This window comes from Paraburkholderia ribeironis (assembly GCF_900019265.1).
In the GTDB taxonomy this organism is placed as follows: domain Bacteria; phylum Pseudomonadota; class Gammaproteobacteria; order Burkholderiales; family Burkholderiaceae; genus Paraburkholderia; species Paraburkholderia ribeironis.
Window position 1 is genome coordinate 55,618 of the sequence record NZ_CYGX02000005.1, and the last position, 57,671, is coordinate 113,288.

Annotated in this window: 44 protein-coding genes and 1 pseudogene (2 of these 45 only partly in view); 31 read left to right on the forward strand and 14 right to left on the reverse strand. The window is 62.5% G+C overall.

The features are described from left to right. Positions 1-420 carry the beginning of a LysR substrate-binding domain-containing protein gene (locus BN2475_RS01690; RefSeq protein WP_094777846.1) on the reverse strand. Its footprint begins 501 nt before the window's first position, so 420 of the gene's 921 nt are visible here — the first part of the coding sequence; its start codon is at positions 418-420; its stop codon lies off the left edge, out of view. A gap of 222 nt (positions 421-642) precedes the next feature. On the opposite strand from BN2475_RS01690, the gene BN2475_RS01695 reads away from it, so the two are divergent. Further along, positions 643-1,758, forward strand: coding sequence for a succinylglutamate desuccinylase/aspartoacylase family protein (locus BN2475_RS01695; RefSeq protein WP_094777847.1), 1,116 nt, complete (start codon positions 643-645; stop codon positions 1,756-1,758). A 137-nt stretch (positions 1,759-1,895) separates the two neighbouring features. On the opposite strand, the gene BN2475_RS01700 is transcribed toward BN2475_RS01695, so the two are convergent. Together BN2475_RS01700 and BN2475_RS34955 are read right to left on the reverse strand one after the other, a co-directional pair. Continuing rightward, positions 1,896-4,043, reverse strand: a complete 2,148-nt coding sequence (locus BN2475_RS01700) for a phosphocholine-specific phospholipase C (protein ID WP_094777848.1) — start codon at positions 4,041-4,043, stop codon at positions 1,896-1,898. A 62-nt stretch (positions 4,044-4,105) separates the two neighbouring features. Then, the gene (locus BN2475_RS34955) at positions 4,106-4,429 is read right to left on the reverse strand and encodes a hypothetical protein (RefSeq protein WP_094778013.1); all 324 of its coding nucleotides are present in this window, start codon (positions 4,427-4,429) and stop codon (positions 4,106-4,108) included. A gap of 236 nt (positions 4,430-4,665) precedes the next feature. On the opposite strand from BN2475_RS34955, the gene BN2475_RS01710 reads away from it, so the two are divergent. The 5 genes from BN2475_RS01710 (at position 4,666) to BN2475_RS01730 (ending at position 12,803) form a co-directional block, all read left to right on the forward strand. Then, on the forward strand, positions 4,666-6,678 hold the full coding sequence (locus BN2475_RS01710; RefSeq protein WP_094777849.1) for an amylo-alpha-1,6-glucosidase: 2,013 nt from the start codon (positions 4,666-4,668) through the stop codon (positions 6,676-6,678). Between the two features lie 51 nt (positions 6,679-6,729). Further along, positions 6,730-9,567, forward strand: coding sequence for an MGH1-like glycoside hydrolase domain-containing protein (locus tag BN2475_RS01715; RefSeq protein WP_094777850.1), 2,838 nt, complete (start codon positions 6,730-6,732; stop codon positions 9,565-9,567). 146 nt (positions 9,568-9,713) lie between these two features. Beyond that, entirely contained in the window at positions 9,714-11,354 is a 1,641-nt protein-coding gene (gene zwf / locus BN2475_RS01720; RefSeq protein WP_094777851.1) for a glucose-6-phosphate dehydrogenase, read from the forward strand. A 31-nt stretch (positions 11,355-11,385) separates the two neighbouring features. Then, positions 11,386-12,189 carry an ROK family protein gene (locus BN2475_RS01725; RefSeq protein ID WP_094777852.1) on the forward strand — a complete coding sequence of 268 codons (804 nt, stop codon included), beginning with the start codon at positions 11,386-11,388 and terminating at the stop codon, positions 12,187-12,189. A gap of 38 nt (positions 12,190-12,227) precedes the next feature. Further along, a complete protein-coding gene (locus tag BN2475_RS01730; protein WP_094777853.1) occupies positions 12,228-12,803 on the forward strand; it encodes a YbhB/YbcL family Raf kinase inhibitor-like protein in 576 nt (191 codons plus the stop codon). Positions 12,804-12,871: 68 nt separating this feature from the next. Here BN2475_RS01730 and BN2475_RS01735 read toward each other — a convergent pair whose 3' ends face one another. Beyond that, positions 12,872-13,867 (reverse strand): aldo/keto reductase, encoded by a 996-nt coding sequence (locus tag BN2475_RS01735; RefSeq protein ID WP_094777854.1) that lies wholly within the window; start codon positions 13,865-13,867, stop codon positions 12,872-12,874. Between the two features lie 357 nt (positions 13,868-14,224). Between BN2475_RS01735 and BN2475_RS01740 the strand changes: the two genes are divergently transcribed. Further along, entirely contained in the window at positions 14,225-14,542 is a 318-nt protein-coding gene (locus BN2475_RS01740; protein WP_094777855.1) for a high-potential iron-sulfur protein, read from the forward strand. Between the two features lie 97 nt (positions 14,543-14,639). Here the strand turns inward: BN2475_RS01740 and BN2475_RS01745 are convergent, their stop codons facing one another. Continuing rightward, positions 14,640-14,990: a DOPA 4,5-dioxygenase family protein gene (locus tag BN2475_RS01745; RefSeq protein WP_094777856.1), complete on the reverse strand. Its 351-nt coding sequence runs from the start codon at positions 14,988-14,990 to the stop codon at positions 14,640-14,642. A gap of 36 nt (positions 14,991-15,026) precedes the next feature. Continuing rightward, entirely contained in the window at positions 15,027-15,500 is a 474-nt protein-coding gene (locus BN2475_RS01750; RefSeq protein WP_094778014.1) for a GNAT family N-acetyltransferase, read from the reverse strand. A 949-nt stretch (positions 15,501-16,449) separates the two neighbouring features. Between BN2475_RS01750 and BN2475_RS01755 the strand changes: the two genes are divergently transcribed. The 5 genes from BN2475_RS01755 (at position 16,450) to BN2475_RS01775 (ending at position 19,608) form a co-directional block, all read left to right on the forward strand. Beyond that, complete coding sequence (locus BN2475_RS01755; RefSeq protein WP_094777857.1) at positions 16,450-16,923, forward strand: hypothetical protein; 474 nt, start codon at positions 16,450-16,452, stop codon at positions 16,921-16,923. Between the two features lie 314 nt (positions 16,924-17,237). Further along, on the forward strand, positions 17,238-17,591 hold the full coding sequence (locus tag BN2475_RS01760; RefSeq protein ID WP_094777858.1) for a YciI family protein: 354 nt from the start codon (positions 17,238-17,240) through the stop codon (positions 17,589-17,591). A gap of 149 nt (positions 17,592-17,740) precedes the next feature. Beyond that, positions 17,741-18,154: a YciI family protein gene (locus tag BN2475_RS01765; RefSeq protein ID WP_094777859.1), complete on the forward strand. Its 414-nt coding sequence runs from the start codon at positions 17,741-17,743 to the stop codon at positions 18,152-18,154. Positions 18,155-18,157: 3 nt separating this feature from the next. Continuing rightward, entirely contained in the window at positions 18,158-18,337 is a 180-nt protein-coding gene (locus BN2475_RS01770) for a hypothetical protein (RefSeq protein ID WP_094777860.1), read from the forward strand. Beyond that, positions 18,334-19,608, forward strand: a complete 1,275-nt coding sequence (locus tag BN2475_RS01775; RefSeq protein WP_094777861.1) for an RNA polymerase sigma factor — start codon at positions 18,334-18,336, stop codon at positions 19,606-19,608. Before BN2475_RS01770 ends, BN2475_RS01775 begins: the two co-directional genes overlap by 4 nt. Positions 19,609-19,821: 213 nt before the next feature. On the opposite strand, the gene BN2475_RS01780 is transcribed toward BN2475_RS01775, so the two are convergent. From BN2475_RS01780 to BN2475_RS01790, 3 genes are all read right to left on the reverse strand, one after another. Next, the gene (locus BN2475_RS01780) at positions 19,822-20,397 is read right to left on the reverse strand and encodes a DUF4337 domain-containing protein (protein WP_094777862.1); all 576 of its coding nucleotides are present in this window, start codon (positions 20,395-20,397) and stop codon (positions 19,822-19,824) included. A 132-nt stretch (positions 20,398-20,529) separates the two neighbouring features. Next, positions 20,530-21,495, reverse strand: coding sequence for a quinone oxidoreductase family protein (locus tag BN2475_RS01785; protein WP_094777863.1), 966 nt, complete (start codon positions 21,493-21,495; stop codon positions 20,530-20,532). A gap of 99 nt (positions 21,496-21,594) precedes the next feature. Next, positions 21,595-22,320: a GNAT family N-acetyltransferase gene (locus tag BN2475_RS01790; RefSeq protein ID WP_094777864.1), complete on the reverse strand. Its 726-nt coding sequence runs from the start codon at positions 22,318-22,320 to the stop codon at positions 21,595-21,597. 108 nt (positions 22,321-22,428) lie between these two features. On the opposite strand from BN2475_RS01790, the gene pdxR reads away from it, so the two are divergent. The 13 genes from pdxR to BN2475_RS01850 all read left to right on the forward strand — a co-directional run bounded on the left by pdxR (position 22,429) and on the right by BN2475_RS01850 (position 43,082). After that, entirely contained in the window at positions 22,429-23,964 is a 1,536-nt protein-coding gene (gene pdxR / locus BN2475_RS01795; protein WP_094777865.1) for a MocR-like pyridoxine biosynthesis transcription factor PdxR, read from the forward strand. 225 nt (positions 23,965-24,189) lie between these two features. Then, on the forward strand, positions 24,190-24,522 hold the full coding sequence (locus BN2475_RS01800; protein WP_094777866.1) for a hypothetical protein: 333 nt from the start codon (positions 24,190-24,192) through the stop codon (positions 24,520-24,522). An 874-nt stretch (positions 24,523-25,396) separates the two neighbouring features. After that, positions 25,397-33,589, forward strand: coding sequence for a beta strand repeat-containing protein (locus BN2475_RS01805; RefSeq protein WP_159444513.1), 8,193 nt, complete (start codon positions 25,397-25,399; stop codon positions 33,587-33,589). Positions 33,590-33,952: 363 nt separating this feature from the next. Then, on the forward strand, positions 33,953-34,171 hold the full coding sequence (locus BN2475_RS34960; protein WP_143325714.1) for a hypothetical protein: 219 nt from the start codon (positions 33,953-33,955) through the stop codon (positions 34,169-34,171). Between the two features lie 47 nt (positions 34,172-34,218). Then, positions 34,219-34,458, forward strand: coding sequence for a hypothetical protein (locus BN2475_RS33365; RefSeq protein ID WP_143325715.1), 240 nt, complete (start codon positions 34,219-34,221; stop codon positions 34,456-34,458). Further along, positions 34,458-34,700 (forward strand): Imm74 family immunity protein, encoded by a 243-nt coding sequence (locus BN2475_RS01815; protein WP_094777869.1) that lies wholly within the window; start codon positions 34,458-34,460, stop codon positions 34,698-34,700. The genes BN2475_RS33365 and BN2475_RS01815 overlap by 1 nt, the downstream gene beginning before the upstream one ends. A gap of 56 nt (positions 34,701-34,756) precedes the next feature. Further along, a complete protein-coding gene (locus BN2475_RS01820) occupies positions 34,757-35,371 on the forward strand; it encodes a DUF2846 domain-containing protein (protein WP_245841125.1) in 615 nt (204 codons plus the stop codon). Positions 35,372-35,586: 215 nt separating this feature from the next. Then, a complete protein-coding gene (locus BN2475_RS01825) occupies positions 35,587-35,778 on the forward strand; it encodes a hypothetical protein (protein WP_143325716.1) in 192 nt (63 codons plus the stop codon). Between the two features lie 178 nt (positions 35,779-35,956). After that, entirely contained in the window at positions 35,957-37,984 is a 2,028-nt protein-coding gene (locus BN2475_RS01830; protein ID WP_425435451.1) for a two-partner secretion domain-containing protein, read from the forward strand. After that, the gene (locus tag BN2475_RS01835) at positions 37,969-39,801 is read left to right on the forward strand and encodes a ShlB/FhaC/HecB family hemolysin secretion/activation protein (protein WP_094777872.1); all 1,833 of its coding nucleotides are present in this window, start codon (positions 37,969-37,971) and stop codon (positions 39,799-39,801) included. The genes BN2475_RS01830 and BN2475_RS01835 overlap by 16 nt, the downstream gene beginning before the upstream one ends. A 20-nt stretch (positions 39,802-39,821) precedes the next feature. Beyond that, positions 39,822-40,700 carry a peptidyl-prolyl cis-trans isomerase gene (locus BN2475_RS01840; RefSeq protein ID WP_094777873.1) on the forward strand — a complete coding sequence of 293 codons (879 nt, stop codon included), beginning with the start codon at positions 39,822-39,824 and terminating at the stop codon, positions 40,698-40,700. Positions 40,701-40,750: 50 nt separating this feature from the next. After that, positions 40,751-41,746: a LysR family transcriptional regulator gene (locus BN2475_RS01845; protein WP_094777874.1), complete on the forward strand. Its 996-nt coding sequence runs from the start codon at positions 40,751-40,753 to the stop codon at positions 41,744-41,746. 130 nt (positions 41,747-41,876) lie between these two features. After that, positions 41,877-43,082: a porin gene (locus tag BN2475_RS01850; RefSeq protein ID WP_094777875.1), complete on the forward strand. Its 1,206-nt coding sequence runs from the start codon at positions 41,877-41,879 to the stop codon at positions 43,080-43,082. Positions 43,083-43,373: 291 nt separating this feature from the next. Here the strand turns inward: BN2475_RS01850 and BN2475_RS01855 are convergent, their stop codons facing one another. From BN2475_RS01855 to BN2475_RS01865, 3 genes and pseudogenes are all read right to left on the reverse strand, one after another. Continuing rightward, positions 43,374-43,859 (reverse strand): GNAT family N-acetyltransferase, encoded by a 486-nt coding sequence (locus BN2475_RS01855; protein ID WP_094777876.1) that lies wholly within the window; start codon positions 43,857-43,859, stop codon positions 43,374-43,376. Positions 43,860-44,432: 573 nt separating this feature from the next. Further along, positions 44,433-45,599 (reverse strand): radical SAM protein, encoded by a 1,167-nt coding sequence (locus BN2475_RS01860; protein WP_094777877.1) that lies wholly within the window; start codon positions 45,597-45,599, stop codon positions 44,433-44,435. A 352-nt stretch (positions 45,600-45,951) separates the two neighbouring features. Further along, positions 45,952-47,065, reverse strand: a pseudogene (locus BN2475_RS01865) (sigma-54 interaction domain-containing protein); the annotation flags it as partial. Positions 47,066-47,412: 347 nt separating this feature from the next. Between BN2475_RS01865 and BN2475_RS01870 the strand changes: the two are divergent. The 3 genes from BN2475_RS01870 to BN2475_RS01880 all read left to right on the forward strand — a co-directional run bounded on the left by BN2475_RS01870 (position 47,413) and on the right by BN2475_RS01880 (position 50,896). Next, positions 47,413-48,297, forward strand: a complete 885-nt coding sequence (locus tag BN2475_RS01870; RefSeq protein ID WP_094777879.1) for an MBL fold metallo-hydrolase — start codon at positions 47,413-47,415, stop codon at positions 48,295-48,297. Between the two features lie 38 nt (positions 48,298-48,335). Then, positions 48,336-50,003: a bifunctional protein tyrosine phosphatase family protein/NAD(P)/FAD-dependent oxidoreductase gene (locus tag BN2475_RS01875; RefSeq protein WP_094777880.1), complete on the forward strand. Its 1,668-nt coding sequence runs from the start codon at positions 48,336-48,338 to the stop codon at positions 50,001-50,003. Between the two features lie 86 nt (positions 50,004-50,089). Next, positions 50,090-50,896 (forward strand): sulfite exporter TauE/SafE family protein, encoded by an 807-nt coding sequence (locus BN2475_RS01880; protein ID WP_094777881.1) that lies wholly within the window; start codon positions 50,090-50,092, stop codon positions 50,894-50,896. 170 nt (positions 50,897-51,066) lie between these two features. Here BN2475_RS01880 and BN2475_RS01885 read toward each other — a convergent pair whose 3' ends face one another. Continuing rightward, positions 51,067-52,512 carry a DEAD/DEAH box helicase gene (locus BN2475_RS01885; RefSeq protein ID WP_094777882.1) on the reverse strand — a complete coding sequence of 482 codons (1,446 nt, stop codon included), beginning with the start codon at positions 52,510-52,512 and terminating at the stop codon, positions 51,067-51,069. Positions 52,513-52,866: 354 nt separating this feature from the next. On the opposite strand from BN2475_RS01885, the gene BN2475_RS01890 reads away from it, so the two are divergent. Next, positions 52,867-53,262, forward strand: a complete 396-nt coding sequence (locus BN2475_RS01890) for a hypothetical protein (protein WP_143325717.1) — start codon at positions 52,867-52,869, stop codon at positions 53,260-53,262. A gap of 77 nt (positions 53,263-53,339) precedes the next feature. Beyond that, positions 53,340-55,475: a tetratricopeptide repeat protein gene (locus BN2475_RS01895; protein ID WP_159444515.1), complete on the forward strand. Its 2,136-nt coding sequence runs from the start codon at positions 53,340-53,342 to the stop codon at positions 55,473-55,475. A gap of 117 nt (positions 55,476-55,592) precedes the next feature. On the opposite strand, the gene BN2475_RS01900 is transcribed toward BN2475_RS01895, so the two are convergent. Further along, positions 55,593-56,621 (reverse strand): GlxA family transcriptional regulator, encoded by a 1,029-nt coding sequence (locus tag BN2475_RS01900; protein ID WP_094777885.1) that lies wholly within the window; start codon positions 56,619-56,621, stop codon positions 55,593-55,595. 129 nt (positions 56,622-56,750) lie between these two features. Between BN2475_RS01900 and BN2475_RS01905 the strand changes: the two genes are divergently transcribed. Further along, positions 56,751-57,671 carry the 5' portion of an ornithine cyclodeaminase family protein gene (locus tag BN2475_RS01905; RefSeq protein WP_245841126.1) on the forward strand. Its footprint extends 15 nt past the window's final position, so the window shows 921 of its 936 coding nt (coding positions 1-921); its start codon is at positions 56,751-56,753; its stop codon lies beyond the right edge, outside the window.

The window sequence follows — 57,671 nt, forward strand, 5'->3', positions numbered from 1 at the left end:
CTTGCGAATCCACGCGATCATCATGCGCGACGTGCCGGTGCGCAGATGCACCGCGACCCGCTCGAAGCGCGTGCGAAACTCCATCAGCACCGGCGCGAATGCATCGACGAGCGGCTCGGTGGTCATGCCGAACGTCACCTCGCCGGCGTAATCGCCCTGCAATTGCTGCATTTCCTGCTCGGCGCGCTCGCATTCACCGATGATCGTGCCGGCCCGCTGCAACAGCCGCTGGCCGAGCGCTGTCAACGTGATGCCGCGATTCGTGCGGGTGAAGAGGGTCGCGCCGAGCATCGATTCGAGGTTCTGCAATTGCTGCGTGATGCCGCTTTGCGCGATGCCGAGCACGCGTGATGCCGCGCGAATGCTGCCCTGTTCGGCAACCGCCTTGAACGTGCGCAGCTGGGAGATCGTCAAGGCCATTGAAGGGCGCGGGGTTCGTGATCGGAAAAGGTGAACATGATAGTCCGAACGGGACTTCTTTGAGGAGCGGGCGCCACATAGGATGGCGCTGGCTTGATGCGGTGATCGCGTCGATGCTGAACGACCGCCTGTGCGCGCAGATCGCGAAGCAGTACTTCGACTTCGATCCGTACGGCACTTCACTCCTTTACGCTGGACTTCTTTTTCGCAGGCCTTCCGTTCATGAACAGGCAATCGATTCCGCTTCTATCGCCGGCTATCGGCACGCACCGCGAGCTGGTGTCGTTTCACTTCGGTCCGGTCAATAGCGGGCAGAAGATCTATATCCAGTCGTCGCTGCATGCCGACGAAACGCCCGCGATGTTGATGACGGTATTGCTCAAGCGCCGGTTGCTCGAACTGGAACAGCAGGGCGCGCTGAGTGCGGAAATCGTGCTGGTGCCGGTGGCAAATCCGGTCGGACTCGGGCAGTACGTGCTGGGGCAGTTTCTTGGGCGCTTCGATCTCGGCAGCGGCAAGAACTTCAATCGGCACTTCCTGCAATTCTCTCCATTAGTCGCCCGCGCGAAGGACGCGTTGGGTGCCGATGCGACGGAGAACCGGCGCATCGTTCGCGAACTGATCGCGGCTGAACTGGCCGAGCAGAAACCGTTGACCGAATTCGACTCGCTGCAATTGGCGTTGCTGAAGCGTTCGTTCGACGCGGACGTCGTGATCGACCTGCATTGCTCGCTCGAAGCGGCGATGCATCTGTACACCAGCGAAGCGGCGTGGCCTGAAATCGAGCCTTTGTCGCGCTACCTCGGCGCGCAGGCGTCGTTGCTTGCGACCAACTCGGGCGGCGAGTCGTTCGATGAAACGCATGGCCTGTTGTGGTCGACGTTGCAGCAGCAGATGCCGCCCAGCAAGCCGGTGCCCAATGGCACGATTGCGGTGACCGTGGAATGCCGCGGCCAGCGCGACGTCTCTTACGAAGTGGCACAACAGGATGCCGACGCACTGGTCGATTACCTGGTGTGGCGCAACGCGATTCGGCGCGAGGCGAAGCCGTTGCCGCCGTTGCTGTCGCCCGCCACGCCGCTCGCCGGTAGCGAGCAGTTTTACGCGCCGGTCAGCGGGATTCTGGTTCATCGCGCGAAGATCGGCGACACGATTCGTGCTGGACAGGCTTTGTTCGATATCGTCGATCCGCTGACCGACGAGACCACCACGATTTGCAGCAACACGGAAGGCGTGCTTTATATGCGCCGCGCGATCCGGTTCGTGACGACGGGCGCGCCGTTGGGACGTGTGACGGGAACGCAGCCGTTCAGGACAGGGGTGTTGTTGGGCGCGTGAGTAACTGGTTCAGGCGGCGCGATGTGCGCGGTGGATTGACTGTAACGCTATCCGCCGATCCGCGCAGAGCGACTGCGGGTTTCGAGCGGGCGCCCCGACCAGGGCGGCGACCCGCACGAAGCCCGCCATCGCATGACTCAGCTCGCCGCCAGCACCGGCGCGAGCGCCGCCGGATCGCTGATGCTCGGCCGGCCATTCTCGACGTGACCGGCGAAACGGCGCGAGAAGCTCGCATCGTCATTGCTCGTCACCGTCAGGTCGTACCAGTGATGGCTCGACGCCAGCACCCACACCTCTTCGACATGCGCGCCGGCCGGCACCGGCACCACGCGCGTGCGCGCACCGTAAGCGTTGTCGGTCACCGTCAATCGCGCAATGCCGCCGCCGCTGTTGCTGAACTTCAGGAACACGTTGCCGTTCGCGACATCGTATTGCGCCTTCACTTCTGGCTGCGCCGGCCTGGCGTTGCCATGCGAGCCCGCGACTTGCGTGGCTTGCGCCTGCTGCGTATTGCCCGCGAACTTGCGCACGAATCCGTTGGGCCCGAATACTTCGAATGCGTAGACCCCGCTCGTCGAGGTCAGATCGAAGGTCGCGCTGAGCGACTTGCCCGCTTCGACGGTGTAACGCCACGGGCCGTCCGTGCGATTGGTCGAGTACACGTAGAAGTGCGCGCCCTGGTCGCCGGCATTGCCGATCGAAATCTCGCACGTGTTCCGCTGCGGGTCCACCGAGCCATTCACATGCAGCTCGTACGGCAACGCACGCGCGAAACGAATCCCGCTTTCCTGCGGATCGATCGCGCCCGGCGTCGCGGGGACGGTCGGCTTGGGCTGCGTCGCGCACTGGTTGTCGGCGATGCTCTTGTAGCTGCTCGTGTCCGGTAGCGGCGGCACTTTCGAATCCGGCGTGCGGAAGTCGAATGCGCTGGTCAGGTCGCCGCACACCGCGCGGCGCCACGGCGTGATGTTCGGCTCGTAGACGCCGAAGCGCGACTCGATGAAGCGGATCACCGACGTGTGATCGAACACCTGCGAGCACACGAAACCGCCCTTGCTCCACGGCGACACGATCGTCATCGGCACACGCGGGCCGAGGCCGTACGGCAGGCCATCGGCGGTGTAGCTGCCGCCGCGCGCCGGATTGACCACGTTGTGAATTTCGCCTTCAGTGCTGACCGTCGATTGGCCTTGCGCGGCCGTCGTCGCCGGTTGCGGCGGCACGAGGTGATCGAAGAAGCCGTCGTTCTCGTCGTACATGATGAACAGCACGGTCTTGCTCCAGACCTCGGAGTTCGACGTCAACGCATCGAGAATTCGCGACGTGTATTCCGCGCCGTATGCGGGCGTATAGCTCGGGTGCTCGGAGTAAGCAGCTGGCGGGCACAGCCACGATACCTGCGGCAGTCTGTTCGCGAGCACGTCGGCCTTCAGGTCGTCGATCGTGCGCACGGTTTGCGCGCGCTCGTACAACGGCGAGCCCGGCTGCGCGTTGATGAAGTTCGCGAAGTTCTGCAGAACGTTGGTGCCGTAGTTGCCGTTCAGCGGATCGGCGCCGGTCAGGCCCTGCTGGTACACCTGCCACGAAATGCCCGCCGCTTGCAGACGCTCCGGGTACGTGGTCCACGATAGCAACTGATAGTTCGGCGGAGCGTCGCCGTCGACGAAATCGCTGTTGTCGAGCAGCGGGCCGCCGAATTTGCCCGTGGGATCGACGGTGCCGGTCATCAGATACGAACGGTTCGGGTGCGTCGGCCCCGGCAGCGAGCAGAAGTACGCGTCGCAAATCGTGAACGCATCGGCCAGCGCGTAGTGAAACGGAATGTCGCTGCGCAGGTGATAGCCCATCGTCATGTCGGTCTTGTTGGCGGGCCACTGGTCATAGCGGCCGCCGTCGATCGCGGCATGGGTCTTGTACCAGGTGTGATCCAGATCGCCGACGCATTGCGCGCTGGTGGTGGCGGTGTTCAGATGGAACGGCAGCACTGGCTGGGTGGGATCTTCTTTCGATGGCTGATACCACACCGGCTTGCCGTTGGGCAGCGGAATCGGGAAGCGGTCGTTGTAGCCGCGCACGCCACGCATATGGCCGAAGTAGTGGTCGAATGAGCGGTTCTCCTGCATGAACACGACGATGTGCTCGACATCGCTGAGCGTACCCGTGCGCGAGAACGCGGGCACGGCGAGCGCATTGCGGATCGACTCGGGAAGCGCGGTCATCGCGGCGGCGGCGCCGGCGGATGAAGCCACGGTCTGCAGGAAACGGCGACGGCTAGTTGATGTCATCGAATATCACCTTCTGCGGAGTGAAACAAAATAGCGCGCCTTGGCGCGCTGCGGGAATCGGGTTAGTTACTGCTGGCGCTGTCGCCGGGTGCGTAGTGCATGACGGGCGCGACTTGCTGGCTGTCGGCGGCGAGACTGGCTTGCATGGATTGCGCGATCGGGTCGGACGCGGCGGCGGGGTTCGCCGCGAGCGAGGCGGACGGGGTGGACGCTTCGGGCAGCACAGCCGCCGATGAGGTCGCCGGACGTGGCGCGGCATGGTTATCGGTGACGCCCGGCGATGAAGACGTTGTCGTCGGCGCGGAGTCGTCCGCGCCGCAACCGCTCAGTGCTAACGTTGCGAGTGCGATCGATGCGATGCTCGCCACGCATTTGTCTCTTCTCATGTTGCATCCGGTTTTGGTGAAAGCGGGTGCAGTCTCCATTCCTTTCAAGAAATAATTGTGAAACGTTTGCGAGTGGCATAAGTTTCGATAATTCGTTGGTTGTTCGAAAGAAAATGGAAAGCGCCAGGAAGGACGCTGGTCACCTTAATGCCATCTGCCTGTTGGTGTGCATGGTGGGTCCGCATGATGGTCCGCACACATTTAACGATTCACTGCCTCGCATAACCGATTGGCTCATGACACACATCGAACGACCTTTCGATATCACGCGTCTCGAAGACGAATGGCTGGAAGCGGATGGCTTCGGCGGTTTCGCGTCGGGCACGGTGGGCACGCTACGCACGCGCCGCTATCACGCATTGCTGCTGAGCGCCATGCGTGCGCCGGGTGGGCGCGCCGTACTCGTCAATGGCATCGAGGCATGGCTGGAAGCGGGCGGGCAGCGTTATCCGTTGAGCATGCAGCGGTATCTGCCCAACGTGATCTATCCCGACTTGAGCACGAGTCTTGCGAGCTTCGACACAGCGCCCTGGCCAACATGGCGCTTGCAACTCGATACGCAAATGGTGCTGAGCGTCGAGGTATTCGTCAGCAAGGCGACCTGTGAAACGGTGTTGCGTTGGCGGCTGGAGCGCGGGACCGACGCGGCGGGCATGAGCGCGGCCCTCCTGAAGATCAGGCCTTTGCTCTCGGGCCGCGATTACCACGCGCTGCATCATGAGAACGCCGCATTCAACTTCAACGCACGGACCAGCGACGATCTGGCCTGCGTGAGCTGGCAGCCGTACGGCGACTTGCCCTTTATCCATGCGGCGACGAACGGCGTCTATATCCACGCGCCGGATTGGTATCGCAACTTCTGCTACGTGCGCGACGAGGAACGCGGTCTCGATTGCAGCGAGGATCTCGCGACGCCAGGCGTGTTCAGCTTCGATCTCGCCGGTGCTGAAGCGGTGATGATTCTCAGCGCATCGTGCGCGACCCGTGCGGGAACATCGGCGTCGGCAGCCGTAAGCGCGATGCCCTGCGCGAGCGCGCAAGCGGCCGTCGCTCACGCAACGGAGCTTGCACGTATCGAGCAACAACGCCGCGCCGCACTGGGTTCACGCCTGCAGCGTTCCGCCGATGCATACGTGGTCGCGCGCAACCAGGGCCGCACGATTCTCGCCGGCTTCCCGTGGTTCATCGATTGGGGCCGCGATACGTTCATCGCGATGCGTGGCCTGCTGATCGCATCGAACCGACTGGACGAAGCCGAAGCGATTCTGCTCGCATGGTCGGGCGCACTGTCCGAAGGCATGCTGCCGAACCGCTTCCCCGACTACGGCGACACGCCGGAGTACAACTCCGTCGATGCGTCGTTGTGGTTCATCGTCGCCGTGCACGACTATCTGGCCACCGGTCATGCAAGCGATGCGACGCGCGTGCGTCTGCAACTGGCCGCCGAGACGATCCTCGCCGGCTATACGATGGGCACGCGCTTCAACATCCGGGCGTCGGCCGACGATGGCCTGCTCGCCGCCGGTATCTCAGGCGTGCAACTCACGTGGATGGACGCGAAAATCGGCAACTGGGTGGTGACGCCGCGCATCGGCAAACCGGTCGAAGTGCAGGCGCTATGGATCAACGCGTTGCGCGTTGCAGCAACCTGGAATTCGCAGTGGCAGCAACCCGCCGCGCGAGCGTTGCAAGCGTTTCATGAACGCTTCGTCGATCCGTCCACGCACGCGCTGTTCGACAACGTCGATGTCGATCACGTGAAAGGCGCGCTAGATCGCGCGATCCGGCCGAACCAGATTTTTGCGGTGGGCGGTTTGCCGTTTGCGTTGCTCGATGGCGTGGTGGCGCAGGCGGTGCTCGCGCAGGTCGAAGCGCACTTGCTGACGCCGCTCGGCTTGCGCACGCTCGCGCCGTCCGACCCTGCCTACCGCGGACACTACGGCGGTCCACCACTCGCACGCGATGGCGCCTATCATCAAGGCACGGTCTGGCCGTGGCTGCTCGGCCCGTTTGTCGAAGCTTGGCTGCGGGTTCATGGCGTCACCGCTGAGACTCGCGCACAAGCGCGGGAACGTTTTCTCGAACCGCTCTATGCGCATCTCGACCACGCCGGTCTCGATCACCTGTCCGAGATCGCCGATGGCGACGCGCCGCATGCGCCCGCTGGCACGCCGTTTCAGGCGTGGTCGCTGGGCGAGTTGCTGCGCATTGAAGGCCTGCTTGGCGGCTCGCAACGCATCGTCGCGTAAACCGCGTTACGATGTGTGTGCCGACGCCAAGCCAGATGCGAGGACGGAGTCATGCCACCGTTGCGAGCTGCCAATCTGCTAGCCACCATCGAAGGCGCACGCCTGCATTCGGGCGCGTGCCAACATTGGCAGCGCTGGGGGCCTTACCTGAGCGAGCGTCAATGGGGCACCGTGCGCGAGGATTACAGCCCGGACGGCACCGCCTGGGACTCCTTTCCGCACGACCATGCGCGTAGTCGCGCGTATCGCTGGGGCGAAGACGGCATTGCCGGTTTCGGCGACGACAGGCTGCGCTGGTGCGTGTCGCTCGCGCTGTGGAACCGCAAGGACCCGATCCTCAAGGAGCGCCTGTTCGGCCTCACCAACGCGCAGGGCAATCACGGCGAGGACGTGAAGGAGTTGTACTTCTACGTCGACGGCACGCCGACGCATTCGTACATGCGCATGCTCTACAAGTACCCGCATGCCGCCTTTCCGTACGAGGACCTCGTGCAGGAAAACGCGCGCCGTTGCGGCGACATGCCGGAGTACGAAATTCTCGATACCGGCGTGTTCGACGATCAGCGCTATTTCGACGTGCAGGTCGAATACGCGAAGCACGCGCCGGACGACATCGTGATGCGCGTGACGATCGAGAATCGCGCGGATGAGGCCGCGTCGCTCGATGTGCTGCCGCAGATCTGGGCGCGCAACACGTGGTCATGGAAGGGTAGCCCGGACAAGCCGTCGCTGGTCGCCGGCACGGACCACAACGGCGAGGTCCAGTTGATCGGGCGTCAGGAAGGTTACGCGCCGATTGTCGTGACGGCGTGGTCGAAGGACGCGCCGCAGCTCGTGTGGCTCTTCTGCGAGAACGAGACCAACGTCAGGCGCCTGTTCAACACGGACGGCGCCGGGCCGTTCAAGGATGGCTTCAACGACTATCTCGTGCACGGCGACCAGCAGGCGATCCGCCGCGACGCCGGCAGCAAGGCCGGCGCGCATGCGGCGCTCGAATTCGCTCCGCATGGGCGCGCAGTGGTGTATCTGCGCTGGCGTCCGCAGTCGGCGCCCGACGACGCGCAGTTCGATGCCGATGCGGTGTTCACGCGCCGTATCGCCGAGGCCGACGAGTTCTATGGCGCGTTGCAACACGAGATGGCCGATCCCGACGCGCGTCTCGTGCAGCGTCAGGCGCTGGCCGGCATGCTGTGGTCCAAGCAGTACTACCAGTACGACGTGCAGCGCTGGCTCGACGGCGACCCGCTGCAACCCAAGCCGCCGGGGAGCCGCAAACACGGCCGCAATGTGGATTGGCGGCACCTGTGCAATGCGGACATCGTATCGATGCCGGACAAGTGGGAGTACCCGTGGTACGCATCGTGGGATCTGGCGTTTCATGCGGCCGCGCTCGCGTTGATCGACCCGGCGTTTGCGAAGCGCCAACTGCTGCTGCTGGTGAAGGACCGCTATCAGCATCCGAACGGCCAGCTGCCCGCGTACGAATGGGCGCTCGGCGACGCCAACCCGCCCGTGCATGCGTGGGCCGCATGGCGCGTGTACGAGATCGACCGCGCGCTCACCGGCAAGCCGGATCGCGATTTTCTCGAACTTATGTTCCATAAGTTGCTGCTGAATTTCTCGTGGTGGGTGAACCGCAAGGACGCCGACGACCGCAATATTTTTCAGGGCGGCTTTCTCGGACTGGACAACGTCGGGATTTTCGACCGCTCGTCGCCGCTGCCGACTGGCGGCCATATCGACCAGGCCGACGGCACCGCGTGGATGGCCGCATATGCGCTCGACCTGATGCGCATGGCGCTCGAACTGGCGTATGCGAACCATGTGTTCGTGGATATCGGCGTGAAGTTTTTCGAGCACTTCCTGTATATCGCCGAAGCGGTGAGCTGCGAGGACGGCTGCGATACGGGCCTGTGGGACAGCGCAGACGAGTTCTTCTACGACAAACTGCGCCTGCCCGACGGCAGCAGCATGCCGATGCGGATACGTTCGATCGTCGGTCTGATCCCACTGTTCGCCGTGCAGGTGCTCGAAGAGCGTCTGCACGGCGGCTTGCCTGGGCTGCGCGAGCGGCTCGTGTGGTTCCTCGAACATCGCCGGGATCTGGCCAGGCTGGTCTCGCGCTGGAACGAGCCCGGCAAGGGCAACACGTTGCTGCTGTCGGTGTTGCGCGGTCATCGGATGAAAGCGCTGCTGCGCCGTGCGCTCGACGAAAGCGAATTCCTTTCCGATTACGGCGTGCGGGCGTTGTCACGGTGTCATCGCGATCATCCGTTCGAGTTCGATCTCAACGGCAAGAGTTTCTGCGTCAAGTATCTGCCGGCCGAATCCAACACGCGCGTGTTCGGCGGCAACTCGAACTGGCGCGGCCCAGTGTGGATGCCGGTGAACTATCTGCTGATCGAATCGTTGTACGAATTTCACCGCTATTACGGCGACGATTTCCGCGTCGAATATCCGACCGGCTCAGGGCAGAAGTTCTCGCTTAGCGAAATCGCCGACGAACTGGCGCGCCGCGCGACCACGCTGTTCCTCAAGAACAAGGACGGCGAGCGGCCGGTGATGGGTGCTTATCCGCTGTTGCAGGCCGACCCGCGCTCGCGTGATCTGATCCTGTTCCACGAGTATTTTCATGGCGACAACGGGCGCGGCGTCGGCGCGTCGCATCAGACCGGCTGGACCGGGCTGGTTGCACTGCTCTTGCAGCCGCGTGCGATGGCGTCCTCGGGCAATGTGCCGGTGACGGGCGCCGCGGACGGTGAGCCGATTGCTGCCGCGGCTCCGGTTCCGGTTGCTGCTGCCGTTGCAGAGCCAGTCGCCGCGCCGGCCAGTGCGCCCGCGTCCGCTCCCGAACCGGCGCCCGCACTCGCCACCACGACGATGAAGTAGCATCACAACGCGAACGCACGCGCGGTGACATCGACCCGACCATTGCGCGTGCGGCGCGAGTCGCGTGACCATTTTTGAACTGTGTGGGTTCAAGCGTGGTCTTTCATGTACCCCATCGGTTCCATTGGCTTGCGCGAGTGAATCCCATGTCGACTACACCGAACACCCAGGCTTCCAATCAACCCGCCGCCACTGCGGCGCTGAGCTGCAAGATCAGCGCGAGGCAACACGATGCGCCGGCGTCGCCGCCCGGCAAGCGGCCCGCGCCGCCTTGCACGCTGGTGATCTTCGGCGCCGGCGGCGACCTCACCCGGCGGCTCCTGATGCCCGCGTTGTACAACCTCGCGGTCGACGGGCTGCTCGACGGCGGCATGAAGATCGTCGGCGTCAATCACGGCGAGCGCGAGACGAGCGAGTGGAGCGAAGACCTGCACAAGTCGCTGCAGCAATTCGCCGCCGACAAGGCCAGCACCTTCCATGCCGGCAAGCTCGACGACGCCGCGTGGAACTGGGTCGCGCAACGCCTCGAGTACATGGCCGGCGAATTCGAAACCGACGATACCTTCACGAAGCTCAGGCAGAAGCTCGCGCAAACGCCGGGCGGCAACGTGATCTTCTATCTCGCGGTCGGTGCGCGCTTTTTCAGACCGATCGTCGAGCATCTCGGCAACGCGGGTTTGCTGAAGGAAAACGACGGTAAAAGCAGCGGCAAAAGCAGTGGCAAAAGCGGCGGCGGCTTTCGCCGCCTCGTGATCGAGAAACCGTTCGGCACCGATCTCGCGTCGGCACGTGATCTGAACGCGCACATCCTCTCTTACGCGAACGAATCGCAGGTGTATCGGATCGATCACTTTCTCGGTAAAGACACCGTGCAGAGCATTCTCGCGGTGCGTTTCGCGAATGCGATGTTCGAGCCGGTATGGCGGCGCGAATATATCGACAACGTGCAGATCACCGCGGCGGAAACGCTCGGCGTGGAAGGGCGCGGCACGTTCTATGAGCAGACGGGCGCGTTTCGCGACATGGTGCCGAACCATCTGTTCCAGCTGCTCGGCATGGTCGCGATGGAACCGCCCAACTCGTTCGACGCCGAAGCCGTGCGCGACAAGAAGGCCGAGATTCTCGACGCGATCCGCCCGCTGGCCCCGGACGACGTGGTGTTCGGTCAATACGAAAAGGGTCCGGCGGGCATCGGCTATCGCGAGGAGCCGGACGTCGCGCCCGGCAGCACGACGGAAACCTACGTCGCCGCACGCGTGCTCGTCGAGAACTGGCGCTGGGCCGGCGTGCCGTTCTATTTGCGCACTGGCAAGCGGCTTGCCATGCGGCGCACGGAAATCTCCGTGCAACTGAAGCCAGTGCCATTCCGCCTGTTCCGCGATACGCCGGTCAGCGCGCTCACGCCGAACGTGCTGACCTTGCGCATCGATCCCGCGCACGGGCAGACTTTCGACTTCAACGTGAAGACGCCGGGTCCGGTGATGCAGGTGGGCGGGGTGCAGTCGTCGTTCGACTATGCCGACTTCTTCACGGAGCGCGCGAACGTCGGCTATGAGACTTTGCTCTACGACTGCATGCTTGGCGACGAGACGCTGTTCCAGCGGGCCGATAGCATCGAAACGAGCTGGTGCGCGGTGGACGACGTGTTGCATCCGAAGGGCGGTGGCGCGCTGCCGGTGCACGGTTATGCGGCCGGCAGCGAAGGCCCTGCTCAGGCCAATACGCTGCTCGCACGCGACGGCCATGCATGGCGGCCGTTGAAAGCGGATACGGTCCAGAAAAAGTAAGGTCAACACATCAATACGAGCGGGGGGTACCGTGGCCACACGTAAGACGAAAGCGACGAGCAGTACTGAGGAGCGGATTCTGGCGATCGACGTCGGCGGCACCGGGCTGAAGGCTGCGGTCATCGACGCGGACGGCCAGATGAAAACTGCGCGCGTGCGGGTGGCAACGCCGCATCCATGCACGCCCGACCAGCTGGTGGACGCGTTGGCGCAGCTGGTGGCGCCACTCATCGAACAGGCGCCGCCCACGCGGATGTCGATCGGCTTTCCGGGCGTGGTGCGCGACAACCGGATTCTGACCGCGCCGCATTTCGGCGTCGAAGGCTGGCACGACATCGCGCTCGCCGATGCGTTGGCGCAGCGCCTGGGTGGCTTGCCGGTGCGCATGATCAACGATGCCGAGATGCAGGGCTTCGCCGCAATCGAAGGCCATGGCCTCGAATTCGTGCTGACGCTCGGCACGGGCGCGGGCACCGCGATGTTTCGCGACGGCGAGCTGATGCCGCATCTCGAACTAGCTCATCACCCGGTTAGCAACAAGGGCGTCGCGTACGACGAATACATCGGCGAGGCCGCGCGTGAGAAGGTTGGGAATAAGCGTTGGAACCGGCGTGTGCACAAGGTGATCGGCATCCTGAATGCGCTGGTGAATTACGATAAGTTGTGGATCGGCGGCGGCAACGCGGCGCGCCTCAAGTTCGACTTGCCGGCGAACGTGGCGACCGTATCGAACGACGCCGGTATCGAAGGTGGGGCGCGTTTGTGGCATCCGCGTTCGGTGCGCGAGACGCGGCAGTTTCCGGAAGCGAATCAGCGCACCGGACGATTCAAATAGGCTCGAACAGGGGAATCCATGACATGAGGTGATTCATGATGACTCGAAGCGAGTTGGGCGTCGCACGGCGCCTGCTATCTGTCGGAGTATGTGGCGTGCTCGCTGTCGCGACCGCGCAATTGGAAGCGGCGGACGCGGCCGAGGCGTTTGCGGTTGCGTCGCCGGGATTGGCCGACGGCGGCACGCTGCCTTCGACTCACGCGGCCAGCGCGAACCAGTGTGGTGGCGGCAACGTGTCGCCGGCGCTGCAGTGGCACAACACGCCCTCCGGCACGAAGAGTTTCGCGGTCACGCTGTTCGATCCCGACGGCGCGAAGGGACTCGGAGTCGTGCACTGGATCGTGTATGGCATCGCACCGTCGACCACGGGGCTCGCGGCCGGCGCCGCCGCGCCGCCTGGCAGCGTCGCCGGCACGAATCGGACTGGCGGCCCCGGTTATTTCGGACCCTGCCCGCCGGTCGGCGACGTGCCGCATCATTACATGGCGCAGGTCTATGCGCTCGATCTGCCGCCCGATGCGCTGCCGGCCGGTTTGACGAGAGACGCGCTGCACGCGGCCATCAAAGACCATGTGCTGGCAACGAGCAGCACGGTGCTGCGCTATGGCCGATGACACGCCGGTGGTTCGCGATGTGCCGCCGGGCCGCCGCAAAGCACGCGGAGGCGAATCACGCAGACGGCTTATCGCGCCGCGTCGCCCCAACGATATTGCACGCTGGCTTCATCGAGTTGCGTCTTGATCTGCGCGTCGAGCGCGAGTTCGGACGCCGCGAGTGTATCGCTCAACTGCTCCACGCGGCTCGCACCGATGATCGCTGACGTGACGAGCGGATTGGCCAGCACCCACGCGAGAGACACGCGGGTCAACGATTCGCCGGTCGGCGCGACGATCGCCTTCAACTGCTCGATCGTCTCGAACTCGCGCTGGTGCCAGTACCGCTGCTGGTACATCGCGCCAGCCTTGCCGACGGACTCGGTGAAACGTCCGCTGGTCGGGGCGGCGTCCAGTTGATGCTTGCCCGTCAGCAAGCCGCCCGCGAGTGGGTTGTAAGGCATCACGGCCAACTGCTCCTCGTCGGCCAACGGTAGCAACTCCCGTTCGATCTGACGGAACAACAGGTTATAGCGAGGCTGCACCGAGACGAACCGCGCGACGCGCAACACGTCGGCCCGTCCCAACGCACGCGCGAGCCGATAGGCGAGAAAGTTCGAGACGCCGATATAGCGCGCTTTGCCCGAGCGCACGATCACATCCAGCGCTTCGAGCGTTTCGTCGAGTGGCGTATGCGCGTCGTCGGAATGGAGTTGATACAGGTCGACGTAGTCCGTGCCGAGCCGGTGCAGCGACGCGTCGATCGCATCGAGCAGATGCTTGCGCGACGCCCCTTGATCCCATGGCGCGGGGCCCATCTTGCCCACTGCCTTGGTCGCCAGAATGAAACGGTCGCGTTTGCCCTTCAGCCAGCGCCCGACGATTTCCTCGGTGCGTCCAGCGATGTTCTCGTCACCGCCGAGCGGATAAACATTGGCGGTATCGATAAAGTTCACGCCGGCGTCGGCCGCCGTGTCGAGAATGCGATGTGAGACCTCTTCCTCGGTCTGCAGGCCGAAAGTCATCGTGCCGAGACAAAGGCGCGACACAGTCAGGCCGGTGCGGCCGAATTTGCGGTATTGCATGGTCAACTCCAATGATGGGCGGAACAGGGGCGGATGCTGTGTTGCAAAAAGGATAACCGGTGTCGCGATTCAATGTCGGCGGCGCGCGCAAGGTTTTCATTATTCTTTCGGTGAACTCCGAGTTTTTCCGCGAGGAGATGAGCCGGAGGATCCTCGGGCGTTGGCACGCCATCTTCCTTCCATCGGCACGCCGCTCCGTGCGAGACTATCGCAATGACGCGGCAACTGAGCGGCAACGGCGCCCCGATCGGCGCTCTGGTCAGCACGCGGCGCACCGGGTGCGAACCGGTCGAACGGTTCACGCGATTGCTCGATTGATCACGCCTTGCTGGCGTCCTCACTTTCCATCGGACCTCTATGAAAACATCGCGGCGCCATTTTCTGATGCTGGGCATGGGCATGGGCGTGGGCTCGTCGCTGGTTCTGTCCCGCGCGGCCTTCGCCGACACCGCCAATCGACTCAGCGCAACCGATCCGAAGGCGCAGGCTGTCGGCTACGTGGAAGACGCGTCAAAGGTCGACAAGGCAAAATTTCCTGCCTATGCAGCGGGCCAAACGTGCGCCAACTGCTCGCTGTTCCTGGGCAAAGCCACGGATGCATACGGCGGTTGCACGCTATTCGGCGACAAGCAGGTCGCCGCCCGCGGCTGGTGTAGTTCGTATACGAACATGTGAGCGGGGACGGCAACGGCAACGGCGATGACAACGGCGGCGCGCCCGCGTCGCCCGGAGCACGCGTGCGCGCCGCGCAAGCATGCCCGTGCAACGCCGGTCACATCAATGCCTTCAACACCAGCTCGTGCGAGTGACCGATCCATACGGCCGCATCGCGATGGTCGCGCAGTGCGTCGCCGGTATTCGGATGCAGGAAGACATCGAGGGCACCGTGATTCAGTGTGAGCCAGCCGACCACGTCGGCAAACTGCGTCTGCGCGAACGCGAGTTGAAATGACCACATAGGGTGCGGCCCGACCGGGCGCTCGTGAAAGCGGCCGACTTGCAGTTGGCCGCTCCAGCGCGCTTCGATCTGCTCGCGCAAGGCCCACGCGGCGTCGCGGCTGCTCGCATCGAAATAGACATGGGCGTGCCAGGTGTCAATGGCTGAGGTATCGCGAGAGGTCATATCAAAGTCCGTTACGTATCAGTCTCTATCCGACAGTCATTCTGCTCCGGCTTCGGCTGCCGCGCGTGGTGCGCACTGCATGTAAAGCTGCATGTCATCTTCGCCGACGACTTCAAAGCCGAGGCGATCGTACAGGCGTTTCGCGGGATTGCCCTTGAGCACCTTCAACGTGACCGGCAACGCGTCGGCCTGGGCGGCATGCATGACCCTACGCAGCACACGTTCGCCGATGCCGCGCCCTTGCAGCGCCGGTGCAATCTGCAATTGCACCACCACCCAGCCGGTCTCGGTGCGATGCGCTTTCAGCAAGCCGGCCGGCGTGCCGTCGACACAGATCACCCACGCGGTGTCGTAACGGTGCAGCAGGCGCGCACGATGCGTGACGTCGTCAACCGGTTCGCCGACGCGCGCCAGGTGCTCGGTCATGGTGGCCTTGCGCAGTTCGAAGAGGAAGGCTTCGTCGGCGGCAAGCGCTGGACGCAGCGTCAACGCGGGTTCTCGAGTAGACATGTCGGTGATGTTCCTGCGCATGGGCGGCTAGCAAGCATTGTCGCGAATTGTCGCGCCGGCAATGCTCTTTTTCCACGATCAACGATTTCGTTGTCGCGGCCAGCCGCGATGACGGGCCACATTCCATCATGGGTGCGGGCCGCTTACAGCGGAACGAATCGGCTGTTACATCGATTCGTCAAATTAGCCCGCCAATGCCCCTCGCTTCGCGCAATTGCATTGGCAGGCGCCCGCTTACACTGTTTTCCATGGAGCGACAAGACACCGAGCTCCATCGACGCGGTCTTCCCCCCGCGTTGTTTTGAACCGTACCGTTGATGGCAGTGTGCCGCGGTTGTCGAACGCGGCAGGGCAGTGACGCAGTAGGAAGTAGAAGCAATGCAACAATCGCGCAGATCGAAGCAATATGGGCGCGAATCAGCCGGGGTGCAGCCGGTGTAGTTAATGGCGAAGGACCGCGCTGTAATGCAGGTGCAGTTCCATGTAGTAGCAGTAACGACTTTGGCAGCAGAAGTGGCAGTAGCAGCAGAATTGGCAGTAGCAACAGAAATGGCAGTAGCGGCAGTAGCAGCAGTAGCAGTTTTACGCAGCAACAGCTTTGTAAGTTTGATGGCTATAGGTCGGCGAGCATCCACGCGCGTGTACGACTGTTCCATCCTGTCCGGCCCTGTTCCCTCGCGGGAACAGGGTTTTTTTTCGTCGACATGCATTTGCGACTTGTATCTGGCAGGTTCGAACCGATATGCAGCCATTGCGTCTTGCACGCGGCACGGCAGTCAGTCGTGCCACGGCCCGCCACGGGTCGTCACGAGCCGCCACGAACCACCGTGCCGTTAGCTCATTGCGAGCGCGATTCGAGATTGCTTGTTACGATGGCTGCACGGACTCGCATCAGATGCGCGCACCGCAATCGGGTGGCGAAGCCGGAAGTGAAGGAGATTGAATCGGTATGTCCAGTAAATCGTGCGTCCGTAAGCACAGCCAGCCGGCCATGTCGCCGCTTTTGCGTGCATTGACCCATAGCCGCGCCGCGCACCAGCCGGTCATGGCGACCATGCTTCTGCAGGGATACGCCGCCCTCGATGCATTCCAGCGCGGCCACGGCTCGCGCAATCTGCACACGACGCTGAGCCGGCATCTGCTGGTGGCGCAAGAATTGGCGCGGCTCGGTCTCGGCGAGGATTGGGCTGCGGATATCGAACGCGCACATGCGGCAATGGTTCGACTCGACGCCCGCGAACACGCAGACGGCCAGTGGACGCTCGAGGACGGCGACTACGCCCGCCTGTGCACGGCGCTGGCGATTCTCGACGCACAACTGTCGGTGGCATCGTTGAGCGAGATTGCGAGCGCGGAAGCGAGGATGATCGAAGGCCTGATGCGGTCCGCGCAGGTGCGGGCGATTGCGGAGGCGGTAGTCTGAGTCGTGCGGTTTCGCGGTTGGCAATCCAAAGAGCGCTCTGAATTGGGCGCTTTTCTATTCGGCGGCGTCAGGTCGTCGCCTCGCGCGCTTCAGTGGCGGTGCTTCGGCATGCCGTTGAACGCGGTTGCGCTGTGCCCATCCCCAACTGCACGAGCCGTGAACTGCCTGAGGTCAGCGTCGGAAATGGGCGCCGGATCGGGTTTGCCGGAGCCAGCCACGCTTGCTAGACTGGCTTTCGTCCATTCGCCGCAAGCGCGCCGGTCGCCGTCCGGCAGCAGCCGGAAGTTCACGCGGCGCGATCTATCGGAGAGGCCATGTCCTACATGCTGCTCATCGTCGAACCCACTCATCAGCGCGCCGAGCGCGGTGAAACCGCTGGCCGCGAACTCTACGACCAGATGGTGCGCTTCGCCGCTGACCTGAAAGAGCGCGGCAAGCTGCGCGGGGTCGAATCGCTCACTTCGCAGGATGACGCCGTGCGCGTGCAGGTCCGCGGCGGCCAGCCGAAACTGCTCGACGGTCCTTTCACCGAAGCGAAGGAAATGGTCGGCGGTTTCTTCCTGCTCGATTGCGACACCCGTGAAGAGGCCGTGGCGATCGCGCAGGCGTGCCCGGCCGCAGCGTGGTGCACGGTCGAAGTCCGCAAGCTGGGGCCTTGTTTCATGTAGATGAGAACGCCCAGTGGCTGCGCTGCACCCCGGGTTTTCACCAGGCAGTCCGCCGGCGTGTCGATCCGGCCGCGCATTGCTCGTCGTGTGAGTACGGAGCCAGCCAACGTGCCCGGCTCTTTCCATCACAACGAACAGGAGTAGTGGCCATGCGATTCATGATCCTGGTAAAAGCGACGGCCGCGAGCGAAGCCGGTCAGATGCCGGAGGCGTCCCTGATGGCCGCGATGGGCACATATCACGAGGAACTCGGCAAAGCCGGCGTGCTGCTCGACGCCACCGGCTTGCAGCCGAGTTCGAAAGGCTGGCGCGTGCGTTACAGCGGGGGCAAGCGCACGGTCGTCGATGGTCCGTTCACCGAGGTCAAGGAGCTGATTGCCGGCTATACGCTGATTCAGGTGCGCTCGCGCGAAGAAGCGATGGAGTGGGCGCGTCGTTTTCCGGCGCCGTTCGGCGAGCAGGCCGACGGTGAAATCGAAGTGCGGCAGTTGTTCGAACTCGACGACTTCGAACCCGGCCCGGAGGTAGATCGGTTCCGTGACCTGGAAGCCTCGCGACGCTGACTCATGGGCCGCATTGCTCGCCGTTTCAACCGTCACTTCAGCGACAACATCCATGGGATGCTGCCGGTCAAGGATTTGTGCAAGTCGTACGGGCACGGCTTCGAAGACATCGGTGACCGCATCGGGGAGTTGATCCATATGGATCCGAACACGCAGGCAGCGGGTAGCGGGTTGAGGCCGTGACGACGTCGGCCACCCATCGTGCCATCGAGGCAGTCTGGCGGATCGAGTCCGCCAAGGTCATCGCCTACGTCGCGCGGATGGTGCGCGACGTGGGGCTCGCTGAAGAGCTGGCCCAGGACGCGTTGGTGGCCGCGCTCGAACATTGGCCGGACGCGGGCGTGCCCGACAATCCCGCAGCATGGCTGATGGCGACCGCGAAGAACCGCGCGCTCGACCGCTTGCGCCAGGAAGCGCTGCACGCGCGCAAGCGCGAGGAGCTGGGTCAGGATCTCGACGCGTTGGAGGCCCATCTCGTGCCGGATTTCGTCGATGCCCTCGATGCCGCACGCGCCGACGATATCGGCGACGACCTGTTGCGGCTGGTGTTCACCGCATGCCATCCGGTGCTGTCTACCGATGCACGCGTAGCCCTCACATTGCGGTTGCTAGGCGGCCTCACCACGGACGAAATCGCACGCGCGTTTCTCGTGCCGGAGCCGACCATCGCACAGCGGATCGTGCGGGCCAAGCGCACGCTGTCGGCGGCGCGCGTGCCGTTCGAGGTGCCGCAAGCGGACGCGCGCGCGCCGCGTCTTGCGTCGGTGTTGCAGGTGATCTACCTGATTTTCAACGAAGGCTATTCGGCTACCGCAGGCGACGACTGGATGCGTCCATCGTTATGCGAGGAAGCGCTGCGGCTCGGACGCGTGCTCAGCGGTCTCGTGCCCGACGAAAGCGAGGTGCACGGCCTCGTCGCGTTGATGGAGATTCAGGCGTCGCGCACGCATGCGCGCACCGACGCGCAGGGCCGTCCGGTGCTGCTGCTCGATCAGGATCGCAGCCGCTGGGACCCGTTGCTGATCCGCCGCGGGCTCGCTGCGCTAGCCAACGCGCACGCGTTGGGCGGCGCGAGCGGGCCGTATGCATTGCAGGCCGCGCTGGCTGCCTGTCACGCGCGGGCACACCGCGCCGAAGATACCGACTGGCTGCAGATCGTCGCGTTATACGACGCGCTCGCGCAGGTGGCGCCGTCGCCGGTGGTCGAGTTGAATCGGGCGGTCGCGGTGGGCATGGCGTTCGGACCGGCTGCCGGTCTGGAGATTGTCGACGCGCTCGCCGCCGATGCGGCGCTCGCGAATTATCACTGGCTGCCGAGCGTGCGCGGCGATCTGCTGGTCAAGCTCGGGCGAGTGGAAGAAGCGCGCGTCGAGTTCGAACGCGCCGCCGCGATGACGCGCAATGCACGCGAGCGCGAGTTGCTGCTCGACCGAGCGCGCGGCCTCGCGCATTGAACCTGAACCGCACGTCAGCTAGCGGATCAACTGACGCACGCCCAACGCGACGATCAGCCCGGGAATCACCACGCCGGCGATGTACACGGAGAACACGCCTGGAACGGCGGAACCATCAACCATACGACACTCCTTGTTTCGGATCGACTGCGCAGCGCAATCCGCAGCGCAATCGCGGCATGCGCTGGCGGGCAGAGGCCCGCAGCGGATCGACTATGCGAAGAACGCTACGCCACCGGTCAGCACGCCCGCAGCCGCGACAACGAACGACAGATTGCGCAACCAGTTCTTGCGCGTCAGCAAAGTGATCGCGCACAGCGCAATCGCGACCTGAATCAGCAACGTGGCTTGCGCCCATCGATGGTGACCATGCAACAGCGCTTCGCTTTTCGCGTCGTTGGCGGCGACTTCCTTTTCTAGCGCTTCGGCTTGCGCGCGGATCGGCTCTTTTTGCTGCTTGTATTTATCGACGTCGGCGAGGAACTTCGCGTGCGCGTCGGTATTGCCGGCCGACAGCGCCGCGCCGAGTTCGGCGAGATTCTGCTTCTCGCCCTTGGCCTGGTAGTAGCTCCACTGGTTCGCCGCTTCGGTCTTTTTGATCGCGGCTTCGTTCTTGAAGTACAGCGCCAGATTTTCGCTGTTGCCGCTCTGGTACGCGAACAGTGCGCCGAGCGTCGCGAGGATCGCCGTCATCACGGCCATGCGGCTCGCAAACGGGTCCGCGTCGTGGTGACCGGCGTGTTCGACCGCATGGTTGTGCGGACCATGCACTTCATATTCTTCAGACATCCGATTCTCCGAGGCAATGCTCTGCTAGTTGTCGCCGGGCGGCGCGCGAGCCCGGCGGCCTCAATCTTAGCCTGTCAGGCGCGGTGATGGAAAACACGCCGTAGCAGGCGCGACGCCGCGGCCCCGCGGTCACTACATGCGAATGACGACGCGGCCGCGCGTGCCGCCCGCCACTGCGGCGTAGGCCTCGCGAGCCTGTTCGAGGGGAAACTCCTGCGCGATGGCCGGCCCGGTCAGCTCGCCGTTTTCGAAGCCTTCGACCAGCGCCGTCATCAACGGCGCCGATTCCGCGACACCCAGCTTGGCGCTATCCACGCCGAACAGTTGTGTCTCGTTGTGATAGAAGTCGATCAGATCGAACTCGACGCGGCGCTTGCCGGTCGCGCTGATTTCCAGCACCCGGCCGCGCCGCTTGACGAGACTCAGCGCGGTCTCGAACGCCACGCCGCCGACCGTGTCGTACACGACCTCGGCACCCGCGCCGCCGGTTGCTTGCTGCAAGCCTTCGGTGACGTGTTCGTCGAACGGTACGTAGGCGTCGATCAGGCAGCCGGCTGGCGTATCCGCATCGAGCGGGCGACGGTCGACGGCGATCACCCGCGCGCCGCGTGCTTTGGCGAGCTGCACCACCGCGCCGCCGACGCCACCTCCCGCGCCGATCACCGCGATGGTTTCACCCGCTCGCAGTTGCGCGTACTCGACGGTCCCGAGCCACGCGACCACGAAGTTGACCCCGATCGCGGCGGCCTCGCTGTATGTCAACGTGGTCGGCTTGCGCGAGAGCGCGGCGAGCGGGATCTTGATGAATTCGGCGTGCGTGCCGTCGCGTGTGAAGCCGATGTCGCCACCGGTGCCCCATACATCGGCGCCTAGCCACGCTGGCGGCCCGTCGGCCACCACACCGCTGAAGTCGCGCCCCGGCGTGCGCGGCAAGACCGTTTGTTCGAAATGCCCGGCGACGTTCTTGACGTCGCTCGGATTGACCGAGGCCGCCATGACCCGCACGACCGCGCTGTCGGCGTCGGCTTGCGGGGTCGGCAGATCGACGAAGTCGAGCACCTCGGGACCGCCAAAAGACCTGAATTGAATCGCTTTCATCGCCTGTCGCTCCGTTTGGATTCCGGGCCGCGTCGTGCGGCGGACAGAGCATAGTCTAGGTGACTGGCGCGAGGGCGTCGGGGCTTCGGCGCGAGCGACTCAGGTCGCCGACCTCTGCCGCGCGATCAGATCCGCCAGCCGTTCGACCTGCCGGCCCTGCGCATCGAAGTTGCTGGCGTCGAGCCAACGCATATAGCTCGAACGCAGCGCGGGCCACTCGCCGTCGATGATCGAAAACCACGCGGTATCGCGATTGCGTTCGCGATACACGATCGCCTGGCGGAAGATCCCTTCGAACGTGAAGCCATAGCGCAACGCAGCGCTGCGCGACGGCTCGTTCAGCGAATCGCACTTCCATTCGAAGCGCCGATAGCCCAGCTTGCCGAACACCTCGTTCATCAGCAGGAACATCGCTTCGGTGGCGATGCGCGTGCGTTTCAGGCGCGGCGAATAGGCAATGTGGCCGACTTCGATCACGCCGTTCGCCCGATCGATGCGCATCAGCGCCAGCGTGCCGACCGCGCGGCCGCTCGCCAGATCGATGACCGCGTAATGCAGCGGGTCGGCGGACGCGGCGAGGCGCGTCAGATGCTCGCGATAGGCCGCGAGACTGGCGAACGGACCGACCGCGAGATAGGTCCAGTCGCGGCCATCGGCGGCGGAACTGTATGCGTCGAACAGATCGCCGGCGTGACGCTCGACGTCGACCGGTTCGATCCGGCAATACTGGCCCGTCAGCGGTTCGCGGCCGGGGGCCTGGGCGCTGCGCCAGCCTGGTACGGGCACACCGATTGGTTGGTCGAACTCGTTACGTCTGGGTTCCATGTCTGGTCTCCTGTCATGCGTGGATGTTCGTCGATGATGGAGTACGATACCGCAAACGTGGTATGTTCAAAAGATCCACGAGAAGCCCATTCGATAGGTCCAGCCGAGATGATCGAGATCATAGGCCCGCTCGCCCACGCGGCCGGTGGGGCGAGCGCCGATGGCGATGCGAAGCGCGCGTCGCTGCAAAAGCAACTGATCGAGCGCTTGCAGCAAGCGATCCTCACGGGCCGCTTGGCCGCGGGCTCGCTGCTGCCGTCGTCGCGCTTGCTGGCCGCGGAGATGGGCGTGTCGCGCAATACCGTAGTAATCGCTTACGAGCATCTGGCTGCGGTCGGCTACGTGGTCGCCGACCGCCAGGGCACGCGCGTCAGTCCGCTGTCCAGCCCGGCCGCACGTGGCGAGCCGCCGGCGCGCTCCGGTGCGCCCGAGGTGGCCTACGCGGCGCGCGTCGGGCAGTTCGAGGCGACACGCAGCCATGGCGACGACTCGCTCGCGTTGACCCCCGGCACGCCCGCACTGGACCACTTTCCGCTCGGTGCCTGGCGGCGCGCGCTGGAACGTGCCATGGACCGCGCGCTGCCGCTTGCGCTCGGCTACGGTACGCCGGTGGGCGAACCGGCGTTGCGCGACGCGATCGCCGCGCATTTGCGGATGGCGCGCGGCGTACGCTGCGAGGGCTCGCAGGTGGTGATCACTGAAGGCGCGCAGGAGGCGCTGAATCTGTGCGTGCGGCTCTTCACGAATCCAGGCGATATGGCGTGGGTCGAAGACCCGGGTTATCGCGGCGCGAAGGCCGCCTTCAATCTGGGCGATCTGAATCTGCTGCCGGTGCCCGTCGACGCCGAGGGCATGGCCGCGCCAGCGCATGCGTGGCGCACGCATCCACCGAAGCTGATCTATACGTCGCCTGCGCATCAGTATCCGACGGGCGCGGTGTTGTCGGTCGCGCGCCGTCTGGAATTGATCGCGCACGCGCGGCACTGCGGCGCGTGGCTGATCGAGGACGATTACGACGGCGAATTCCGCCACACCGGCGAGCCGATCGCCAGCATGCAAGGTCTGGTTGCGGACGCTCCGGTGTTGTACGTGGGTTCATTCAGCAAGACGATGTTCCCGGCGTTGCGTCTCGGCTTCGTCGTATTGCCGCGCGGCATCGCCGCGCACAGCGCTGTTGCGTTGCGGGAAATGCTGCGCGGCGGGCATCGGCTGGAGCAACTGGCGCTCGCGCATTTCATCGGCAGCGGCGAGTTCGGGCGGCATCTGGGACGCATGCGGCGGCTGTACCGGGAGCGTCAGCAGGCGCTGCGCGATGCGCTCAGCGCGCATTTCGCGCCGCCACAGATTCTCGGCGGCGATTGCGGCATGCATCTGACGCTGCGCCTGCCGCCGCATGTCGACGATCGAACCCTGGTCGAACGCGCGCTGCCTCAGGGGCTCACGCCGCGCCCGCTGTCCGGCTTTGCGTTGCAGCCGCGCGCCGAAACCAACGGGCTCGTGATCGGCTACGGCAACACGTCGGCTGAGCGGCTTGCGCCTGCGGTAGACACGCTGGCTGCACTAGTCCGTGAGATGGAAGGCAAGGCGCGACGGCGGGCGAAAGCGGCCCCGGCGGCCGCGTCGAGCACCATGGTTCGCGGGTAATTTTGGCGTTTGTCCGCGCGCCCCATGTCGCGCTATCGTGTCGCTTATGCGCGGTGATTTCGACGTGTCCGACGTCGACGAATTGCCCGCAGGTCATGCCCGGCGCACCGCACTGCAACATCGCGTGCGGGGTGGCGTGCGTCGCGGGCCTCGCTGTCAGCCCCCGGCATGAGGAATGCCTTTGTTGTGGTTATCTATGACGATATTTATTCGAACGGAGACGACATGAAGGAAATCGAACCGACCCCGTGGTTTGAGCTTGCCGCCCACACACCCGTCCGCGAAGGCTGGTACGAGGTGCAGCTGGCGAGCGGGGACACCGCGTTTGCGAAGTTTGGCGATGGCGTGTGGACCGAGAAACCGCTGCTGGTCTTCACGCACTGGCGCGGCTTGTCCGCCGACCCATCGAAAGCCGCCGAAGGCGCGACCGAATCGATCGCCGCCGAGGCCACCGCGGCCGAGGGCGTACGTGCCGCATGGAACGCGTTCTTCCCGGGACTCGGCGAAGAACAGCACAAACCGCTGGACGCCGTGGCCAACGGTAAAGCGCCGCATTGACAGGGGCGCGGGCGGCGGCTTGCGGGCTGCCGTCCTGTCGCGCTTGATGTTGCGTTTTGTCTTTGCGTCTGTTTCTGCTTTTTCGTCTGCCTCTGCCTCTGCCTCTGCCTTTGCCTCTGCCTCTGCCTCGGCCTCTGCCTCGGCCTCCATCCTGATTCGAACGCCATGACGGCGTGTCCGGCTCGCGCGGGCCGCTAGTAGCGTGCGCGCGAGCGTCGGCATGGTCGTGGCCCGTGGCCGGGCTTGCCTGTCGAGGGGCGGATACGATTGCTGTCATCCATTTTGACGCAAACAAGCCTTTCAGGGCGAGTGCTGGTACGACATGACGTTTTGGAATCCTTACTGTCGGGCCGTGCTTGGCCAGTTACCATTGCCGTCGTTTGTCCGCTCGGAGCTCGTCAACGCCGCGTTGACCGTCCCTAACGTGCGCGTCCATCATCGTGCATCGTTACGCGGTGCCGTTCGAAGTAGCGCTGAACATCGCAGTGGCGCTTGCCGCTAATGCCCAACGCGGCAATCTCGTCACTGACGCGCGCCAGCCTCCTGATAACTCCGGGCTGCGGGACGGTGAATCATGACGGCGCTCGCCGTCGATCCCTGATCCGGGTTGATCGAAATGTTGGGTGCGCACGCCTGCCCAGGCAGGGCGTGCGTTTGCCTCAGGCGGGCCTTAAGAAGGGCTTCATATAGAGAAGCTCGACACAATCGGACAAGTCCAGTTTTGGGAAAGTGTTGTGCAATCGCAGCAGATGTCGTGATTCGATAATTATTGACGCAGAAGATGCGCCTTGATGTGGCTATAGTTCACGCACGGCGCGGAAGAGACCAGCACCACACGCACTGCGCCTGCACAAAAACGAATAATAGGAATTTCATGCGTCACCTGCGTCACGAGTATCGTATCCGGTTAGTACAACGAAGTGCTTCGAAGGACGCAGCATGGTTTGCGGCGGGCAAGCCCAGCAAGGTCACCCGGCATCCGCTGTGGATGCGCTCGGTCGCAGCCCTGATGGCGACTGTCATGTACTTCGCGCCGGCCGTGTTTCTCGCCGACGCCACCGCATACGCGGCGGTGATCGTCGATCCGCGCGCACCAGTCCCGTTCCAGCCGACGGTGACGCAGGGATCAACCGGCGCGGGCATCGTGAACATCACCGCACCGAACGCGCAAGGACTCTCGGTCAACCAGTTCCAGAGCCTCTCGGTGGGCGCACCAGGTCTCGTGTTCAACAACAGCCGCATGGCCGGCACCTCGCTGATCGGCGGGCCGGTCGGTGCAAATCCGAACCTGGTGGGCCGCACGGCCTCGATGATCCTTGCGCAGGTGACCTCGACCGGCGCGCAGTACCGCTCGGTCCTGGCGGGGCCGGTCGAGGTTTTCGGGGCGCCGGCCTCGCTCATCATCGCGAATCCGAACGGCGTCAGCATCCCCGGTGGCATGCAGGTCACGAACGCCTCCAGCCTGACGCTCACGACGGGCGTGCCGCAGTTCGTTACCGGCCCCGGCGGGGTGACGACGGACTACGCGGGCGCCGGGGCGCTCGCCTATGACGTGCGCTCGGGCGACATTGCCATCAATGGCGCACCCGGCAACGACGGCACGCCCGGCCCCGGCATCGATGGCACGGTCGGCAACCTCGATCTGATCGCCCAGACCCTCTCCATCAGCGCGCCGCTGAAGGCCGACCAGCGGGTGAACCTCATCGCCGGAAACCAGCTCGTCTCGCCGACGGCCACCGGGGCGGCCGGCACCAGTTACGGCACGGCCTCGAACGGTGCAGCGAACAATGCCGCCGTGATCCAGACGCCGGGCGGGCTCGCCATCGACGCGAGCCAGTATGGCTCGGTCACGTCAGGGCAGATCTATATCGTTTCGACTGCCGCTGGCATGGGCGTCAACACCCAGGGTGCGCTCGCGGCAACCGCTGGAAATGTCACCGTTAACACGAACGGCGACATCACCGCCGGCAACACCTTCGCGAACCAGAACGTTACGCTCACCAGCGCGGGAACGACGAACGTTTTCGGCACCGGTCTGGCCAACCAGAACTTCACGATCAACGCGAACGGCGACATCAATGCGACCGGTCCGGTGTCGGCGGGCCAGAATGTATCCCTGAACGCGGGCGGTGACCTGAATGCGGCGTCGGTCGCCGCCAACGGTAGCGCGGACTTGATAGCGGGCGGCTCGATGTCGCTCGGATCACTGTCCGCCCATGATCTGGATATTGAAGCGACGAACGGCAACCTGACGCTGGGTCAGGCGATCACGGCGCCCGGCACGATCAGGGCGGTCGCGGGCCTGGACCTGACGGTCAACGGCTCGGTTCAGGGTGGCGGTACGGTAGGCCTCAGCGCTACGCGCAATGCGGCAGTGAACGGCACGGTCACTGGCGTGGGCGACACGTCGGTGACGGGCATAACCGGCACGTCGAATATCTCGGGCAACGTGCAGACCAACGGCGCGCTCACGGTTTCGTCAGCGCAGGGCACTACCCTCGGCGGCATCGTACAGGCGCAAGGTCCGGTGTCGGTGATCGCGCAGAACGGTTCCATCACCGGTCAGGGCGATGTTGCGTCGTCACAGGGTTCAGTTTCGCTCGACGCCGGACAGGCCATCAACCTGAGCGGGTCCGTGCAGGTCGGCGGTTCCATCACCGCACTGGCGGGCGGCGACGCGTTGTTTGGCGGCACCCTCGCAGCACCCGGTGCGATATCGGTGACGACCGGCGGCGATGCGACCCTGGGCGGCAATGCCACGAGCGGCAGCACGCTCACGATCGCAGCAGGCGCCAATGCGTCGATTCTGGGTACTGCCGCCTCAGTGGGCAACATGAGCCTTACAGCCGCGAACGGTTCGCTGTCCACCGCGAACAATGTGGTGACGCTCGGCACGCTGGCGGCAAGCGGCCAGCAAGGCGTGAATCTGGGCGGCAACGTCTATAGCCAGGGCAACGCTCAGATCAGCTCCGGCGCGGGCAGCGTGGCGGTGGCGGGCGCGTTGTCAACGCCGGGGTCGATCACGGTCAATGCCGCCCAGGATGTCACTGTGACGGGCCTGCTCAACAGCGGCGGGGATGCAACGATCACGGCCACGCGCGATGCGAACCTCAATGTCGGTCTCGACGTACAGGGAACCGGCAACGCGACCATTACCGTCGGGCGCGATATCAACGGCAGCGGCGCCGTCAACGTGGCGAACGACACGACGCTCTTGGCCGGCAGCAACATCGGTATCAGCGGTGCGATCCAGACCGGCAACAATCTCGCGGTGACGGCGGGTAACAACCTCGCTGTCGGCGCGACCACAGCGGTGGGTAACGAAACGCTCACGGCCACTGCCGGCAGCGCGACGCTGGCAAGCGATGCACTGTCGGGCGGCGACATGGCGATCAGGGCTGCCATCGATGTGACCACGCCCGGCAGTGTGCAGAGCCTGGGCAATTTGAACGTCAATGCGCAGGGCGGCAACCTGAGCGCGAGCGGGCGCGTTTCTACGGCAGGCACCGCAACGCTGAACGCAGGCCAGAACCTCTCGCTCGCCGGGCAGACTATCGTGTCCGGCGATGCGACGCTCACCGGCGCGAATATCACAACGCAGGGGCTGGCCGTCGGCGGCAACCTGACGGCCACCGCACAGAACAGCCTCGACACGTCGGCCGGACAGTTGAACGCCGCGTTCGATGCGAGTGCGCCGGCACTGAGCGTCAACGGCAACGCGACGCTTACCGGCGCAAACGTTACAACAGCCAACGCGGTAATCGGCGGCATCTATAGCGCGACCGGCACGACCAGCATCATGACCGGCGGCACGGCCGCATACCAGTCCAATGCGACGCTCGCGGGCGGGACGGTGACAAACGTTGGCACGCAGATGGCGGCGGGCGACCTGACGGTGTCGGGCTCGACGGTGACGAACCAGGGCGCGCTGTCCTCACTTCAGACGGCCGCAGTGAACGCGACGGACCTGAATAACAGCGGCTCGATCTACGGCACCGCCGCGAACCTGAATGTCACCAACAGCACGGTCAACGCCGGTGCACTGCTGGCGACGAACACCCTCGCCCTCACCACGGCCTCGCTGGATAACAGCAACGGGCTGATTTTTGCGGGCGACGTGAATAGTCCCACCTCGCCGGTCGGCGATGTGACGGTCAACGTGAATGGCGGCAACGGGACCTTCAACAACACGAACGGCCAGATTCTGGCGCAGAACGGGCTCACGCTGAACCTGCCGAACCAGGTGATCGATCCGTCGGCGGCGACGATGGGTATGCTCAACGGCGGCAGCGCGTTCAACCTGTCGGCGCAGTCGATCAGTAACACCGGCGCGTGGACCCTTCCCGGAACGGCGGTGACCGTGATCGCCGCGCAGGGCATGAGCAATACCGGGACGATCAACCAGGGCGCGGGGACGCTGGCGCTCAATGGCGCGGTATCGAATGCCGGCACGATTGCGGCGCAGGACCTGACCATCACCGGCTCGCTGGCAAACCAGACGGGCGCGCTGGTGCAGGCGAACGACGCGTTCACGCTGAACGGCTCGGGCACCAATATGGGCACCGTGCAGGCGGTCAACTCGCTCACCATTGCGGGTTCGGGCTACGACAACTCGAATGGCATCACGCAGGCAGGCAACAGTAGCAGTGCGGCCGGCAGCGGCAATGTGAACATCAGCCTGTCAGGGGATCTGACGAACGCGGGCGGCATGCTGACGGCTACGAATGACCTGTCGATTACCGCGAACAATGTGGTCAACTCGGGGGCGGGCGCGGACCCGGGCGTGACAACGACGACGACCACGACCGTGGACAACCCGGGGCTCGCCTTGGCGCTCGTCGTCGGCTCCGACAAGATCGACGAGGCGGCCACGTGGGGGAGCGGTGGCGTGAAATTCTGCTGCACGGTCTACGGGCTGGGAACCAATCAGGTCACGCTGGCCGATGCGCTGTCGGTCGACGGTGTCGCCGATCCGACCTCGATCAACACGATTCTGGGACCCACGGCCGCCGCATGGAAGCAGTTCAGTCCGCCGGTCACGAACGGCAATACGGTCACATTCGTGGAAATTCCGACGGTCACGGGTACCTCCAACACCGGCAATTCCATCATCCAGAACCTGTGGTTCGTCCAGACGCCAGACAATGCCTCACAGGCCATCGCGACGATTACTGTTGTATTGCCTACCGCGACAGAGACGACCACGACCACCGGTGGCACGGCAGGCGGCACCTCGGTGATTGCCGCTGGCCACAATGTCAGTATCAACGCCAGCAGCCTGAACAATCAGGGCGGCAAGGTCAGTGCTGGCAACGATACCAGTGTCAACGTTCAGTCGCTGAACAATGGCGGTTCGGTCTATACCTCGACAGTCACCGACACGGTCGATGTTGCTTCCATCGACAGCTTCCTGTCGCAGGCGCCGTCGACGATATCGTTGTGGAACACTTTCAACGGCCCGAATGGCCTGGAGGGCTGTCCGTTCGGCATGGCGGGAGTCTGTATCGATCCGTCGGGTATCCGTCTGGCCGCGCCGGGCACGGTCACGCCGCTTTCCACGTCGTCCTCCATCACCGTTCAGGGTGCCGCCGGGCAGATCGTCGCGGGCCACGACCTGAACCTGTCGGGCGGGGATCTGGTTAACGCCGGCACGCTTGCCGCGACGAATGACGTCAACATCAGCGCCGCGAGCTTCACGAACCAGGGCACCAGTACCGGGACGATGACAACGACAGCAGGTTGCGCAGCGGGCTTTAGCGCCGGCTGCACGACACTGTCGACCACGAACCCGAACGCGCAGACGTACAGTTACCAGCAGATCAACAGCAATGTGACGGCGGGTCACGACATCGTGATCGCCGCCAATACCGTCAGCAACACCTACGGCAACCTGGCCGCAGGCAACAGCGTGGTGATCGGTGGTGCTGGCACGACGGCAGCAGCGCCCACGCAGGCGGCGAGCGTCACGAACACGTCGGGCGCGATCGCCGCCGGCAACGATGTCGACATCAACGGAGCGACGCTGGTCAACACCATTGCCGCGCCGGTGCAGGTGCACCAGAACTACGGTACTGCGACGCCGTTCACTGGGTGCACGAGCAACTGTGAGGCATACATCGACGTGCAGTCGGCGACACCCGCGACGATCACGGCGAACCACAATGTCAATCTCACGGCGGGTAGCTTCAGCAACACCGGCAGCCTGATCACCGCGCTGAACAATGTCACGATCAACGCGACGGCAACCGCAGGCAGCGACAACCAGTACCTGAATGCGTACTGGGCGAGCGATCTGCTTCATTACAACACGAGCTATGTGGCGTGGGGCTGCGCGAGCAACCCTTCGCTGTGCCAGACCCTCTACGGCAACGCGTACAGCAGTAGCGCAGCGCAGGACCCGGCGGGCCTGCCGTCGTCGGTCGGACTGCCGGACTTCGTGCCGGCGACGATCCAGGCCGGCAATACGCTGTCGGTGAACTCTCCCACGCTCACGAATACCGGTAACGTGGTCGGTCAAACCGTGGCGCTGTCCGGCTCGCAGCTCGTGAATGGCCTGATGGATCCGGATGTCTATACGCCACCTCCCGTTGTGACGGGGCAGGTGATTTCGCTGGGACCGCCGGCCGTCCCGGCGAACGTAGCGACGACCGTCAACGGTTCGTGGCAGGTGACGAACGCGAATGGCCAGGCGGTTTCCGTGACCGGCTCGGCGGGCCTGCCGTCGAATTCGCCGATTGGCGTGCAGACAGTCGGCAAGCCGCTCGCACCCCTGGTCTCACAGGCGGGCGCGCCTGCAGGCTCGACGGTGCAGACTATCGCCGGCCAGACGATACCGGTGACATATCTCGTCAACAGTCCTGCCTCGGCAGTCACGGGCGACCTCAGTCCCGCCGCGCTGCTTGCGGCACTGCCGGCGAACCTGCAACCGGGCACGACGCAGTTCTACTACGACCCTTACACGCAGGCGCAGCAGGTTGAGCAGGCCGCTTTGCAGGCAACCGGCAAGGCGAGCTTCTATAGCACGACCGGCGCGACCGACAGCACCGGCCAGGCTTCGATTAGCAATCAGGACACGCAGGCGCTGTATGGCGCGGCGCTCCGGTACGCCGAGCAGAACAACGTCGCGCTGGGCACGCAACTGAGCGCGGCACAGCTCGCGCAGATCAATGCGCCGATGCTTTGGTACGTCGAGCAGAGCGTGCCCGAACCGGGCTGCACGGTGACCGGTAGTGGTGCGTGTCCGACCGTGCAGGCGCTGATGCCGGAAGTGCTGTTGCCGCAGAACTATGCCGAAGTCAGTGCGGACGGTGAAATCAGCGGCGCGAACGTCGCACTCAATTACGCGAACAGCATTCTCAACACCGGTTCGATCAGTGCACAGAACCTGACGGTCAACACGGCGAGCCTGACGAACGAGGAACGTTCGACCAACATCGGCACGATCTACAACAACGTCGATAACGGCGTCGCGGTGACAACCGGCACGCTTGTCCAGCAGGGCGGGTTCATGTCGGCAATGAACTACGACCTGAATGCCCAGACGATCGATCAGATTGGTGGGGCGCTGCAACAGATCAACTCCGACGGTAGCGTGAACCAGGCCGCGACCTCGCAGATGCTGGCGAACCTGAAAAGCCAGCTCGGCAGCAACTTCACGCAGAGCACGGTCAGCAACAACCTGAACACCACAGTCATTTCTGATGGCGGTATGGGGCTGATGACGGTGTTCGAGATGGCGATCATTGTGGCCATGTCGGTGGTGACCGCCGGGGCAGCTTCCGCGGCCCTGGCGGGTATGCAGGTAGCTGCAGCCGATGCGGGGATGGCGACGCTGGCTGCTGGCGGCACCATTGTCGAAGCGAATGCGGCAGCGGGCATTCTGGCGAGTTCGGCGTTTGCGGCTGGTGGTGTGGCCAACGCGGCAATTGCGGGAGCAATGGCTGGCCTGGTGGGCAGTGCCGCTGGTGATCTGATGTCGAGCGGCACGCTGAACTTTGGGGACGTCCTGAAAGGCGCTGCTATCGGCGGGCTAACCGCTGGTCTGACAGATGGCATTACCCTCGATGATTCGGGCATTGGCTTCAGTCTGAGTGGTTCGCCGGATAGTCTGGCATCGCTGGCTGGCGTGCAGAGTGTTGGCAATTCGCTGGTGCCACAGGCCGGCGCATCGACGGCAGGCTCGCTTCCGGAGCAGGCGCTTGCCCTGGCAGGCGAAGCGACCGTACAGGCTGGCGTGCAGACTGCGATAGATGGCGGCAGCTTCCTGGCGAGCCTGCGCAATAGTGCGGTCAGCGATGTCGCAGCAGCCGGCGCGTACGCGATCGGTAATGCGAATCTTGAAGGCGACTTCGGAACCGGTACGCAACAAGAACTCGAATATGTGGCCGCTCACGCCGCACTGGGTTGCGCAGCGAGTGCGGCCGAAGGCACCGGATGTGTGGGCGGGGCGATTGGCGGGGCGGTGAGTGCGGCGCTCTCGCCTTCGTTTATCGGCCTGATCGATCCCGTCGCCAATCCTCTCGATTCGGGGCAACTTGCTGCGCTCGCGGCATTTGCGACGCTGGCCGGTGGAGGACTGGCTGCGCTGGCCGGGGTGAACGTGCAGGGTGCAGCGACCGCCGCGCAGAATGAGGCACTGAACAATTCGAGCGTGCACATCGGCGATGGCAAGTCGGAGACGCAGAAGGAACTCGACGAGTTGCGCGCGCAGCAGGCAAAAGAAAAAGCCGCGCTTAGCGAGGCAACCGGCGGACAGGTGACCGATAACAGCGCGGCAACCGTGCCTGGATCGTCCCTGACTGCTGGTCTTGGCGGCGCCACAAACAACGCACCCCTCGGCCTTGGATCGACCGGACGGGCCGTCTCGAACAACCTGCAGGAGCAACTGGCTCTTCAACAGGCAATGTCGAATCCGGCGGCTGGAGTACAGTTGCCTATCCCCTTGGGCGACTCTCGGTGGCCGGCCGCCGACGGTTGGGTGAAAATGTCGCAAAACGTGAATGGTGTCGAAATACACTACGTCCGGAATGTCAACTCCGGTGCCGTTGACGATTTCAAATTCAAGTGACAGCTATGCGCATCCTTTGTCAATCGAATGCGGGTGCAAGTCTTCCGGAGAGCGCGAGGTGTCGCGGTGAAACGGATAGAACTGAATTTGCACCGCTAAAAGTCGGCGATGAGTACATCGTCTACGGCCTGATGTTCCTATTCAGTCGGGTCGACTTTCTAGTGTGTCCGGGCGGCACAGGTCCTTACTGGATGCCAAGCAATCTATTTTCGGTCTCGGATTCAACACTTCCTGCATGGCGGATATGTCTGACGGCACAAGTTCGTGACTATCAGGGGTTGCTGGCGACGTTTGGTATTACAGCGCTTGTCGGCTATGACGCCCTAGTTAGCGACTATCAGCATTACGTCGGGATTCTCGAGCGTGATCCCGTTCATCTTCAAAGATTCTTTGCCGCGAAGCAACTGGTTGACCAATGGCAAAACGCTCGAAGCGGGGACGATCCGGGTTAAGTCCAGCGATGTGACGGTGGCGCCACAAACAGCAACCCTGTCGCGACGGAACCGAGTACGGCATTCTTCTGGTCAGGGCGAACTAACGGAGTTGGGGGCCAAGACATTGCCGCCCAAATTGCCCAACTGAACAGCGGCACGACGCTCGAAACGTTGATCGCGCAAAACGGAATTCAAATGCCAACATGGGACGCGTCGAATCCTGCGGTGGTGCGAGCTTGGCAAAACATTTCCGCGCAGTATGCGGCAGGAGCATCGGGATCCGTGCGCGCAGTCATCGGCTCGAATCTCAGACCGGGCAACGTTTGGGAAACGGCAGAATTGCCAGCGTTGATGAATAATCCCAAGGTGACTCAAATCACAACTATCGACCCTGCAACAGGTGCAAGCAAGGTCATCTTTACCCGAGGCAAATAATGATTCTTGACATATCACGAGGGCACATCAAGGTGAAAGTCATGGACCGGATTGCGACGGTGGGGGGGGAGATGTTTTTCCCCGGGAACGACAAGCTCGGCTTTGTCGTCTACTCGGATACCATCAGTTTTTGGGACCCTCCAGATCAGGCCATTCGAATTTCGCCGACAGAGAAGCAACTCATATTGGACGACATAAAATCCGACTTCTCTAAAGGCGGCCACACGCTTGACATCGAGTAGCCAGTCTCGTCGACCAGAACCTTCAGCCCATGGACGGCAAAATAGAGGAACGTTGCATGAAATTTAAAGCGCCGGTGAGCGTCAACGTTCTAAGCCCATTCCGGAACGGTTCGACTTGCGACAGGCATCCCTGCGGAAAAATGAATGCGATGAACGAGGCATTGCACCAAACCACAAACACCTGGAGATTTTCGATGATCAAGCTGTGCCGTGCCCTGTTGCTCTCCAGCCGTGTCGCACTGCTAAGCAGCGGTTGCGCTTCCGGGCCGCAATACAAGGAAATAGCCTCATCGATTCCGACACTTGCAGCGGTTCATGGCCGTATCTATTTTTTCCGTGAAAGTTCCATCTTCGGAGCCACCATCCAGCCGGACATCAAGCTCAATGGAGAGGTTGTTGGTCGCTCCACGGCAGGCGGTTTCTTCTATGTTGACGAACCTGAAGGGCAGTACACCGTCTCCACTACGACCGAAACGGAAAAGTCAGTGTCGTTCACGCTGCATGCAGGCGACACGAAGTACGTGCGCACGTCGGTCAGTATGGGTGTGCTTATCGAGCACGTGACGCCGACGCTCGACGATCCGGATACCGGCGCACAGGCAATCGGGGAACTCAAGTACACAGGGACATCGGACGGTACGCGCGACCCGATAAAACAGAAAAAGTCTTAAGGTCTATCACCCTGTCCAGCGCGTGGTATTCCGACGCTGCTGGATCGGTGAGATGAGCGATACGGCGGTACAGGATAGTGGCCGACGGAAACAATACGACGATCCGTTTCCCACGGTCATATGTTAGCAGTGCAAATCATTAAGTTATGTCAAACATTCGACATCCGGAGGCCAGATGCCCTTGGGACATGCAAAGAGAACAGACGGACCACCCGATGTCGGGTGAAACGAAATGGGTGCTCGCGCTGCGGCGCATCCGCGATGAAAAACCACGCATCAGACTATGGTCGGGCCGCCGCATTTTCGCCGTCGCACTGGCAGGCATTGTGCTGTCAGTGCTGTTTGCATGGAGCTTTCTCAACCTGCTGCTCGTGCTGGTGTTCCCCGGCCGTTCCGCGATCCATTAGACGGATCGAAGCGAGATTCTGAAATGCGATTTTCTTTCCCGCCGATCAGCCTGCTCGCGGCGGCAGCCATTCTTTTCTCAGGCAGCTGCGCCCTGTTCGGCTGCCACGCCGGCACGACCTTTTGATCCAATTGAAGTCTATGTATCTCCATGAATCGAGCGTGCGCAGGCGTTTGCCTGTGCCCCCCAGGATGTTTGGTGTCCTGACACTGATGGCGTTCGCACAGGCCGCTGCTGCGGCGGGCATCGTTCCCGATGGCGGCACCGCTACATCGGTATCAACCGCCGCCAACGGCCACCAGACCGTGACCGTCGCCCCAGGCACCGGCGGCGTCTCACACAATACCTATTCGTCGTTCAACGTTGGCAAACCCGGCGTGGACCTGAACAACGTCGGCATCAACGCGGGCACGATTGTCAACCAAGTCACCAGCACCAATCCGTCGCTGCTCCAAGGGCCTATCACCGTGCTCGGGCCGAACGCTAACGTGATTCTCGCGAACCCGAACGGCATCACGGTCAACGGCGGCAGCTTCGTCAATGCTGGTCACGTGGTGCTGTCCACCGGCCAGGTCAGTTTCAATGATCTGACGCTTGCTCCCGGCGTTACCCGGCGCAACGTCGTACTGGCCACGAAAGGCGGCACGATCACGATCGGCGAGGGCGGCCTGTCCGGCACGCTGGTGAATCTCGACCTGGTCTCCAAACAGCTTGCCGTGAATGGCCTGGTCACCAACAACTACACCAGTTCGATCGGCGGCGTTCGCGCGATCGTGGGAGACAGCACGACCACCTGGAACACGGGCTACTCTCCCACCGACAACGGTCACGACTGGCTGGCCAGCCTCACGGCGCCCGGTACGGCGAGTCCCGGCATCGCAGTCGACATCACGGCCCTTGGCGGCCTGACAGCAGGTCGCGTCGAACTGATCGTGAACGACAAAGGCGCGGGCGTGCGCAGTCTCGGCGCGCTCTATGCGACGGCGGGCGATGTCATCGTGTCCGCGAATGGCGATGTGGGCGTGATCGATGGTTCGGTCAAGGCTGCTGGCAACGTCAGCCTTTCTACTTCCGGCGCATTGTCGTTGCAGGGTGCGCAGGTCAGCGCGGCGAACAACGTGACGGTGAACGCGAGCGGTATCGCGCTTGCGGATGACGCAACGGGCCTTTCGATCCTGAGCGCAGGCAACGCGGTGAGCCTCACCAGCGCCAGTGACATTTCGAATACCGGCAGCGTGATCCAGGCCGGCGCCGTGTTGACAGATGGCTCACCCGTCGGTGACGGCCTGTCACTGAATGCAGGCGGCAGTATCGTCAACCGTTCGACGCCTGGAAACCTCGGAATCATCTTCGCGCAGGGCGGCGTGCTGTCCCTGAACGCCGCAGGCGACATCATCAACGACAACGCCCGGATTCTCGGGGATCAGGCCGTGAATCTCACCGCCCAGGGCGATATATCTAACATCATCGACCACATGGGCGGCACGGACAACGGCCAGCCAGTCGCGTACTCGGACAGGGGCGGCAGCTTTCTGTTTTTCACCCACACGACGAGCGGTTTCAATGTCGATTACGGCACGATCAGCCAGCCTGACCAGCTGGCGCTGATCGTATCGACCAGCGGTCCGGTGACGATTTCTGGCCGCAACGTCTCCAACACAGGCGGCCTGATCCAGTCCAACGACGGTGATATCTCGATCACCGCGCAGGACGCATTTACCAACGCGGCAGTGTTTGCCGGACAGGCGAGCTATGCGCAAAGCTGCTGGATTTTCTGCCACACGAACGCGTCGAGTAACGTCGCAGCGTATGGCGGCGCGATCCAGACCGGAGCCAATATCTCGGTCACAGCTGGCACGAGCGCGGCCAGCATCGGCGGCAGCGTGTATGCCCACGGCGATATCAACGTGACCGCACCCGTCACCTACGCGCAGGGCGTCACCGGCTATTCGGCGATCAACCAGGACCGCGGCTTCAAGGCGTTCTTCGGCAGCACGTGGGCGCAGATCATCGCAACCGATGTGGGCGGCGGCTTCACCGCGGATGGCGCGGTACGGCTTACCGGCGATGCGCTTATCGATGGCGGTTCGATCAGTGGCGCGAATGGCGTGACAGCGACGGGCGGCATCACGACCGTCCGCGCACCTTCTCGCACGCCGGTGCAGATCGGCCAGCATCTCGGCCTGACGACATGGTGGTGGTACTGATGCGGCAGATGTTCCACCATCAGTTCAAGCCGCCGCAGTGGATTCCCGTGCTGGCCCTTACCGGCCTTGCAACCCTGTTCCTGTCGGGCTCGCCGGCCTTCGCCCAGACTGCACCCCGCCCGGTCCAGGACCCGGCGCAACAGCTCATCGACCAGCAACGCGAGCGTGCGCGGCAGCAGCAGTTGAACCAGCCGCCCGCTTCGATCACGCTGCCTGCCCCGCAAGCAGAAATCACGCTGGACATTCCGCTGGATACGCCCGTCGAGCAGATTGCCGAAACGGGACCGACTTTCCAGGTCAATCGCATCATGCTGGCCGGACCGGATGGCAGCCCATTCGCAAATCCGACGCGCGTATCGCAGGCGACGCTCGACGCGATCATTGCACCCTTCGCTGGGCACGCGCTGGGCTCGCACCGCATCAATGTGCTGCTCAAGCGGTTGACCGACGCGTTCGTCGCAGTGGGCTACGTGACCACGCGTGCGTTGCTGGGTCCGCAGAACCTCGGCACGGGCACGCTCACGGTGACCGTACAGGTGGGCCGCATCGGGGCGTTTACGGTGAACGATCAGCCCATCCGGCGACTCGCGAAGGACCAGCAGTCGGCGGGCGGGGGCTGGCTGACGGACGCAGGCTACCAGAACGCGTTTCCAGCCACATCCGGCGATCCGTTGAGGCTCGCCGACCTCGATCAGGGCGTCGCGCAGATCAACCGTTTGCGGCGCAATCAGGCACAGGTGCAGGTTCTGCCCGGTCAGGATCCGGGCGATTCGATCGTCGCGATCAGCAACGAGCCGGGGGACCGGCTCTACTACACGCTCGGCGTTGACAACTACGGCAGCACGGCAACTGGTGTTACCCGCTATCGCGCGGGCGTCGAGGCCGACAACCTGCTTGGCCTGCAGGAGTCGTTGAGCCTGAACTTCATCGACAGTCTGGAGAGTAACGCGCTGGTGGGCTCGCTCGCGGTGCCGTTCGGTCGTCACACCTTCAGCTACACGCTGGCGGATTCCGAATACCAGCAGCTCATCGGGACGACGGCGCTGCAGTACGGCCGCACGCTGAGCCACATTGTCGGCTGGAATTACGCGCTGAATCTCAGCCAGGCGGGCGTCACGAATATCGATGCGACGCTGTCATGGCGCCGCACCGATCGCGAGGCCAACAATATCGACCTCGGTACGCAGCGCCTCGCCGTACTGCGCGTGGGCGGCAACTGGCTGAGAAAGTTCGTGCTGAACGACGCGCCGGGCAACTTCACGCTCGATGCTGGCGTTTCGCAGGGCATGCCGTGGCTTGAAGCGGATCACGACGCGCATGACATCACGCGCGACGATGCACACAGCCAGTTCACGAAGCTCGACGCGACGCTGACCTTTACGGTGCCGTTGCCGAAGATCGGGCCGGCGGCGCTTGCATACCGTGGCGTGCTGGGCGGCCAATTCACCAACGTGGCGCTGTACGGCTCCGAGCAGCTTTATCTGGGCGGTATGGATACGGTGCGCGGTTTCCGCTCGGGCGAACTGGTCGGCGATCGGGGCTTCTATAGCCGCAACGAGTTTGCTTGGATCAACATGCCCGCCTGGCACGACGGACGGATCGAGCCGTATGTCTTTCTCGATGCAGGCAAGGCGAGCCTGATTGCCGTGCCGGGCTTTCCGACGCTCGCCGGCGCTGGCGCAGGTTTGCGCGCCCAGTGGCAGTGGCACAAGCGGGCCATCTCGGGCGAGGCGACCCTCGGTCGCGCCCTGACACAACCGGCCAGCCTGGGACCGCGGGCGACCACGGTGCTGGCTACGGCCAACCTCTCTTTCTGAAAACCGGTAAAGGAAATTCCATGTCTTTCATGACCACCACGATCCGTTCACTGTGTGTGACGGCTTTCGCGTCCGTTGCGCTGGGCACACTCGTGCCGGCTATTGCACACGCTGCTGATCCGGCTGGCGGCACATTGCCCGCTGGCACGGTTGCCATCGTCAACGGCGTGGCGATCCCGCAGGCAAAGCTCGACGACGCCATCAAGGCGTCGCGTCAGCCGGATACGCAGCAGCTACGCCAGGCGATCCGGCAGCAGCTGATTGTGGCCGAGCTGTTCCGTCAGGGGGCAGAGAAAGGGCACTACGACACGAAGCCCGAAGTCGTGCAGGCCATGAGTGCGGCGAAGGTCAATGCCGAGACGCAGCTCTACCTGAGGGACAACATCCAGCCGGAACCCGTGACCGACGCGCAGGTCAAGGCGCGCTATGACGCGATCGTCGCGTCGCTTGGCAAGGAAGAGTACAAGCCGCGCGTCATCACCGTCGCCGATGATGCGACCGCGGCTGTCGTGCTCTCGAAGCTGAAGGCCGGCGGTGCGTTCGATGCGCTCGCGCGCCAGTACAGCGTCGCGCCGACCAAGACGGCGGGTGGCGAACTGCCGTGGGTCAGCTTCAGAACACCGGTTAAGGAGGGCAATACCCAGGGACTGCCATTGCCGGTCGCGCAGGCCATCACGCAGTTGCGGGCAGGGGGTGTTACGCCGGCACCGATTCCGGCGGGTCAGGGGGCTAACGCACCGCGTGTGATCGTGAAGCTCGACGCAAAGCGGCCGACACAGGTGCCGGCATTCGACCAGGCGAAGGACGCGATCCGCCAGCAGTTGCAGGCGCTTGCGCTGGAGAAGGCGGCCGCGCAGTTCTCCGGTAGCCTCATAACGGACTCGAAGATCGTGCAATGACCCTGACCCTGACCCGTCAGTGAACCGATCGGCCCACCAGGAGCAGAACGATGGACATGATGCAAAGTATCCGCGCTTTTGATGCTGTTGCTACCAGCGGTAGCTTTACGGGGGCTGCGCGGAACATGAATGTCGGTACGCCGCAGGTGTCGCGCGCAATTGCGGATCTCGAGGCGCATCTTGGCTTGCGCCTGCTGAACCGGACAACCCGCAGCGTTGAACTGACGGTCGCGGGAGAGCAATACCTTGTTCATTGCAAGTCGATTCTGGCGAGTCTTGAAAAAGCAGAGGCAGAGGCAGCCGGAATGTGCGCCATCCCGTCCGGAACATTGCGTGTTGGTATTGACCCTGCGGTCGACCGGCTTCACTTGGGTGCGATCGTTTCAGCCTATCAGGATCGTTATCCGAAGCTGTCCGTCGAAATAGCACTGGCGACGGGCGGAAGAGAACCCGAATCTGCTAGTCACGATGTGCTGCTCGTTTGTGGCTCGCCTCCTGAGGGAGAAAAATTCGCATCTGTATCCCTTGGCTCAGTTGGTTTCGTGCTTTGTGCGTCTCCAGTGTATCTGGGCCGCTACGGCATCCCACAGGTAATCGGAGATCTCTGCCGTCATCGGTGGCTGCAGCTTGCATCGGCTGATCGCACATCGGGCCAGTGGCAGTTCAATGGGCCTGACGGATCGGAAGTTTTTAGTCCTGCGGTGTCCGCCATTCGGACAGATCTCATCGATGTACTAACGAATGCAGTAACGGAAGGTGCAGGCATCGCTCCGATTCCGATAGCGAGTGCCATGCCCGGATTGCGTAGCGGAACGCTTGTACGCGTGCTGCCTCGCTACAGGAGTACGGCCCAGAATGTTCACGCACTGTATCCGGCTGTCCGTTATCGGGAGTCAAAGGTCGAGACATGGATCGAGTTTCTCGCAGCATTACTACCACAGCGATTCGCAGACGATCATAGGGCGTTCGCCTCATATGTTGAGAATTCCACCCCCAAGATTGAATGCAGTCCAGGAAACGGGACGACATATAGAGTCGTTGCGTAACTGCTCGTCACTGATCGCCGTCTGTTACTTTTCCGAGACACTTCCTTAACTGTTTACTTCGGATAACGAACGAAATTCTGTATTCTGCCTCCTGCAACAAAACAACCAATATCATCTATATGGAGATACGATGAAAAAGATTGCACTGTCTGCTCTCTCGCTGGCCCTGCTGGGCGCAACGGTCGCTGCTCATGCGCAAAGCAGCGTCACGCTCTATGGCGTGATCGATGACTCGCTCCAGTACGTTCACAACGCGAACCCAGCCAACGACAATCTGTGGCAACTAGCAGCCGGCAACTTGCAGGGCAGCCGCTGGGGCATGAAGGGCACGGAAGACCTGGGTGGTGGCCTGAAAGCGATCTTCCAGCTGGAAAACGGCTTTAATCCGAATAACGGTGCGCTGGGTCAAGGTGGTCGGCTTTTTGGTCGTCAGGCCTACGTCGGCGTGACGCATGACGCGTACGGTACGCTTACCCTCGGCCGCCAGTATGACCCGGTTGTCGATATGGTCCAGCCGCTGACGGCAGATAACTATTTCGGCAGTACGTTCACGACGCCGGGCGATGTTGACAACAACGACAACAGCTCGCGTACGAACAGTGCGGTCAAGTACACGTCGCCGGTGTGGAGCGGCTTTCAGTTCGAGGGTATGTACGCCCTGGGCGGCGTCGCCGGCGCAACTGGCGCAGGTCAAACGTGGTCGGGCGCAGCCACCTGGGGGGCAGGCCCGGTCAGCATCGCAGCTGGCTATATCCGCATGGATAACGCAAACACGCTGGCAGGCCGCGGCTTCGTTCCTGCGACACCACCGGCCACTGGTACACCGGCAGGCTGGGGTACGGGCGCGACTTCGGACGCCACGTTCGATGGTTCGAACATCAACGGTGCTTACGCGTCGGCGAAGTCGGTCAGCATCGCTTCGGCAGCTGCGCAATATGTGACGGGCCCCTTCACGCTCAATGCACGTTACAGTTTTGCGCAATACAAGCCGGACAGTCTGTCATCGTTCACTGCGCAGCAGAAGTTCCAGGTTGCAGGCGCGTATATTGGCTACCAGGTCTCGCCAGCTATGCTGCTGGGCTTGGGCTACATCTACACGCATGGCTCGGGCGACACGTCGGCGAGCTACAACCAGGTTTCGCTGGGCGGCGACTACGCGCTGTCGAAGCGTACTGACCTGTACCTGGTTGGCGCGTGGCAACGTGCGAGTGGTCATCAGCGTGATGCCAGCACGAACGGCATCGTCGACGCTGGCGCGTCGATCGGTTCGTACGGTAATCAGGCTGGATCCAGGACGCAGGAAATGGTCAGCCTGGGCATTCGTCACAAGTTCTAATACGGCCAAAGCTGCATGACTCGCAATTTTCGAGCCGTACATTAAAGGCCGGCCGAAGACTGTGTCGAGTCGATTCTGATTGCGATGTTCATCTACGCGATCTACAGGCGCGGTCGTGATTCGTAGCGTGGTTGACGCGCGAGATCCCGATCACGACCGTTCAGGCAGTTCCATGACGACGGGAGAGCCCGCCCGCAATGGGCGGGCATCGCTCGACGCCTGTCAGGCCACCTGGTTGCGGCGAAGAAATCTCCCCGCCTCCTGTTGGAGCAGCGATTTCGCAGGCGCGGCTTACGCGTTGCCCTCGGCAAACGCCTTCAGCGCATCGCCCGCCAAACGGTAACGCACCCATTCGCTTTGCGCGCTCGCGCCGATCGATTCATAGAAGCCGATGGCCGGTTCGTTCCAGTCGAGCACGCTCCATTCGAAGCGGCCGCAGCCGGTATCGCAGGCAATCTGCGCGAGATGGCGCAGCATCTGTTTGCCCGCGCCGCCGCCGCGCGAAGCCGGCGATACGTACAGGTCTTCCAGGTAGAGGCCCTGTTTGCCGAGCCACGTGGAGTACGAAAAAAAATAGACGCAGAAGCCGACCGGCTCGCCGTTCATTTCGCAAATGAGCGACCTGGCCGGAGCGCCGACGGCGAACAGGCTGGCCTCGATGTCTTTGACGCTGGCGACGACTTCGTGCTCGGCCTTCTCGTACACCGCGAGTTCGGTGATGAAGCGAAGAATCAGGGAAGCGTCGGCTGCGGTGGCGGGGCGGATGTGAATGGTCAAGGCAAGTTGCTCGATGAGTTGGATGGGGTGGAGCGAGGTCGGGCGAGGCCGGGCGAGAACGCGCCGGCTTCTTTGGATCAAACGCGCATGGTAACGTTTGTCGCGTACTGTTGGCCAGCTAGCGGCCAGTAGTGGCCCAGTAGTGGCCCAGTAGTGGCCCAGTAGTGGTCCGCAGTCGCCGCGATAGCGATTGAAGGCACGCGCGCTTTCATGCAGGACGACGCGCGGCTCTGGAGTTGGAACGGACCTCCGCCAACATGAATCAGTTGCTGACATCGAAGGATCAAGCGCATCGCGGATCAGCTGTCGTCAGCGCTCACTTGCCGAGCGCGGACGCTTATAGCGAGACTTGAGCGACGGGCATGTCGCGACCCGCTACAGACGCCCGGAATCATCGCGATAATGCCGGTTTGAGCCCGACCAGGCGACTTCCACAACGGCGAATCGCGCCATCTTCTACGCTTGCGGATTTTATGTCCGCATTCGGCCTCGCTACTATGAGTCGTGACGTCCTGCCGGCCCGGTCCAGGTAGATATCCGTTCGCGAGAAGGCTCAATTGCGGCAGATCGAGCCTATTCAATTTGCGGCGACGAACGGCGTCCACCGATTCGCGCTCCTAACGAGGTCAGCGCCGCCCGCGGCAGTTCTTCAACTGAGAGCGCCCACAGCGAATACGCAACGCTGCGCTGGAACAACGTACCGACAGCTGCGCGAAGCTCGCCCCTGCCCAGCGCGTACACCGAGTCGGTCAACGCAATGGCGCCGTGCATCAGAACGCTGGCATGCCGGTAGCACCCCATCATGCAGTCATTGCAAGGCTCCCGTTGATCGGGCAGGTGGTCGAGGTCGAAGACGGAGCCCATCGGCTCAGACCACGCCTCGCAACGCCAGACATCGAGGTTCCAGTCGATATAAAAATACTTGCTGCCGCCGACACATGGAATCAGTTGCTGTTCACCGCGCACGAACCGCGCGACCTCGGCCAGCGCAGCGCTCGGGTCCATCACGCGAAAGCGCTTTTTAAGGCTGGCGATTGCGCTCAACGCTTCGAGTAGTTCGTCACGGCTGAGGTCGACGAGCGTCGATTTTTCGTCGTAGACCAGCGATGTGGAACCGAACGCCTCGCGCCTTGGATAGGAAAACGTGACGGCATCGAAACCAAGCCGGTTGAGCGTTTCCGGAAGCGACTCGTAACGGACCAGACGACTCACCGTAACCGATGCGCAGACCGGGATGCCGAACGCGTGCGCCTGAGCGATGCCATCGCGGATGCGGGCCTCCAGACCGCGCAGGCCGCGATTGTGCTCGTGCTCGCTCATGTCCGCGCTATCGATCGATATCAGCAGACGCTTGAGGCCCGCCGCCGCCAGTTGCTTGATGTGGCGGGGGAGGAACCAGCCGTTCGTGATCAGGCCGCACTGGATGCCGGCTTTCGTGGCCGACGCCACGAGCGATTCGATCTGGGGGTGAACCAGAGGCTCGCCTCCCTGCAGCGTCATGTAGCGAATCCGGCGTCTGCGCAGGATCGGCAGTGCACGCGCGAACTCATCAGGGTCGAGATAGCGACGCGGGCCTGCCAGGTTCTTGTCGCGCGAGAAACCGCAGAAGTCGCATGCGGCGTTGCAAAGGTTCGTTACCGATACGTCACAGACCGCAGGCAATGGATTGCGCGGCTCGCTGGCGACACCGTCTACGTGCCGCAGATTGCGCCACTTGATGATCCGCTCTGTCGTATCCATGGAACCCTCACCGGTCGGCTGACGAATTCGGCACGAAGCACCCTAGGATACGCTCCGCACGCCAGACGTGTGTGTTCCAGTTTCGCCGTGTGACAGGCGAGTGAATCACGCAAGCGAATCGCGCGAGTGAATCACGATCATCCGCGCCCGCCGGCGTCGTTTGCGAGCAGCTTTATTCGACGATATAGGGTTCGCTCGCTCATCCCCAGATGCGCGGAGAGTGCTTTGCGCGTCCCCGAAAATTCCGCTATGACGCGAGCCAGGTCATCGTCCGTCAATTCTCCTCGATGCGTTAAATGCGCCGACGCTGCGTGTTGCATCGCAAGTGACGACGCGCCGCCCGCGATGTCGGCAGGCAAGTGCTCGACGCGGATCAAACCGTCGTCGGTAAGCAGACAGGCACGTTCGAGCACGTTGCGCAATTCGCGGATATTGCCGGGCCATGCATAAGCCTCCAGCTTCGCCAGCGCTGCCGGCGCAACCTCCAGGTTGTGGCCCATTGCGCGACCGGCGGCGCGCGCCTCGTTCAAGCGTTGCAGGATCGAATTCACGAGCAGGGGAATGTCGTCTCGCCTTTCGCGCAGCGCCGGCAACTCGAGCGGAAACGCACTGATGCGATAGTACAAGTCCTGTCGAAATCGGCCATCCGCGATCATTTCCCGCAGTGGCTTGTGCGTTGCCGCCACCAGACGAAAATCCGCACGCAAAGTCTCGACACCACCCACACGGCGGTACGTGCCACTCTCAATCAAACGCAGCAATTTGACCTGCATGGACAGCGGCACATCGCCGATCTCATCGAGAAACAGCGTTCCGCCCTGCGCGGTCTCGACGAGTCCCGGCTTGCGTGCGACGGCGCCCGTGAAGGCGCCCCTTTCGTAGCCGAACAGCTCGCTCTCGAACAGGGTTTCCGCAATCCCCGAGCAATCGACCACGACGAACGGGCTACGCATGCGTTCACTCGATTCGTGCAGCGCGCGGGCGAATACCTCTTTGCCTGTTCCCGACTCTCCGAGCAGCAGCACCGGCAGCATCGACGGTGCAACGCGTTGCAGCGCCGAGACCGCCGCATTGAACGCGATCGATCGCCCGACGAGCCGGTCTGCGCTCGGTTGCGCCGATGTCGCGCGCACGGTGGTCAGTCGCTCGACATAGGCCACGATTTCGCCTCCTGCATCGAATATCGGGCGCAACTCGACATCGACGTGTTCCGGGCCGCGTGGCGTGAAATGAACATGAAGCACGCGATCCGGGCCGCGCTGCTCGAACGCCTGCTTCATCGGACAGTGCTCGCCGGCCTGGTCGCATGGAACGTCGTAGTGATGCGAGATCTGGTAGCACTTGTGGCCAACATGCGGCTGCCCGGCAACACCGAACTGCTTCTGGTACGCGGTGTTGGCGGCAAGAACCCGGTAGTTGGGATCGACCACGATCATGGGTTGTGCGTCGTGCTCGAGGTAAGACATCAATGCCGCGAAGTCGGGCGTCGCGTGGCTGGCGGGCGGCTCGACTGGTTTGGCGTTGTGCTCGTCGATCGATTCAGGCGATTCCATGGTGACCATATTCTGCAAGGAGGCCTCACTATAGCTTCTGCCACCGGCTTCTGCCAGCGACTCTGCCAACACTGCCATCCGGACTGCCATATGTGGCAGTCCGGCGCCGCTTCAACCTTTTGCCCGCCCGCAGGCCGTCCGAGGCCTCGATAATTTCCTGTTAAGAATCAACCAATTGCGGTTTATTTGCTCAGGTCGGCGTCTATTGGCATGCATCTTGTTATATCGGCCCCTAATTGATTTACATCCAGGACGACGCTATGAACACCACAAGTCCGATGACAATCGAAGGCTTCTTCGATCCGGCCACATCCACTATCAGCTATCTGCTGCTCGATACACGCACGGGCGACTGTGCAGTGATCGACAGCGTTCTCGACTACGACCCGGCGTCCGGGCGCACGTGCACGACAAGCGCGGACAGGCTCGCATCGCGCGTCGGCGAACTCGGTGCCAAGCTCCGCTGGTTGCTCGAAACCCATGTTCACGCCGATCACCTGTCCGCAGCACCCTACCTGAAGCAAAAGCTTGGCGGACAGACTGCCATCAGTGCAGAAGTGACACGCGTGCAAAACGTGTTCGGCAAGCTGTTCAACGCCGGCCCGGACTTCTTGCGCGATGGCAGGCAGTTCGACAGATTGCTCAACGATGACGACGAACTCGCGGTCGGCCAGCTGAAGGTTCGCGCGATGCGCACGCCCGGCCACACGCCTGCCTGCATGACTTATGTGGTCAGCAGCGGCGACGAGACGGCCGCCTTCGTCGGCGATACGTTGTTCATGCCCGACTACGGCACCGCGCGTTGCGATTTTCCCGGTGGCGACGCCTGCACACTTTTTCGCTCGATCGACAAGGTGCTCAGCTTGCCGCCGGAGACGAAGCTGTTCATGTGCCACGACTACCAGCCAGGCGGACGTTCGGTGCAGTTCGTAAGTACGGTCGCCGAGCAGCGCGAACGAAACATTCATGTGCACCACGGCATCAGCGAGCAAACGTTCGTTGCGATGCGCACCGCACGCGACGCGACGCTTTCCATGCCGGCACTGATCCTGCCGTCCGTGCAGGTCAACATGCGCGCCGGACAGATGCCCGTAGCAGAAGAGAACGGCATTTCCTATCTCAAGATTCCGCTCAACGGAATCTGAGTTGAACTAATCAAAAGACCCGCCCGAAGGAGCCCCCGTTGAAAATCAGAACAATGACAGCAGACATGTCCGTCTCTGCACAAATTGCAGCATCCGACCTTCCGGCCATCCGTGCTGCCGGCATTCGCACCATCATTTGCGCCCGCCCCGACGCCGAGGGTTCCGACCAGCCCGGTTTCAGTGAGATTGAGGCGGCTGCGCGCGACCACGGTATCGAGGCTCACTACCTGCCGGTCGAACCGGGCGTGGTGACCGACGCGGCATGTGCACAGTTTGACGACTTGATGAGCAAGGCCGACAAGCCGGTGCTCGCGTACTGCCGCACAGGAATGCGCGCCGCCGCGCTGTGGGGTTTGTCCGAGGCGTCGAAGCGGCCGTTGCCGGAAATTCTCGCGGTTGCGAAAGCGGCCGGCTATGACCTTGGCGGTCTGGGCCGACGCATTGCGAACGGGGGCAAGGTACCTGTTCAGATTGCCGAGGCGAGCCACGACATCGTCATCGTGGGAGCTGGTGCCGCTGGCATCGCTACGGCTTCGAGCCTGCTCGCACGCGATGGCTCACTCGACATCGCAGTGATCGATCCCGCCGAGACGCACTACTATCAGCCGGGCTGGACCATGGTTGGCGCCGGCGTGTTCGAGCCGGAGACGACCGCGCAACAGATGAACGCCGTATTGCCGCGCAAGGTGCACTGGATCAAGGCGGGCGTCGTCGCATTCGAGCCCGAGGCGCGTGCGGTGATCCTCGAGGGCTGCCGCGTCGTGCGTTACCGGAAACTGGTCGTATGTCCGGGGCTCAAGCTCGATTGGGGCGCCATCGAAGGTCTGCCGCAGACGCTGGGCCGCAATGGCGTGACCTCCAACTATCGATACGATCTGGCGCCCTACACATGGCAACTCGTGCGCGAGCTCAAGGGCGGGCGCGCGCTCTTCACGCAGCCTCCCATGCCGATCAAATGCGCCGGAGCGCCGCAAAAGGCCATGTACCTGTCATCGGATTACTGGCAGCGCTCGGGGCGCCTCGAAGGCATTGACGTGCAGATGTTCAACGCCGGCAACGTGTTGTTTGGCGTGGCCGAGTACGTGCCGGCCTTGATGGAGTATGTCGAGCGCTATGAAATCGGGCTCAACTTCGGCTACAACCTTCACGCGATCGATGGCCCCGGCAAGCGGGCGACATTCCGGCGCACTCTCGCCAACGGTGAAGTGGAAACGGTGTCGCGAGAGTTCGATATGATCCATGTCGTTCCCCCGCAAAAGGCGCCGGACTTCATACGCGTCAGCGCGCTTGCCGATGCGGCGGGCTGGGTCGACGTCGACCCATCGACGCTGCGGCACAAGACTCACGCGGACATCTTCGCGCTCGGCGATGTCACGAATACACCCAATGCGAAAACCGCCGCAGCCGCGCGCAAGCAGGCTCCCGTCGTCGCGCACAACCTGCTCGCGAGCCTCGGCAAGCTACAGGGGGAAGCGAGCTATGACGGCTATGGTTCGTGCCCGCTCACGGTCGAGCGCGGCAAGGTGGTACTCGCGGAGTTTCTCTACGGCGGGAAAATCGCACCGACGTTGCCCACCTGGCTCATCGACGGCACGCGACCTTCACGGCTTGCGTGGCTGCTGAAGGAGCGTGTGCTGCCACCGCTCTACTGGCGCGCGATGCTCAACGGCCGCGAGTGGTTGGCGCAACCCGAGATCGTCGGCTAATCACACGATCGTTTCCTGAACGATGCCTCTACGCAGCAGGCTTGCCGGCCTGCTTGCGGGGGCATTCATTGTCCGTTGAGGACCTCATGCTCACTACGCTATTACTTGGCGCCCTTGTCGGTGCCGTGCTGGGTTTGACCGGCGCGGGCGGCGGGATCCTGGCTGTCCCGGCGCTCGTCACCGGCATGGGCTGGTCGATGCAGCAGGCGACGCCCGTCGCGCTGGTCGCCGTGGCAGGCAGCGCGGCAATCGGTGCAGCGGAAGCCTTTCGGCAACGCCTCGTCCGATACCGCGCGGCGTTCCTCATGACCATCGCGGGCGTCCCGCTGACTTCGCTGGGCGTACGTCTCTCGCACGTTCTCGCACAACACCTGCTCATGGCGCTGTTCTCGGGCGTGATGCTGGTGGTTGCGTTGCGCCTGCTGACTCAGGCTCTGCGCAAGCCCTCTGCCGAAGCGACGACGTCCGGCCTCTGTGTCGGGCGCGTCAACCCGAATACGGGACGACTCGTCTGGACGTGGCCCACTGGCGCTGCGCTCGCTGCGACGGGAGCACTCACGGGTCTGATGACGGGTTTGCTTGGCGTCGGCGGTGGTTTCATCATCGTGCCGATGTTGCGCAAGTTCACGAATGTGTCGATGCACGGCATCGTCGCGACTTCGCTGATGGTGATTGCATTGGTGGGAAGCGGGGGGATCGTCTCGACTGTTGTGCAGGGTGGGTCACTACCTGTCGCGCTGACGGTGATGTTTGGTCTGGCGACTGCGTCCGGGATGGTCGCCGGACGGTTTGCTTCGCGGCATCTTTCGACGAAGCAGGTTCAGGTGGGGTTTGCTGTGGTGTTGATTTGCGTTGCGGCGGGGTTGATGGCGAAGGTTGTGCTGGGGGTGTGAGCGGGTGAGTTCGAAGTGCGCGCACTGCAAGGGTTGGCTGACCGGTGCGGCTGGTTTGGGAAAACGCGCAAGGGTGAAGTTGACCGTTTCCCGACGCTCGTCGCCGCTGCCTGCCAGCGGGCCGCAAACCGCCAGCCTGTTCCAGGGCTGGCGTTACTCATCCCCACGGATCAGGGTTGGCGTTTGCCGCGGCCACCAGCGGGTTTGCCAGCCGGCTTACGTGAACCCGTAGCTGGCTTGCCGGCGGGTTTGCTACGTGGCTTTTGCACGCTGAATGGGTTACCGCTGGACAAGCTTGTGCCTTTACCCGCGGCCACAGCGCGCTGCGCCGCAGGCTTGCGTTTGTTTTCGCCACTTTGCGGGCGCGTTTTTTGGCTGAGCACTTGCATGGCGCCCGGCGCAGCTTGCGGCACTTTCGGCTTCTTAGGCTTTTTGGGTTTCTTGATGATCTGGCCCGTCGCGCTAGTTTGCGGCACGCGGTGTTCGGCTTCAAAACCCGGCTCTTCTTCACGGCGTAGCGTTTGCCGGATCAGCGCTTCAATCGCGGCCAGTTGCGGCGCTTCATCGGCACACACAAGGGACACCGCCACGCCGCTGGCGCCCGCGCGGCCGGTACGGCCAATACGGTGCACATAGTCTTGCGCCACGATCGGCAGATCAACGTTGATTACCAGTGGCAGGTCGTCGATATCCAGCCCGCGCGCAGCCACATCGGTGGCTACCAGCATATGTACTTCGCCCGTCTTGAAGCGCTCCAGCGCACGCAGGCGCGCGGGTTGCGGTTTGTCGCCGTGGATGGTGTCGACCGCATAGCCCGCTTCATCCAGCATGGCCGCCAGGTAATCCACGCCATTGCGGGTTTTGACGAACACCAGCGCGTGCTCCCAGTTGTTCTCAGCCACAAGGTGCATGAAGAGGTCTGGCTTGTTCTTTTTATCTACCGGCACCACCCACTGCTTGATCTTGCTGGCCGTGGCATTGGGCGGGCTGACGCTGATATTGACCGGGCTGCGCAGAATGCCCGCCGCCATGGCGCGGATATCATCGGTAAACGTGGCAGAGAACAGCAGGGTTTGGCGCTGAGCGGGCAAGGCAGCAAAGACGGCGTTGAGTTCGCGCGCAAAGCCCAGATCCAGCATGCGGTCGGCTTCATCCAGCACCAGCGTTCGTACTTGATCAAACTGCACTGCGTTCTGGCGATTGAGATCTAGCAAACGGCCCGGCGTGGCAACGAGCACATCCACGCCTTTGCGCAACTTCATCATCTGCGGGTTGGTACTCACACCGCCGTAGGCGGCCAGAAATCGTAAGTCGAGGCCTTTGCCGTAGTCGATAAAGCTTTGCAGCACTTGTTCAGCCAGTTCACGCGTGGGCACCAGCACCAGAACACGCACGCGGTTGCTGGACACCGCCGGGCCGTGTTGCACCAGCCGTTGCAACAGCGGCAGCGCAAAACCCGCCGTTTTGCCAGTGCCGGTCTGTGCCCCAGCCATGACGTCCTTGCCACTGAGTACAGCAGGAATCGCCTTGGCCTGCACCGGCGTAGGTGTCTGGTAATTGAGGTCCTTCACATTACGCAGCAAGAGATCGATCAGGCCAAGCGAGGCAAAAGACATGGGCGTATTCCGGGCTGAAACCGCAATTCTAGCGGTTGGAGCTGGGCGGCAATGGAGAAGTTAGACGCCCGGGCGTTTCGTGGCCACCGTCGGTCGATGGATGGCGGTCGGAATCCAGCGTGCGACGAATAAGTCCTATCGATCCGACGCGGTCGTCCGAAACCGACCTTATCGACGTCTTTATTCAACAGATAGGGACATACCATCATTGTCCGCGTAGCAGCTTGCAACACTCTCAAATTCGGCAAACGGTCCAAACGCTTGCAACTACACATAAGGAGAGAAACGGGTCCGCGGGCCACGCTTGGGAGCCGTTTTGAGCGGGCAGTTACTGGCTTTACGCAGGAAGCGACCATGACATTCATTTCCCTCGCTCTTCCCTCGTTTTATCTCTTGTCCATGGCATCTTCTACGGAGTCGAGCATGTCAAATCGGACAAAGCGCACGCTGGAGTCGCCTGAAAGGAAGGAACCGATGCCGAAGCGCGGTGCCTGGTTCTGGCTGACCCAGCCATCGAATCAAAAGGCACTTCGTTTCATCGGTGCGGCGATCGCTGCCGCAATCGCGATGCTTGCCTCATTCGGCCTAATCCACAAGACACCCGAGACACCCGAGACAACGAAGGGAGCGGTGACTCGCAGCACACGCAGTTCCGAGCCGGCGCCCCCACAAAATGTCATCGCAAACGATCACAGCACCGCGATAGTTAACCAGGGTTCGGGGAGTGTCGTCACGGTGGAAAAACCATGAGCAGGATCGCTTTCCGCTCTGGCGTCGTGCACGCTCTCGTCTGGGTTGTCGCAACGGCTTCCGTGCAGACAGGGCTCGTGGAACTTGCCGCAGCTCAAACTCTGTCGACAGGTCAGTCCGTTAGCGCGTCCAACGGGTCAGTTGCGGTAGCAGTCAATGCGCCGAATAGCAAGGTGGTCGTCGAAGGCGGCCTCGACAAACGGGCTCGTGATCGGCTGGATGCGATATACCAGGCGCAAATAAGGGATGAGCGAACCTTGACAAGGATGCGAAGAGAAAATCAAAAGGCAATAGCGCAATTCCTCACCTCGGCTCGTCAGGCCAGCGCTGGACCGGACGCCAAAGAGGCAGCGCGTGCTCTTGATGCAGGTAATCCAATTCCGTCCGAAGCCGTTCTGCGAGAAGAAGAGGCTTCCGCTCTAGAGAGCGCGAGGGCGGACGAAGCACGCTCGGCTGAACATCGCAAGCAGGCGGCAGAACTCGCGCGTCAACGCGGTGCACTGATTTTCTTCAAGAATGCACGTTCGGCGCTCGAGGCCTATAAGCGTGCGGCCCAGTACGATCCTGGCGATATTCAGACAAGGATTGTGATCGGCGATCTTCAAGCCACACTAGGCGATACGGATCAGGCCCAAAAGACATTTACCGAAGCCGCGTCGATAGCGAAAGCGAAATCCGCCCAACACCCCGACAATCCCGAATTGCGTCACGAACTTGCCGTAGCCGACGAGAGAACCGGCGAGACGCTGGAGGCTCAAGGGAATCCTGGTTCGGCGATCGGGCTGTATCGGCAGGCGCTCCCGCTTCTCGATTCTCTCGCCCAGCATGATGTCAATAACGTCGCGTTAAAAACCGATCTCGCTGAAACGCACGCCAGAATAGGGGGCGTTCTGACAAGCGAAGGCAATCTCGCCCCCGCGATTGAGGAATTCCGCCAGAGCACCTCTATCGCGACCCAACTGCTCCAGAGTAGTCCGGATGACGTGACGGTTCAGCTCACCATCGCGGCCAATCACTTGCAGGCGGGAGACATTCTTTCGCTGCAAAACAACCTTCCAAATGCTCTCGCGGAATATCGGCAAGCACAATCCATTGCCGAGTCTCAGGCGCGCCGCGGTGAGGCAGGCGCATCGTCGGTGCAGGTCTCGATTGGCCATCACAGTGCCGATGGCTTGCGTCTCGCGGCACATGAACGAATCGGCGACGTCCTGCTCAGGCAAGGCGATCTGGCTGGCGCGCGAGTGGAACTGGATCAGACGTTGAGAATCGAGGAGTCGCTGGCTAAAGATGACCCGAACAATCTGGAATGGCAGGGAGGCATTGGTACGACTCACGTTCAGCTCGGTGCCGCGCGCTTTTCGCAGGGCGACCTTGACGGTGCAATTGTCGAATTCAGGACGGCTGCAGCGATTTTCAGCTCATTACACGAAATAGATCCTGCGAACCTCACTTGGGAGGGCGCCATCGGTTCGGCGCACTTCATGATATCGACGTGTCAGCTTCTGAAAGGCAGCAGGGATGACGCGCGTTCCGAGGTTCGTTCGGCAATTTCATCCCTTGAGGAGGTCGTCAAACGCAATCCAAATGACGCCACATGGACACTGTTGCTGGCGCAGGCCTATTCGGCCGATGCTGCTCTGCGTACACCGAGTACCCTGGCAAACGCAGCGGCAGAATTGACGAAAGCCGTAGACATGCTTCAGCGTCAAGTCGACCGAGACCCGTCCAATACCGCCGCGAGTTCACAGCTCGCCAGTGTGCGGATGCTGCGTGGCGAGGTCTTGATGGATCAACAGGATCTTGCGGGTGCGATAAGAGAGCTACGTCAGTCTTCGACCGAACTCGAATCGCTTAGCAAGGACGATCCCACAAACTCGATTCTTCAGCTCAATCTTTCGAGTAGTCTTGGCATACTGGCCATCGCTTTGAAACGACAAGGCGACCATGCCGGCGCACTCGATGCCGCCACCCGTTCGCTCAGCGCAGTCGATAGCCTTGCAAAACGTGACCCGGGAAATATGATGGCCCAGACAGAGCTTGCGACGACTTGTCTGCAACTTGGCCGCCTGACCGACGCGCCAGACCAGCGACGTGCACTTCTGAAGCGGGGCCTCAGCGTCGTGGAGAAATTGAAATCGGATAACAGAATGCCGCAAGGCATGGCTGAGCTCATTCCGCAGTTCAATACCGAACTCGCTGCACTTTCAAAGTGAGGTTTTGAGGCGACGAGTGCGTGGCCAACCGCGAGCTTTGTCGAATAAGCTACCGAAACACGACTTTTTCAACACTATCCTGACTGATGCGCAAGCGTCGCTCGTTGAAGCGTCAGCTTAATGCACGCCGAAGTCGGAACGAATTTTTCGTAGCTTAGCCGGAGTGACATTGAATTCGCGTTTGAACAGATTTATCAGATGTGAGCTGTCTGTGAAGCCACACTCGTACGCAATCTGAGTGATCGACCGATCACTGTTTAGCACCATCCATTTTGCACTCTTAAGGCGCAAGCTCCTCCAGTATTGTTGAGGGGCGACGCGGAGATGCTTCCTGAAGAGCCGATTGAGTTCTCGTTCACTCGTTCCAATCGCTTGCGCTATGCCAGCGATTGAACCCGGTTCCAACGTTTGTTGCATCATCAAACCGACTGCATTCACAACCCGCCGATCCGGACAATGCAGGCCGATCTCGGAGTCATTTTTCATGGCCTGTATTTCTTCGAATCCTCGATCGGCCATCAAATAGTGCAGCGCCTTGTGCGACCGCGTATTTCCACAATGGGTCGTCACTAAATGCATGGCGAGATTAATCGCCGCAAGGCCGCCGGGGCATGTAATGAATCCGCCGTCTACCACCACTGGGGCATCAGTCACGGCGACGATGTCGGGGAAGTTGGCCTGCATCGCTTGCGCGAGCGAGAAGTGAACCGCACATCGCCTACCGGACAGATATCCCAACTCAGCGAGAACAAATTGGCCGGTACAAAGTCCGACGACCGGCACGCCCGCTTCAACGGAGGATTGTACAAATCGGTAGAACTCGTCGGGAATCGGCTCCGAACTATGGAGCAAACCGCCATGAACCACGACGTAATCGTATTCGGTCGGATCTCCGAAGACCTTGGTGGGCAACATGGAGAAACCGCAACTTGCTCGAATGGGCGAGATCTCATGCGACAGAAGATCCCACGAGCAGTAGATCCTCCTACTAAAGTCCGCCTCATCTGCCGATAATCGCAGGAACTCCACGAAGCACGAAAGCGACATCAGCGTGAAGTCTGGAGTCGGCGCAATGCCCACCCTGAGCGGCGCTTCGACCTCCGGCGCAGACTTGCTCGGTCGAAGGGAAGAGTAGTCGTGCCGCATCTGCCGCCCTCCATTACGTGCCGCGGATTGTCCGAATCGTACAATTTTTTTCCACGGTCGGCAATTATAGTTTTCCACAGATAACGTTTAGGGTGACCAGTACACCCGCAAGGTAGAGGAGATGAGTAGATGAGCGCCGTGATGTTGTCCGTGCAGGATATCCGCTCGGTCATGACATGGGACCTTGCTATTGAGGCGTTGCGCGACGGCCACTTCGGAGCACGGCCGAGCGCCGGAGGCTTCCTGCTGCAAGATGGACCGTTCAGCCTTTTTTCGAGGGGCGTGATCCTTCCTGGCTACGGGGCGGGCGTCAAGGTGGCTTCCATGTTTCCGCCCAATGCACTGACGGAGAAGCCGCTGCCGACCGAGGACGCCATCTTTGTCATCATCAACGAAGATACGAAGTCCATCTCCTGCATCCTCGACGGTCCTGAGGTCACGCGCTGGAAGACAGCGGCAGACTCGGCGCTTGCCTCCGCGATACTGTCAGCGAGCAGCAGCAGAACATTACTCGTGATTGGAGCGGGTCCCGTCGCTTTAGCACTGGCGCAGGCGCACGTGCATGTCCGGCCCTCGATTGAGCGGATCATGCTTTGGAATCGTACTCCGCAGAAGCTTGATGGCGTTGCTCGAACATTGCTGCAACTGGGCCGCAAGGTTGACGTGGTCACAGATGTCGATGACGCAGTGTCGCAAGCAGACATCATTTCTTCGGCCACGGGTTCCACAAGTCCAATCATCAAGGGCCGCTTCCTGAAATCAGGCGCGCATGTCGATCTGGTCGGCGGATACCGTCCAGACATGCGCGAAGCCGACGACGACGTGATTGCACAATCCGACGTTTTCGTCGACTTCACTGACACAGCAGTAGACGCTGGAGACATTGCGGGGGCCATTGCCACCGGCTCGCTGACCCGAAGCGATATCAAGGGTGATCTGTTTGGCTTGGTTCGGGCTGCACCAAAACGTAGCGGGAAGGCGACTGTGTTTAAGAACGCGGGTGGGGCGCACCTGGACCTGCTAGTAGCGCTAGCGGCAGCGAAGGAACTG

What these genes read in the sequence shown, in the direction of transcription:
- BN2475_RS01800 (WP_094777866.1), top strand. Translation starts at nt 24,190, where the DNA reads ATGAAGGAAATCGAACCGACCCCGTGGTTTGAGCTTGCCGCCCACACA.
- BN2475_RS01700 (WP_094777848.1), bottom strand. Translation starts at nt 4,043, where the DNA reads ATGACATCAACTAGCCGTCGCCGTTTCCTGCAGACCGTGGCTTCATCC.
- BN2475_RS01695 (WP_094777847.1), top strand. Translation starts at nt 643, where the DNA reads ATGAACAGGCAATCGATTCCGCTTCTATCGCCGGCTATCGGCACGCAC.
- BN2475_RS01870 (WP_094777879.1), top strand. Translation starts at nt 47,413, where the DNA reads ATGAACACCACAAGTCCGATGACAATCGAAGGCTTCTTCGATCCGGCC.
- BN2475_RS01820 (WP_245841125.1), top strand. Translation starts at nt 34,757, where the DNA reads ATGAAATTTAAAGCGCCGGTGAGCGTCAACGTTCTAAGCCCATTCCGG.
- BN2475_RS01755 (WP_094777857.1), top strand. Translation starts at nt 16,450, where the DNA reads ATGTCCAGTAAATCGTGCGTCCGTAAGCACAGCCAGCCGGCCATGTCG.
- BN2475_RS01715 (WP_094777850.1), top strand. Translation starts at nt 6,730, where the DNA reads ATGCCACCGTTGCGAGCTGCCAATCTGCTAGCCACCATCGAAGGCGCA.
- BN2475_RS34955 (WP_094778013.1), bottom strand. Translation starts at nt 4,429, where the DNA reads ATGAGAAGAGACAAATGCGTGGCGAGCATCGCATCGATCGCACTCGCA.
- BN2475_RS01805 (WP_159444513.1), top strand. Translation starts at nt 25,397, where the DNA reads ATGCGTCACCTGCGTCACGAGTATCGTATCCGGTTAGTACAACGAAGT.
- BN2475_RS01790 (WP_094777864.1), bottom strand. Translation starts at nt 22,320, where the DNA reads ATGGAACCCAGACGTAACGAGTTCGACCAACCAATCGGTGTGCCCGTA.
- BN2475_RS01760 (WP_094777858.1), top strand. Translation starts at nt 17,238, where the DNA reads ATGTCCTACATGCTGCTCATCGTCGAACCCACTCATCAGCGCGCCGAG.
- BN2475_RS01710 (WP_094777849.1), top strand. Translation starts at nt 4,666, where the DNA reads ATGACACACATCGAACGACCTTTCGATATCACGCGTCTCGAAGACGAA.
- BN2475_RS01745 (WP_094777856.1), bottom strand. Translation starts at nt 14,990, where the DNA reads ATGACCTCTCGCGATACCTCAGCCATTGACACCTGGCACGCCCATGTC.
- BN2475_RS01885 (WP_094777882.1), bottom strand. Translation starts at nt 52,512, where the DNA reads ATGTCTTTTGCCTCGCTTGGCCTGATCGATCTCTTGCTGCGTAATGTG.
- BN2475_RS01740 (WP_094777855.1), top strand. Translation starts at nt 14,225, where the DNA reads ATGAAAACATCGCGGCGCCATTTTCTGATGCTGGGCATGGGCATGGGC.
- BN2475_RS01825 (WP_143325716.1), top strand. Translation starts at nt 35,587, where the DNA reads ATGTCGGGTGAAACGAAATGGGTGCTCGCGCTGCGGCGCATCCGCGAT.
- BN2475_RS01730 (WP_094777853.1), top strand. Translation starts at nt 12,228, where the DNA reads ATGACTCGAAGCGAGTTGGGCGTCGCACGGCGCCTGCTATCTGTCGGA.
- BN2475_RS01835 (WP_094777872.1), top strand. Translation starts at nt 37,969, where the DNA reads ATGGTGGTGGTACTGATGCGGCAGATGTTCCACCATCAGTTCAAGCCG.
- BN2475_RS01735 (WP_094777854.1), bottom strand. Translation starts at nt 13,867, where the DNA reads ATGCAATACCGCAAATTCGGCCGCACCGGCCTGACTGTGTCGCGCCTT.
- BN2475_RS01850 (WP_094777875.1), top strand. Translation starts at nt 41,877, where the DNA reads ATGAAAAAGATTGCACTGTCTGCTCTCTCGCTGGCCCTGCTGGGCGCA.
- BN2475_RS01880 (WP_094777881.1), top strand. Translation starts at nt 50,090, where the DNA reads ATGCTCACTACGCTATTACTTGGCGCCCTTGTCGGTGCCGTGCTGGGT.
- BN2475_RS01770 (WP_094777860.1), top strand. Translation starts at nt 18,158, where the DNA reads ATGGGCCGCATTGCTCGCCGTTTCAACCGTCACTTCAGCGACAACATC.
- BN2475_RS01785 (WP_094777863.1), bottom strand. Translation starts at nt 21,495, where the DNA reads ATGAAAGCGATTCAATTCAGGTCTTTTGGCGGTCCCGAGGTGCTCGAC.
- BN2475_RS01765 (WP_094777859.1), top strand. Translation starts at nt 17,741, where the DNA reads ATGCGATTCATGATCCTGGTAAAAGCGACGGCCGCGAGCGAAGCCGGT.
- pdxR (WP_094777865.1), top strand. Translation starts at nt 22,429, where the DNA reads ATGATCGAGATCATAGGCCCGCTCGCCCACGCGGCCGGTGGGGCGAGC.
- BN2475_RS01750 (WP_094778014.1), bottom strand. Translation starts at nt 15,500, where the DNA reads ATGTCTACTCGAGAACCCGCGTTGACGCTGCGTCCAGCGCTTGCCGCC.
- BN2475_RS01845 (WP_094777874.1), top strand. Translation starts at nt 40,751, where the DNA reads ATGGACATGATGCAAAGTATCCGCGCTTTTGATGCTGTTGCTACCAGC.
- BN2475_RS01860 (WP_094777877.1), bottom strand. Translation starts at nt 45,599, where the DNA reads ATGGATACGACAGAGCGGATCATCAAGTGGCGCAATCTGCGGCACGTA.
- BN2475_RS01815 (WP_094777869.1), top strand. Translation starts at nt 34,458, where the DNA reads ATGATTCTTGACATATCACGAGGGCACATCAAGGTGAAAGTCATGGAC.
- BN2475_RS01780 (WP_094777862.1), bottom strand. Translation starts at nt 20,397, where the DNA reads ATGTCTGAAGAATATGAAGTGCATGGTCCGCACAACCATGCGGTCGAA.
- zwf (WP_094777851.1), top strand. Translation starts at nt 9,714, where the DNA reads ATGTCGACTACACCGAACACCCAGGCTTCCAATCAACCCGCCGCCACT.
- BN2475_RS01900 (WP_094777885.1), bottom strand. Translation starts at nt 56,621, where the DNA reads ATGCGGCACGACTACTCTTCCCTTCGACCGAGCAAGTCTGCGCCGGAG.
- BN2475_RS01890 (WP_143325717.1), top strand. Translation starts at nt 52,867, where the DNA reads ATGACATTCATTTCCCTCGCTCTTCCCTCGTTTTATCTCTTGTCCATG.
- BN2475_RS01840 (WP_094777873.1), top strand. Translation starts at nt 39,822, where the DNA reads ATGTCTTTCATGACCACCACGATCCGTTCACTGTGTGTGACGGCTTTC.
- BN2475_RS33365 (WP_143325715.1), top strand. Translation starts at nt 34,219, where the DNA reads ATGCCAACATGGGACGCGTCGAATCCTGCGGTGGTGCGAGCTTGGCAA.